Source organism: Sphingomonas sp. MM-1 (genome assembly GCF_000347675.2).
Lineage (GTDB): Bacteria > Pseudomonadota > Alphaproteobacteria > Sphingomonadales > Sphingomonadaceae > Sphingomonas_E > Sphingomonas_E fennica.
On record NC_020561.1, the window covers coordinates 286,234 to 343,904 of the forward strand.

44 protein-coding genes and 2 riboswitches (2 of these 46 only partly in view) are annotated in these 57,671 nt (G+C 68.0%); of the genes, 29 read left to right on the plus strand and 15 right to left on the minus strand.

Annotated elements, in window-relative coordinates:
* From G432_RS01380 to G432_RS01395, 4 genes are all read right to left on the minus strand, one after another.
* A protein-coding gene (locus tag G432_RS01380; protein ID WP_015457016.1) for a class I SAM-dependent methyltransferase crosses the window boundary here: on the minus strand, window positions 1-240 show its 5' portion. The gene continues 528 nt to the left of window position 1, outside the view; the window shows 240 of its 768 coding nt (coding positions 1-240); its start codon is at window positions 238-240; the stop codon falls past the left edge of the window.
* On the minus strand, window positions 237-608 hold the full coding sequence (gcvH, locus tag G432_RS01385) for a glycine cleavage system protein GcvH (RefSeq protein WP_015457017.1): 372 nt from the start codon (window positions 606-608) through the stop codon (window positions 237-239). Before gcvH ends, G432_RS01380 begins: the two co-directional genes overlap by 4 nt.
* A 3-nt stretch (window positions 609-611) precedes the next feature.
* Complete coding sequence (gcvT, locus tag G432_RS01390) at window positions 612-1,733, minus strand: glycine cleavage system aminomethyltransferase GcvT (RefSeq protein ID WP_015457018.1); 1,122 nt, start codon at window positions 1,731-1,733, stop codon at window positions 612-614.
* 59 nt (window positions 1,734-1,792) lie between these two features.
* Window positions 1,793-1,898: riboswitch (glycine riboswitch) on the minus strand.
* A 2-nt stretch (window positions 1,899-1,900) separates the two neighbouring features.
* Window positions 1,901-2,022: riboswitch (glycine riboswitch) on the minus strand.
* 96 nt (window positions 2,023-2,118) lie between these two features.
* Window positions 2,119-2,760: a hypothetical protein gene (locus G432_RS01395; RefSeq protein WP_015457019.1), complete on the minus strand. Its 642-nt coding sequence runs from the start codon at window positions 2,758-2,760 to the stop codon at window positions 2,119-2,121.
* 112 nt (window positions 2,761-2,872) lie between these two features.
* Between G432_RS01395 and ispH the strand changes: the two genes are divergently transcribed.
* The 6 genes from ispH (at window position 2,873) to G432_RS01425 (ending at window position 9,112) form a co-directional block, all read left to right on the plus strand.
* Window positions 2,873-3,832 (plus strand): 4-hydroxy-3-methylbut-2-enyl diphosphate reductase, encoded by a 960-nt coding sequence (ispH, locus tag G432_RS01400; RefSeq protein ID WP_015457020.1) that lies wholly within the window; start codon window positions 2,873-2,875, stop codon window positions 3,830-3,832.
* A 74-nt stretch (window positions 3,833-3,906) separates the two neighbouring features.
* Complete coding sequence (gene thrB / locus G432_RS01405; protein WP_041865052.1) at window positions 3,907-4,866, plus strand: homoserine kinase; 960 nt, start codon at window positions 3,907-3,909, stop codon at window positions 4,864-4,866.
* Window positions 4,863-5,324: a ribonuclease HI gene (gene rnhA, locus G432_RS01410; RefSeq protein WP_015457022.1), complete on the plus strand. Its 462-nt coding sequence runs from the start codon at window positions 4,863-4,865 to the stop codon at window positions 5,322-5,324. The genes thrB and rnhA overlap by 4 nt, the downstream gene beginning before the upstream one ends.
* Window positions 5,321-5,956: a DsbA family protein gene (locus G432_RS01415; RefSeq protein ID WP_015457023.1), complete on the plus strand. Its 636-nt coding sequence runs from the start codon at window positions 5,321-5,323 to the stop codon at window positions 5,954-5,956. Before rnhA ends, G432_RS01415 begins: the two co-directional genes overlap by 4 nt.
* A 116-nt stretch (window positions 5,957-6,072) precedes the next feature.
* Entirely contained in the window at window positions 6,073-7,461 is a 1,389-nt protein-coding gene (locus G432_RS01420; protein WP_015457024.1) for a M20/M25/M40 family metallo-hydrolase, read from the plus strand.
* A gap of 31 nt (window positions 7,462-7,492) precedes the next feature.
* Window positions 7,493-9,112, plus strand: a complete 1,620-nt coding sequence (locus tag G432_RS01425; protein WP_015457025.1) for a phytoene desaturase family protein — start codon at window positions 7,493-7,495, stop codon at window positions 9,110-9,112.
* Here the strand turns inward: G432_RS01425 and hmgA are convergent.
* Genes hmgA through G432_RS01440 form a run of 3 tightly spaced genes read right to left on the minus strand, consistent with a single transcriptional unit; the run spans window position 9,104 to window position 11,976 of the window.
* Window positions 9,104-10,387 (minus strand): homogentisate 1,2-dioxygenase, encoded by a 1,284-nt coding sequence (gene hmgA / locus G432_RS01430; protein WP_015457026.1) that lies wholly within the window; start codon window positions 10,385-10,387, stop codon window positions 9,104-9,106. The genes G432_RS01425 and hmgA overlap by 9 nt on opposite strands.
* Window positions 10,388-10,410: 23 nt before the next feature.
* The gene (gene hppD / locus G432_RS01435; RefSeq protein WP_015457027.1) at window positions 10,411-11,484 is read right to left on the minus strand and encodes a 4-hydroxyphenylpyruvate dioxygenase; all 1,074 of its coding nucleotides are present in this window, start codon (window positions 11,482-11,484) and stop codon (window positions 10,411-10,413) included.
* A 42-nt stretch (window positions 11,485-11,526) separates the two neighbouring features.
* Window positions 11,527-11,976 (minus strand): MarR family winged helix-turn-helix transcriptional regulator, encoded by a 450-nt coding sequence (locus G432_RS01440; RefSeq protein WP_015457028.1) that lies wholly within the window; start codon window positions 11,974-11,976, stop codon window positions 11,527-11,529.
* A 274-nt stretch (window positions 11,977-12,250) separates the two neighbouring features.
* Here G432_RS01440 and G432_RS01445 point away from each other — a divergent pair, with 274 nt between their 5' ends.
* From G432_RS01445 to G432_RS01495, 11 genes are all read left to right on the plus strand, one after another.
* Window positions 12,251-15,364: a CHAT domain-containing protein gene (locus G432_RS01445; protein WP_015457029.1), complete on the plus strand. Its 3,114-nt coding sequence runs from the start codon at window positions 12,251-12,253 to the stop codon at window positions 15,362-15,364.
* 5 nt (window positions 15,365-15,369) lie between these two features.
* Window positions 15,370-17,391, plus strand: a complete 2,022-nt coding sequence (locus tag G432_RS01450) for an adenylate/guanylate cyclase domain-containing protein (RefSeq protein WP_015457030.1) — start codon at window positions 15,370-15,372, stop codon at window positions 17,389-17,391.
* Entirely contained in the window at window positions 17,378-18,139 is a 762-nt protein-coding gene (locus G432_RS01455; protein WP_015457031.1) for a hypothetical protein, read from the plus strand. Before G432_RS01450 ends, G432_RS01455 begins: the two co-directional genes overlap by 14 nt.
* 199 nt (window positions 18,140-18,338) lie before the next feature.
* Window positions 18,339-20,180, plus strand: a complete 1,842-nt coding sequence (locus tag G432_RS01460) for a ShlB/FhaC/HecB family hemolysin secretion/activation protein (protein ID WP_015457032.1) — start codon at window positions 18,339-18,341, stop codon at window positions 20,178-20,180.
* Window positions 20,181-20,227: 47 nt separating this feature from the next.
* The gene (locus G432_RS24245) at window positions 20,228-27,076 is read left to right on the plus strand and encodes an outer membrane autotransporter (RefSeq protein ID WP_015457033.1); all 6,849 of its coding nucleotides are present in this window, start codon (window positions 20,228-20,230) and stop codon (window positions 27,074-27,076) included.
* Between the two features lie 87 nt (window positions 27,077-27,163).
* Entirely contained in the window at window positions 27,164-28,696 is a 1,533-nt protein-coding gene (cysS, locus tag G432_RS01470; protein WP_015457034.1) for a cysteine--tRNA ligase, read from the plus strand.
* Between the two features lie 55 nt (window positions 28,697-28,751).
* Window positions 28,752-30,188 carry an aldehyde dehydrogenase family protein gene (locus G432_RS01475; RefSeq protein ID WP_015457035.1) on the plus strand — a complete coding sequence of 479 codons (1,437 nt, stop codon included), beginning with the start codon at window positions 28,752-28,754 and terminating at the stop codon, window positions 30,186-30,188.
* A 138-nt stretch (window positions 30,189-30,326) separates the two neighbouring features.
* On the plus strand, window positions 30,327-31,733 hold the full coding sequence (locus G432_RS01480; RefSeq protein WP_084673610.1) for a multiheme c-type cytochrome: 1,407 nt from the start codon (window positions 30,327-30,329) through the stop codon (window positions 31,731-31,733).
* Window positions 31,733-33,739, plus strand: a complete 2,007-nt coding sequence (locus tag G432_RS01485) for a heme-binding protein (protein ID WP_015457037.1) — start codon at window positions 31,733-31,735, stop codon at window positions 33,737-33,739. Before G432_RS01480 ends, G432_RS01485 begins: the two co-directional genes overlap by 1 nt.
* 57 nt (window positions 33,740-33,796) lie before the next feature.
* Window positions 33,797-35,614, plus strand: coding sequence for a hypothetical protein (locus G432_RS01490; protein ID WP_051128777.1), 1,818 nt, complete (start codon window positions 33,797-33,799; stop codon window positions 35,612-35,614).
* A complete protein-coding gene (locus G432_RS01495) occupies window positions 35,614-39,756 on the plus strand; it encodes an LVIVD repeat protein precursor (protein WP_015457039.1) in 4,143 nt (1,380 codons plus the stop codon). Before G432_RS01490 ends, G432_RS01495 begins: the two co-directional genes overlap by 1 nt.
* A gap of 7 nt (window positions 39,757-39,763) precedes the next feature.
* On the opposite strand, the gene G432_RS01500 is transcribed toward G432_RS01495, so the two are convergent.
* Window positions 39,764-40,135 carry a winged helix-turn-helix transcriptional regulator gene (locus G432_RS01500; protein ID WP_015457040.1) on the minus strand — a complete coding sequence of 124 codons (372 nt, stop codon included), beginning with the start codon at window positions 40,133-40,135 and terminating at the stop codon, window positions 39,764-39,766.
* A 103-nt stretch (window positions 40,136-40,238) separates the two neighbouring features.
* Between G432_RS01500 and G432_RS01505 the strand changes: the two genes are divergently transcribed.
* A complete protein-coding gene (locus tag G432_RS01505; RefSeq protein WP_015457041.1) occupies window positions 40,239-40,847 on the plus strand; it encodes an NAD(P)-dependent oxidoreductase in 609 nt (202 codons plus the stop codon).
* Window positions 40,848-40,892: 45 nt separating this feature from the next.
* Here the strand turns inward: G432_RS01505 and G432_RS01510 are convergent, their stop codons facing one another.
* The 3 genes from G432_RS01510 to glmU all read right to left on the minus strand — a co-directional run bounded on the left by G432_RS01510 (window position 40,893) and on the right by glmU (window position 44,761).
* Window positions 40,893-41,393, minus strand: coding sequence for a HutD/Ves family protein (locus tag G432_RS01510; protein ID WP_015457042.1), 501 nt, complete (start codon window positions 41,391-41,393; stop codon window positions 40,893-40,895).
* A 76-nt stretch (window positions 41,394-41,469) separates the two neighbouring features.
* Window positions 41,470-43,293, minus strand: coding sequence for a glutamine--fructose-6-phosphate transaminase (isomerizing) (glmS, locus tag G432_RS01515; RefSeq protein WP_015457043.1), 1,824 nt, complete (start codon window positions 43,291-43,293; stop codon window positions 41,470-41,472).
* A gap of 100 nt (window positions 43,294-43,393) precedes the next feature.
* Complete coding sequence (glmU, locus tag G432_RS01520; protein WP_041865056.1) at window positions 43,394-44,761, minus strand: bifunctional UDP-N-acetylglucosamine diphosphorylase/glucosamine-1-phosphate N-acetyltransferase GlmU; 1,368 nt, start codon at window positions 44,759-44,761, stop codon at window positions 43,394-43,396.
* Window positions 44,762-44,820: 59 nt separating this feature from the next.
* Between glmU and gph the strand changes: the two genes are divergently transcribed.
* From gph to G432_RS01575, 11 genes are all read left to right on the plus strand, one after another.
* On the plus strand, window positions 44,821-45,486 hold the full coding sequence (gph, locus tag G432_RS01525; RefSeq protein WP_015457045.1) for a phosphoglycolate phosphatase: 666 nt from the start codon (window positions 44,821-44,823) through the stop codon (window positions 45,484-45,486).
* A gap of 58 nt (window positions 45,487-45,544) precedes the next feature.
* On the plus strand, window positions 45,545-46,846 hold the full coding sequence (locus G432_RS01530) for an ATP-binding protein (RefSeq protein ID WP_015457046.1): 1,302 nt from the start codon (window positions 45,545-45,547) through the stop codon (window positions 46,844-46,846).
* Window positions 46,847-46,870: 24 nt separating this feature from the next.
* On the plus strand, window positions 46,871-47,923 hold the full coding sequence (locus tag G432_RS01535; protein WP_015457047.1) for a substrate-binding domain-containing protein: 1,053 nt from the start codon (window positions 46,871-46,873) through the stop codon (window positions 47,921-47,923).
* A 61-nt stretch (window positions 47,924-47,984) separates the two neighbouring features.
* Window positions 47,985-49,370 carry a phosphate ABC transporter permease subunit PstC gene (gene pstC, locus G432_RS01540; RefSeq protein ID WP_015457048.1) on the plus strand — a complete coding sequence of 462 codons (1,386 nt, stop codon included), beginning with the start codon at window positions 47,985-47,987 and terminating at the stop codon, window positions 49,368-49,370.
* Window positions 49,363-50,637: a phosphate ABC transporter permease PstA gene (gene pstA / locus G432_RS01545; RefSeq protein ID WP_015457049.1), complete on the plus strand. Its 1,275-nt coding sequence runs from the start codon at window positions 49,363-49,365 to the stop codon at window positions 50,635-50,637. Before pstC ends, pstA begins: the two co-directional genes overlap by 8 nt.
* Before the next feature lie 14 nt (window positions 50,638-50,651).
* The gene (gene pstB / locus G432_RS01550; protein ID WP_051128778.1) at window positions 50,652-51,461 is read left to right on the plus strand and encodes a phosphate ABC transporter ATP-binding protein PstB; all 810 of its coding nucleotides are present in this window, start codon (window positions 50,652-50,654) and stop codon (window positions 51,459-51,461) included.
* 13 nt (window positions 51,462-51,474) lie between these two features.
* Window positions 51,475-52,176: a phosphate signaling complex protein PhoU gene (phoU, locus tag G432_RS01555; RefSeq protein WP_015457051.1), complete on the plus strand. Its 702-nt coding sequence runs from the start codon at window positions 51,475-51,477 to the stop codon at window positions 52,174-52,176.
* Between the two features lie 4 nt (window positions 52,177-52,180).
* Window positions 52,181-52,879 (plus strand): phosphate regulon transcriptional regulator PhoB, encoded by a 699-nt coding sequence (phoB, locus tag G432_RS01560; RefSeq protein ID WP_015457052.1) that lies wholly within the window; start codon window positions 52,181-52,183, stop codon window positions 52,877-52,879.
* A 135-nt stretch (window positions 52,880-53,014) separates the two neighbouring features.
* Window positions 53,015-53,452 (plus strand): nuclear transport factor 2 family protein, encoded by a 438-nt coding sequence (locus G432_RS01565; RefSeq protein WP_015457053.1) that lies wholly within the window; start codon window positions 53,015-53,017, stop codon window positions 53,450-53,452.
* A gap of 77 nt (window positions 53,453-53,529) precedes the next feature.
* Window positions 53,530-54,429: an SDR family NAD(P)-dependent oxidoreductase gene (locus G432_RS01570; RefSeq protein WP_015457054.1), complete on the plus strand. Its 900-nt coding sequence runs from the start codon at window positions 53,530-53,532 to the stop codon at window positions 54,427-54,429.
* An 81-nt stretch (window positions 54,430-54,510) separates the two neighbouring features.
* Complete coding sequence (locus G432_RS01575) at window positions 54,511-55,578, plus strand: hypothetical protein (protein WP_015457055.1); 1,068 nt, start codon at window positions 54,511-54,513, stop codon at window positions 55,576-55,578.
* Window positions 55,579-55,633: 55 nt separating this feature from the next.
* Here G432_RS01575 and G432_RS01580 read toward each other — a convergent pair whose 3' ends face one another.
* The 4 genes from G432_RS01580 to G432_RS01595 all read right to left on the minus strand — a co-directional run.
* Entirely contained in the window at window positions 55,634-55,981 is a 348-nt protein-coding gene (locus tag G432_RS01580) for a DUF2794 domain-containing protein (RefSeq protein ID WP_015457056.1), read from the minus strand.
* Entirely contained in the window at window positions 55,981-56,670 is a 690-nt protein-coding gene (epsC, locus tag G432_RS01585) for a serine O-acetyltransferase EpsC (protein WP_015457057.1), read from the minus strand. Before epsC ends, G432_RS01580 begins: the two co-directional genes overlap by 1 nt.
* A gap of 75 nt (window positions 56,671-56,745) precedes the next feature.
* Window positions 56,746-57,267: a carboxymuconolactone decarboxylase family protein gene (locus G432_RS01590; protein ID WP_015457058.1), complete on the minus strand. Its 522-nt coding sequence runs from the start codon at window positions 57,265-57,267 to the stop codon at window positions 56,746-56,748.
* Between the two features lie 97 nt (window positions 57,268-57,364).
* Window positions 57,365-57,671, minus strand: the 3' portion of a protein-coding gene (locus tag G432_RS01595; protein ID WP_015457059.1) for a peroxiredoxin. 239 nt of this gene lie beyond the right edge of the window; the window shows 307 of its 546 coding nt (coding positions 240-546); the start codon falls outside the window, past its right edge — the gene reads right to left on this strand; the stop codon is at window positions 57,365-57,367.

The following is a 57,671-nucleotide window of genomic DNA, read 5'->3' on the forward strand; positions in this document are numbered from 1 at the left end:
ATCGATGCCGCGTGCCCGCGCGGCCGCGACCATCGCCTCGGATGCATCCACGCCGATCACCTCGGCGCCGGCATCCGCGATCTTCTCGGTCAGCACGCCGTCGCCGCAGCCAAGGTCCAGGATATGCTCCCCGGGCTGCGGATCGAGCAGGGCCAGCACCGGCGCGCCAAGGGCGGGGACGAAGGCGGCATTGGCCGCATAGTCCCGCGCTTCCCAGCGGCTGGTGGGGTTTACGCTCACAGCGTGTCCACGAACGCCTTGTATCCGGCTTCGTCGAGCAGGCCGTCCAGCTCCGCGGCATTGGCCAGCTTCAGCTTGAAGAACCAGCCCTCGCCCTCGGGCGCGCTGTTCACCAGCGAAGGATCCGCCTCCAGCGCCGCATTGCCTTCGATCACCTCGCCCGAAACCGGGGCATAGACGTCGGACGCGGCCTTCACCGATTCGACGACGGCGGCTTCCCCGCCCTTCGTCACGGCGGTGCCGGCGGCCGGGACCTCCACGAACACCACGTCGCCGAGCTGCGACTGGGCATAATCGGTGATGCCGACGGTCGCCGTATCGCCGTCGACGGAAATCCACTCATGATCCTTGGTGAAATAGAGCGTCATGGCTCAGGCTCCCTTGCGCACATAATTATGGGGGACGAAGGGCATGGCCGTGACCTTCGCCTGGAAAAGCTTGCCGCGCTGCTGCAGCGTCACCGCATTGCCCGCGGCCGCCAGCGGCGCCGGCACATAGGCCATGGCGATCGGCTGCTGCAGGCTGGGCGAAAAGCCGCCGGAGGTGACGCGGCCGACTTCGCTGCCCTCGGCATCCAGCACCACCGCGCCCTCGCGCACCGGCTGGCGGCCCTCGACGATCAGGCCCACCCGCTTCGCCGCCGGCCCTTCGGCGCGCTCGATGGCGATGCGGTCGGCACCGGGATAGCCGCCTTCCTCGCGCCGCCGCTTGGGGATGGCGAAGCCGAGGTCCGCCGAAATCGGCGTGGTATCGGGATCGAGATCGTGGCCATAGAGCGGCAGCCCGGCCTCCAGCCGCAGCGAATCGCGCGCGCCGAGGCCCACCGGCTTCACTTCGGGCTGTTCGCAGATCAGCGTGGCGATCGTCTCGGCGGCGGATGCCGGCAGCGAGATTTCGAAACCATCCTCGCCGGTATAGCCCGAACGGCTGATCCAGCAGGAGACGCCGCCCAGGCGGAAGGCCCCGGCGGTCATGAACACCAGCTTCTCGACGCCCGGCGCCAGCCGCGACAGCGCGTCCACCGCCTTCGGCCCCTGCAGCGCCAGCAGCGCCTGCTCGTCCATGTGGTTCAGCGTCACATGCTCGGGCAGATGCTCGTGCATATGGGCGATGTCGTCATATTTGGTGGCGCCGTTGACGACGATATAGAGATCGCCGCGCGTGCGGGTGACCATCAGATCGTCCAGGATGCCCCCGCTGTCGTTCAGCAGCAGCGAATAACGCATCCGGCCTTCGGTCAGGCCCTTGATGTCGCCGGGCAGCAGCGCTTCCAGCGCATCGTCCACGCCGTCGCCGGAAACCAGCAACTGGCCCATATGGCTGACGTCGAACAGTCCGGCGGACGATCGCGTCCACAGATGCTCGGCCATGATGCCTTCATACTGCACGGGCATCCAATAGCCGGCGAAGGGCACCATCCGCCCGTCCCGCGCGCGATGCCAGGCATCCAGCGGCAGGGTCTGCGGGGTTTCGTCGATGGATTCGTCGCTCATCGGGCTCTCCGTGCTCGTGGTCGGCGGAGATCGGCCGGACATGATCGTCGCGCCGTTCCGCCGCCCCCTCTGTCACGGAACCTGAGAGCTTTCGCAGGAACGCCAGCCGGCGCCCATGCTTACCCCTTCGGTGGGGCGGTGTCCCGCCCGCTTTCCAGAGTGCCGGTCGATCGGCCGCGGTCCTTTGGCCTGAGAGATTCCGGGGCGGTTGCTCCTTCGGCGGCGCCTGCCCGGCAAATCACCCGATGGCGATTCGCGATGGGCCGGCGCGCTCTCCCGCGCGATCGTCCGGGAATCTCTCCCCGGCGGCAAAGCCAGCCTTGGCGCGGGCGGCGGCCCGAGTCAACGCCGCCCGCTCCACCCGGCCCGTCTTTTCCGCCGCGGCTCAGCGCGTGGCGTTGTAGGAAAGCTGTTCCTGCGTGAGCTGGAAGCCGATCAGCAGCTCGAAGCTCGCCTTGCGCACCGCCGCGCGCACCGCCGGATCGGTGAAGGGATCGACGGCCGCATCCGCGTCCCCCGGCTTGCGCCGGCGCGTCACCTGCGCCTCGATCTCGGGCGGCAGCGTCGCGGCCGAGGCGGCGATGTCGGCGCGGCCGCCGCCGGTCGCCGTCGCGGTGGCCTGCCCGTCGGCGAAACGCAGCGCCACGCGGCTCACCTGCTTCGATACGACCTGGGTGCCGCCGCGCGTCACCGTCGCGAAATAAGGCAGAACCACCTCGCGATCGCCCTTGGTGTCGCTGCGCCGGGCCTGCACCTCGAACGTCGCATCGGTGACGATGCGTTCGCCCTGCTGCACGCAATTGTTGCGGAGCTTGGTGATGGTGGCGACCACGTCGATCGCGCGCGCATCGCGGCTGGCGGGCGGGTTGAACAGGGTCACGTCGCCGGTGTCGACCGGAATCGCCACCGCCGGGCAGGACGAGCGGACGGACTTGATGCCCCCCGTCTGGTCGAATTCGGTGCCGCTGGCGCAGCCGGCCAGGCCCAGCGCGACAAGGCTGATGGCGATCGTCTTGGGGTGGAACAAAGGGGCAATCCTCTAAAATCTGTGGGCCGGCGGCGGATGGCCGCGAGCGGGCCGGCGCGGATCATAGGAAGCGCCTTCCGCACAGGCAAGCAATCGCGTAGAGCCCCCAGCCATGCCAGACGTTTCCGTTGCCAGACCTTCGCTCCACCTGCTGATCGCGGCGCCCCGCGGCTTCTGTGCCGGCGTCGACCGCGCGATCCGCATCGTGGAGCTGGCGATCCAGCGCTACGGCGCGCCCGTCTACGTGCGGCACGAGATCGTCCACAACCGCTATGTGGTGGATGGGTTGAAGGCGCGCGGCGCGATCTTCGTGGAGGATCTGGACGAGGTGCCCGATGGCGTGCCCGTCGTCTTTTCCGCCCATGGCGTGCCCAAGGCGGTGCCGCACAAGGCGGAGGAACGCGGCCTCGAATATGTCGATGCCACCTGCCCGCTCGTCTCCAAGGTCCATCGCCAGGCCGAACGGCTGGTGGCGGATGGCCGGCATATCCTGTTCATCGGCCATCGCGGCCACCCGGAGGTGATCGGCACCTTCGGCCAGGTGCCGGAAGGGCGGATGACGCTGGTCGAAACGGTGGCCGATGCCGAGGCGGTCGAGCCCGCCGATGCCGCGAACCTCGCCTTCCTCACCCAGACGACGCTTTCGGTGGACGATACCGCCGCCACCATCGCCGTGCTCAAGCGCCGCTTCCCGGCGATCCTGGCGCCGCGCGGCGAAGATATCTGCTATGCCACCTCCAACCGGCAGGCGGCGGTGAAGGCCATCGCGGAGCAGTGCGATGCGATGCTGGTGATCGGCGCGCCCAATTCCTCCAACTCGCTACGCCTCGTCGAGGTCGCGGAGCGGGGCGGCATCCGCGCCCGGCTGATCCAGCGCGCGGCGGATATCGATTTCGGCTGGCTGGAAGGCGTATCGGTGCTCGGCCTCACCGCCGGGGCCTCCGCGCCGGAGATATTGGTGCGCGAGGTGGTCGATCATCTCGCCGCCCGTTTCGCGATCACCGAAGAGGAGGTCGCCACCGCCAGCGAAAGCATGGTCTTCAAGCTGCCCCGCGCGCTCGAAGCGGCCTGATACCGCCTGCCATCCGTTGCCCGGGCCGGGCCGGCGCGGGATAACATCGCCAATCATGATCCGGGGGAATGGATTTGGCCGTCTATACGCATGTGCCCGCCGAGGAGATGGAAGCCCTTCTCGCGCGTTACGATGCCGGCACGCTGGTTTCGGCGAAGGGCATCGCCGAAGGCGTGGAAAACAGCAATTATCTGGTCGATACCAGCAGCCACCGCTTCATCCTGACCCTGTATGAAAAGCGGGTGGACGTGGCCGATCTGCCCTTCTTCCTGTCGCTGCTCGATCATCTCGCCGACAAGGGCCTGCCCGTGCCCCGCGCGCTGCGCGATCGGCAGGGCGTGCAGTTGCAGACCGTATCCGGCCGGCCCGCCTGCCTGATCGAATTCCTGAACGGCGTCTCCGTCACCCATCCCACGCCCGCGCAGGCGCATGCCACCGGCGTGGCGCTCGGCCGGATGCACGCCGCGCTCGCCGATTTCGGCGGACAGCGCGCCAATGCGCTGGGGCCGGACGGCTGGGTTGCGCTCGCGGCGCGCTGCGGCGACGATCTCGATGCCATCGCCCCCGGCCTGAAGGCACGGGTGTCCGAAGAGCTTGCCTACCTCGCCGATAACTGGCCGGGGGAACTGCCGCACAGCGTGGTCCATGCCGATCTCTTCCCCGATAACGTGCTGATGCTGGGGGATGAGGTTTCGGGCGTCATCGATTTCTACTTCGCCGCGCGGGAAGTCCGCGCCTGGGACGTTGCCGTCACCCATGCCGCCTGGTGCTTCGAAAATGACGGCACCGGCTTCGATCAGAATCGCGCCGCCGCCCTCATCGCCGGCTATGATGCGGCGTTCGGCCTCTCCTCGGCGGAGCGGGCCGCCTTTCCCGCGCTCGCGCGCGGCGCTTCGCTGCGCTTCCTCCTCACCCGCGCCTGGGATTGGCTCAACACGCCCGCCGATGCGCTGGTGACGCGGAAGGACCCCCTCGCCTTCCTCCGCCGCCTCGATTTCTATCGCGATGCCGTGCCGGGGGCGCTGGGCCTGTGAACGATCTGCCGCATGTGGAAATCGCCACCGACGGCGCCTGCAAGGGCAATCCCGGCCCCGGCGGCTGGGGCGCCGTGCTGCGCTTCGGCGATCGGGAACGCGATCTTTCCGGCGGGGAGCCGCTCACCACCAACAACCGCATGGAATTGATGGCGGCAATCCAGGCCCTGGAAACCCTGAAGCGCCCCTGCCGCGTCACCCTCAGCACCGACAGCCGCTATGTGATGGACGGCCTCACCAAGTGGATCAAGGGCTGGCTTCGGAACGGCTGGAAGACATCCGACCGCAAGGACGTGAAGAATGCCGATCTCTGGCAGCGCCTGCTGGCGGCCGCGGAACCGCATCGGGTGGAATGGGTTTGGGTGAAAGGGCATGCCGGCCACCCGGACAATGAACGGGCCGACAAGCTCGCCAGCGATGCCGCCATCGCGGCGGGGAGGATGAGCGGGGGCAAATGAGGTTTCGCAAGCGCGACGTTCTCCAGTTCGGCGCATCCCTGCTCATCGGTTCCGGCGCTGCATTCGCCTTCCAATATTTCCGGCCGATCGGCGAGCGGGTGGGCGGATCGCCCACGATCGAAGGCATATTGGCCGATCCGGATGCCCCCCGCATCGGCCCGGCCGCCCCCGCGCTCACCATCGTCGTCTTTAGCGATTATGACTGCCCCGTCTGCCGCCAGTCCTACGATGCGATGCGCGAGGCGCTGGCCGGGCGGCGCGACGTCAGGATCATGTTCAAGGAATGGCCGGTGCTCGGCCCCAATTCCGAACGCGCGGCCCGCGTCGCGCTCGCCGCCGATCGCCAGGGCATCTATGCCGCCTTCCACGAACGGCTGATGCGCCGCCAGGGCCGGATCGACGACAACCTGCTCCGCATGGCGGTGGAAGGCGCGGGCGGGGACTGGGCCAGGATCGAATCCGATCTCGCGGCAAACGCGCCCGCCATCGATCGCGCGCTTGCCCGCAACGCCACCGAAGCCTTCGCGCTCGGCCTGTCAGGCACCCCCGCCTACCTCATCGGCCCGCTGCTCGTGCGCGGCGGCCTGAACGAGGCCGGCTTCCGCCAGGCGTTCCGCGACGCGAAGCGCTGAACATGTTGGCGGCGCTGGCGGAATTTCCGCCCGCAGCCCCTTGTGAGGCGGCCGGAAATCGGGCCATTGTCCGCCGCCACAAGGCCCGCCCACGGGTCGATGAAAAGGGATGATCGATGCGCTTCGGATTTTTCGCCACCGCCCTCCTGCTCGCCTCCGTGGCGCTGCCCGCTCATGCGGCCGCGCCGGCAAAGGGTGATCCGGCGCAGGAAAAGGCCGCGCTCGATCTGCTGGTGAAGTCGATCGGCTTCCGCACCGTCCAGGGCCAGGGGCAGGTTCCGGCCTATGCCGAATATCTGGCCGGCGTGCTGAAGGCCGCCGGCTTCCCGGCCGAGGACGTCGTCGTCACGCCGCGTGGCGAAACCGCCACCCTCGTCGCCCGCTATCGCGGCACCGGCAAGGGCAAACCGATCCTCCTTTCCGGCCATATGGACGTGGTGGAGGCCAAGCGCGAGGATTGGGAACGCGATCCCTTCGTCGCCGTCGTCGAGAACGGCTATGTCTATGGCCGTGGATCGGCGGACAACAAGGCCGGCGTCACCGTCATGGTGGAAACGCTGGCCCGGCTGAAGCGCGAAGGCTTCCGCCCCGGCCGCGATCTCATCCTCGCGCTTTCGGGTGACGAGGAAACCGATATGGCCACCACCGCCGCCCTCGCCCAGGAACTGAAGGGCGCGGAGCTGCTGCTCAACAGCGATGCCGGCGGTGCGCTGCTGGATGAGGAGACCGGCAGGCCCACCGTCTATGGCCTCCAGGCCGGCGAGAAGAGCTATGCCGATTTCCGCATCGCCTTCACCAATCCCGGCGGCCATTCCAGCCGTCCGTCCAGCGACAATGCGATCTACGATGTCGCCCGCGCGATCGATGCCGTTGCCGGCTATCAGTTCCCCGCGCAGATCAACGAACTGACCCGCGCCACCCTGAAGGCGGCCGCCGTCGATGCCCCCGCCCGCACGGCCGATGCGATGAAGCGTTTCCTCGCCAACCAGGCCGATGCCGATGCCGTCGCCACCCTGTCCGCCGATCCCGAATGGATCGGCACCATCCGCACCACCTGCGTGCCGACCATGCTGGAAGGCGGCCATGCCCTGAACGCGCTGCCGCAATCGGCGGCGGTGATGGTCAATTGCCGGATCTTCCCCGGCGTCTCGATCGATACGGTCAAGGCGAAGCTTGCCGAGCTTGCCGGCCCGAAGGCGAAGATCACCGTGCTTGGCGACCCTGTCGCCAGCGATGCCTCGCCGCTGCGGCCGGATGTGATGGCCGCCGTCCGCAAGGCGATCGACGCCCGCTCGCCCGGCCTGCCGATAGTGCCGCAAATGTCGTCGGGCGCCACCGACAGCGTATATTTCCGCGCGCTCGGTATCCCGAGCTATGGTGTCGGCGTCACCTACATGAAGGCCAGCGATGATTTCGCCCATGGCCTCAACGAACGGGTCACGGTGGAATCGATCAACGGCGGCCTCAAGCAATGGTATGTCCTGCTCAAGGAACTGGCGAAATAAGCCGCATTCTCCCTGACAGGGCCATCGCGCGATGAGCCGCCGCCACGACGCGCTCGTCATCGGCGGCGGCCATAACGGGCTGGTCTGCGCCTTCTACCTCGCCCGCGCGGGGTTGAAGGTGCGGGTGCTGGAACGGCGCGGCATCGTCGGCGGGGCCGCCGTCACCGAGGAATTTCATCCCGGCTTCCGCAATTCCACCGCCAGCTACACGGTCAGCCTGCTCCAGCCGAAGGTGATCGCGGACATGCGGCTCGCGGATCACGGCTATCGCGTGATCGAACGGCCGATCAGCAATTTCCTGCCGCATGACGGCGGCTATCTGAAGCTGGGTGGCGGCACCGATCGCACCCGCGCGGAATTCGCCCGTTTCTCCGCCCATGATGCGGATGCGCTTCCGGCCTATGAAGCCGCGCTGGAGGACGTCGCCGCGCTGCTGCGCAAGCTCGCCCTCCGCGCCCCGCCCAATGCCGGCGGGGGCTTGCGCGCGCTGCTTGCCGCGGCGGCACAGGGCCGCCTCGCCGCCGCCCTGCCGCTCGACCGCCAGCGCGACATGCTCGACCTGTTCGTGAAGAGCGCGCGCGACTTCCTCGATGGCTGGTTCGAGAACCCCTATGTGCAGGCCGCCTTCGGCTTCGATGCCGTGGTCGGCAACTATGCCAGCCCAGATACGCCGGGCTCCGCTTATGTCCTGCTCCACCACGTCTTCGGCGAGGTGAACGGCAGGAAGGGCGCCTGGGGTCATCCGGTCGGGGGCATGGGCGCGATCACGCAGGCGATGGCCGCCGCCTGCGCCCGGCACGGCGTGGAGATCAGCCTCGACGCCCCCGTCGCCCGCCTGCTCGTCGATGGCGGGCGCGTCGCCGGCGTCCGGCTGGAAAGCGGGGAGGAAATCACGGCCCCGATCGTCGCCGCCAATGTCGGCCCGGCCCTTCTCTACCGCCGCCTCGTCGACCGGTCCGACCTGCCGGCCGATTTCGCCCGCCGGATCGATCGCTACAAGACGGGATCGGGCACCTTCCGCATGAACGTGGCGCTGTCGGAACTGCCCGATTTCACCGTTCTGCCGGGCCGGGAGGCCGCCGATCACCACCGGTCCGGGATCATCATCGCGCCCACGCTCGATTATATGGACCGCGCCTATGCCGACGCGCGGGCGCACGGCTGGTCCCGCCAGCCGATCGTCGAGATCACCATCCCCTCTACCGTGGACGACAGCCTCGCCCCGCCCGGCTGCCATGTCGCCAGCCTGTTCTGCCAGCAATTCGCCCCCACCCTGCCCGATGGGCGCGATTGGGACGGCGAGCGGGAGGCGGCGGCCGATCACATCATCGCCACCGTCGATGCGCATGCCCCCAATTTCAAGGCTTCAGTGATCGCCCGGCAGATCCATTCCCCGCTCGATCTCGAACGGAAGTTCGGGCTGGTCGGCGGCGATATCATGCACGGCCACATGTCGCTGGACCAGCTATGGGCCGCGCGGCCGATGCTGGGCCATGGCGACTATCGGGGGCCGATACGGGGGCTCTACATGTGCGGCGCGGGCACGCATCCGGGCGGCGGCGTCACCGGCGCGCCCGGCCACAATGCCGCCCACGCCATCCTCGCGGATCGATCGTTCCCCGCCCGCCTGCTGGGGCGGCGGTCAGGGTAGCCGCGCCTTGGGGAAGCCCTGCCAGCAATCGTCATAATCGGGCTGCAGCTCGGCCAGCTCCAGCGCCTGCGTCGTCGGCACGAACGGCCAGCGGCTCTCGAACATGAAGGCCATCGTGCCTTCGATATGATGGGGCTGGAGCACCGCCTCGCTCGCCTTCACCCATGTCGCAAGGTCCGGCCCGTGGCTCGCCATCAGATTGTGGATGCTGAGCGCGCCGGGCGCGAAGCCGTCCGCCTTGGCGTCATAGGCGCCGTGGATCAGCCCCATGCACTCGCTCATCACATTGCGATGGAACCAGGGCGGCCGGAACGTATCCTCCGCCACCATCCAGCGCGGCGGGAAGATCACGAAATCGCAATTGGCGGTGCCCGGCGTGTCCGAAGGCGCGGTCACGACCGTGAAGATGGAAGGATCGGGATGGTCGAAGCTCACCGTGCCGATCGTGTTGAACCGTGCCAGATCATATTTCCACGGCGCGAGATTGCCGTGCCAGGCCACCACGTCGATCGGGCTGTGGTCCAGCGCGACCGTCCACAATCCGCCCCGGAACTTCTGGATCAGCTCGAACGGCTCGTCCCGATCCTCGAACCGGGCGACGGGCGTCAGGAAATCGCGTGGATTGGCAAGGCCGTTGGACCCGATCGGCCCCAGTTCCGGCAGGCGGAAGGCATGGCCATGATTTTCGCCGACATAGCCCCGGCCCGCGCCATCGGGCAGTTCGGCGCGGAAGCGCACGCCGCGCGGCACCAGCCCGATCTCGCCGGGCGCAAGCTCCAGCACGCCCAGTTCGGTCAGCAACCGCAATCGCCCCTGCTGGGGCACGAACAGCATTTCGGCATCGGCATTGAAGAAGGCGCGCGCCTTCATGTCGCGATCGGCGCGATAGATGTGCACCGTCACCCCGTCCATGCCGGCGGGGTCGCGGTTCGACGCCATGGTCGTCATGCCGTCGATCAGGTCCACGCCTTCCTTGACGGAATTAAGCGGAGACCAGCGCATCCGATTGGGCGGCAGCGGCCGATCCCACCCGGTCGGTGCGAAGGCCGGCGCACCGGCATAGGGCCGGTAGGCGCCGTGCATCCCGCTCGGCCGCAGCCGATAGAGCCAGCTCCGCCGGTTCTCCCCGCGCGGCGCGGTGAAGGCGGTGCCGGAAAGCTGCTCGGTATAAAGGCCGAAGGCCGGCCGCTGCGGGGAATTCCGCCCCTCGGGCAGCGCGCCCGGCACCGCCTCCGTCGCGAAATGGTTGCCGAAGCCGCTCAGATAATCGGGCATCGCCGCCTCCCCAGCCTGAACGCTCAGGCCTCCGCCTTCACCGGGATCACGCCGCGGCGGATCTGGTCCAGCTCCAGGCTTTCGAACAGCGCCTTGAAATTGCCCTCGCCGAAGCCTTCGTTGCCCTTGCGCTGGATGATCTCGAAGAAGATCGGCCCCACCATATTCTCGGTGAAGATCTGGAGGAGGATGCCCCCGCCCGTTTCCGGCGCGCCATCGATCAGGATGCGCCGCTTGCGCATCTCCTCCACGTCATGGCCATGGCCGGGCAGCCGCTTGTCGATCATGTCGAAATAGGTGTCCGGGCTGTCCTGGAAGCGCACGCCGTTGGCGCGCAGCCTGTCCACCGTGGCGAAGATGTCGTCGGTGGCCAGCGCCAGGTGCTGGATGCCCTCGCCCTTATATTCCTTCAGGAATTCCTCGATCTGGCTGTGCTCGTCCTGGCTTTCGTTCAGCGGGATGCGGATCTTGTCGTCCGGTGCCGTCATCGCCTTGGAAAACAGGCCGGTCGCCTTGCCCTCGATGTCGAAATAGCGGATCTCGCGGAAGTTGAAGATCCGTTCGTAGAATTCCGCCCAATGGGCCATCCGCCCGCGATTGACGTTGTGGGTCAGGTGGTCGAGCGTGTGCAGCCCCACCGATCGCGCATCGCGCACGGCACCCGGCACCGGCTTGAAATCCACGTCGTAGATTTCCTGCGCGCCGTAGCGATCGACCAGATAGAGGTTCGATCCGCCGATCCCCTCGATCGCCGGGATGTTCAGTTCCATCGGCCCCACCGGCCCTTCCACCGGCTTGGCGCCCCGCTTCACCGCTTCCTCGAACGCCCTGGCGGCATCCTTGACGCGGAAGGCCATGGCGTTGGCGGAGGGGCCGTGCGCCGCGCGGAAATCGGCGACCTGGCCCGAGGGCTCCATGTTGAGCAGGAAATTGATGTCGCCCTGGGCGTAGCGGCGGACATTCTTGGATCGGTGGTCGGCCAGATGGGTGAAGCCCATCGCCTCGAACAGCCCGGCCAGCGCCTGCGGGTCCGGCCCGGTGAATTCCACGAACTCGAACCCGTCGAGCCCGAGCGGATTGTCATGCGCCTCGGTCATCACTCTCACTCCTGAAACAGACCGATATCGTATCAATGGAAACTATATGTCGCAAGCCTCGGCGGCGGCCTGCACCCGCCGCAACAAGCTGTCCAACGCACCGCGTTCCCATTCGGCCAGATCGGCCAGCAAGCGGGCCTCCATCGCCAGCGCCTCGGGCGCCACGGTCTCGTAGAGCGCGCGGCCCTCCGCCGTCAGCGCCAGCCGGTGCGATCGCTGGTCGGCCGCATCGGCCGCCCGCGCCACGAAACCGCGTGTTTCCAGCGCCTTTGCCGCCCGGCTCACCGTAACCTTATCCAGCTTCGTCCGCTCGACGATGCCGCGCGGGGCCAGCGGCTCGCTTTCCCCCAGGATGGCGATCACCCGCCATTCGGCGATGCTGATGGCGAAGCGCCGCTGGTAGAGCGTGGCGATCACCGCGCTTACCGCATTGGTGGCGACGGAGAGTCGATAGGGGATGAAACTATCGAGATGGAGCGCGCGATCGGTCATGGCCCTTATCATGCCCGATCCGAAATCATGTTTCAAACGAAACGATATTGCTGGCAATCGGCGCACCACGCCATATCACGGCCTTCGACAGCCACCGGCCGTTTCGGTATCGTATCGCGATTCGCCGGAACGAAAGCCGGCCGGGTGACGGGGTCGCAACCGCATCGAAAGGATTTGCCCCCATATCCGGGCCGGCGAATCCGCATCAACAAGGGGCGTCGGGGACGGGGCATGGCCAGCGCCATAGCCCGCCACGACGGGGTGGGAGACGAAGTTGCGCGATTTTTACCGGGTCCGCTCGGCCTTTGCCGTGGGTGTGGCGCTCGCCTCGCTGATATCGCCGGCCCTCCTGTCGCCCGCCATGGCCGCGCCGGCCGATCGGCCCAGCCTTCAGGACAGCTTCCGGCTCGGCAGCGGACAAGGCGTGCTCTGCCAGGTCCAGTCCGCCACGCTCGACCCGGCGGTCAAGGGGATGTTCGACCGCGCCTACGCCATCGTCTGCCGCGATGCCGCAACGCCGGTCGGCCGCCTCTACGCGCTGCGCACCCAGGGCGATGATCCCGCCGCCCGCCTGCGGGCCATCCGCCAGGATCGCGTCGCCTGCCCCGCCCCGGCCACCGTGCGCAGGGCCGACCTTGCCGATGTCGGCGCGGTCGACGTCACCGATTGCAGCCTTGCCGGCAGCGATGTCGGCTACCGCATCTATGCGGCGCCGCGCGGCCGCACGCTCTATGTCGCCGAAGGGCTGGCGGGCTATGACAGCGCGCTCGCGCTCGGCCTGCGCACCATCGTCGCCGATCGCATGATCGAGGGAACGGTCGACGTCGCCACCACGGCCGTGTCCGATCCCGCCGCCTTCGCCCGCGTCCAGGCCGGCGCGCTCGATCTCGATAGCGCGCTGGCGGAAGGGTATCGCCGCAACAACAGCGGCTCCTATGCCGAGGCGGCCGAATTCTTCGATGCCCTGTTCCAGCGCGCCGAAGGCAGCCGCATCAGCCAGGCCGCGCTGGGCGAATATGTCGTCAACCGCGCGCTCCAGAAATCGAACCTGGGCGAATTCGCGGAGGCCGACGCCCTCTTCGTCCAGGCCGGGATGATCCCCACGTCCGATCCGGTCCAGCTTCGCCTGCGCCGCAATTTCCAGGCGATGCACCTCATCAACCAGCGCAAGCTGGCCGAGGCGTCGTCCGTGCTCGATCGCCCGCTCGCCCCGGTCGGCGCGACCAACGCCGCCGCCACCGTCGCCGGCCAGATCGACGCCGAGGCCGCAGCCGAACTGAACGGCGGCGCGCCGCTCGTGCGCCAGATCGGCGGCGGCCAGGCGGCGGCGCTCACGCCCGTGGAAAAGGCCGCGATCCTCGATGCGCAGGCCCTCCAGCTTCACGGCACGATCCTCCGGCTCGATGGCAAGCCCGATCCCGCGCGCGGCGCCTTCACCGAAACCCTGGCGCGGCTGACGGCCATTCGCGGTGGCCGCGTCAGCTCGATCACCCGCCTGCGCACGCAGACGATGGCGGAGCTTTCCGCCGTCGCCGAGGCCGAGGGCAATCAGGGGGAGGCGGAAGCCCTGCTGCGCGACGGCCTCGGCCTGCTCCGCGCCGAATATCCGGGCTCGATCGCCGTATCGGCGGCGGAAGCGCGGCTTGCCGCTTATTATGTCCGGCGCGGGCGCGACGACGCCGCGCTCGATCTCTATCGCGGCGTGGTCCGCTCGGTCACGTCGAGCGGGGCGAGCGCCACCGGCTTCGAAAATCTCCTCGCCCCCTATTTCGGCCTGCTGGCCCGGCTGATCCCGGAACGGCCGGCGCTGGTGGAGGATTTCTTCCTAGCCAGCGAAACCCTCGTCCGGCCCGGCGTCGCCGACACCCAGGCCGTGCTCGCCCGCGAACTCAGCGGCGGCAGCGACGAAGCCGCCCGCCTTTTCCGCCAGGCTGTCACGCTCACCCGCGATATCGAGCGCGCGCGCATCGAATATGCCCGCCTGGCCGCGATCCCCGAGCCGACGGAGGATGATCGCGCCCGCATGGCCGCCTTGACCGCCCAGTTGCGCGGGCTGGAGGCCGATCAGGTGGCCACCCAGGCCAGGCTGGGCGAATATCCCCGCTATCGCGCGGTCTCGACCCAGGCGATGCCTCTGGCCGATCTGCAGAAAGCCCTCCGTCCCGGCGAGGCCTATCTGAAGCTGGCGGTCGTCGGCAACGCTATCTACGGCATCTGGGCCACGCCGGATGGCGCCACCGCCTACCGCGCCGGCATCACCGCCGCCGATCTCGATCGCAAGGTCGATGCGCTGCGCGATACCATCTCGATCGAGGAGAATGGCGAGCGGCTGACCTACCCGTTCGATCTCAGGCTCGCCCGCCAGCTCTATCTCGATCTCCTCGGCCCGGTCGATGCCCGGCTGGCCGGTGCGCAGCACCTGATCTTCGAGCCCGCCGGCGCCATGCTCCGCCTGCCGCCCGCCCTGCTCGTCACCGATCAGGCCGGCGTCGATGCCTATTATGCGCGGATCAAGGCGCCCAGGGCGGACGATTTCGATTTCCGCGGTGTCGCATGGCTGGCGCGCAAGGTGGATATCAGCACCGCCGTTTCCGCCCGCGCCTTCCGCGACGTGCGGGGCGCCGCGCCATCGGCCGCGAAGCATGAATTTCTCGGCCTCGGCCAGAATGCGCCGATCACGCCTTTCCTGAAGCTCACCACCGTGCGGGGCGTCTCCACCGACGGCGCTGTGGATTGCGATTGGCCGCTGGCCGCGTGGGACAGCCCGATCCAGGCGACCGAGCTTCGCACCGCCCAGACGATCATCGGCGACAGCGGATCGGCGGTCATCACCGGCGAGGCGTTCACCGATACCGCCGTCATGGGCCGGCAGGATCTGAACCAGTATCGCATCCTCCATTTCGCCACCCACGGCCTCGTCACCGCGCCCCGGCCCGAATGTCCGGCTCGCCCCGCGCTCCTCACCTCCTTCGGCGGGGCGAAATCGGATGGCCTGCTGACCTTCAAGGAGATTTACGATCTCCGCCTCGATGCCGATCTCGTCATCCTTTCCGCCTGCGACACGGCGGGCAAGGCGACGGTGGCGGCCACGCGCGAGGCCGGCGTCACCAGCGGCGGCGGCAATGCGCTGGACGGGCTGGTCCGCGCCTTCATCGGCGCCGGCGGCCGCTCGGTCCTCGCCAGCCACTGGCCGGCGCCCGATGATTATCGCGCCACCGAACGGCTGATCGCGGGCCTCTACCAGGCTCCGCCCGGCACCTCGGTCGCCTCGGCGCTCCGGTCCGGCCAGCTCGATCTGATGGCGGATGCCACCACCTCGCACCCTTATTATTGGGCCGATTTCGTCATCATCGGCGACGGCGCCCAGCCGGTCCTGAAATCGCGCTGATCGCCATGGCGGCGCCCGATCAGCCCGCCCCCGCGGCGACGGGCGGGATCGCCCGCAGGCTGCGGCGCGTTTTCCGCCGCATCGGCCCGTGGCGGATGGCGATCACGCTCGCCTTCCTCGCGCTCGCCATCTTCATCGCCCGCTATAGCTGGGAAAAGGTGCCGATCGCCGCCGATATCGAGCGCATGCTCTACGATATCCGCGCGACCTCCACGGCCCCGCTTGCCGAGCAGGACGATCGCATCGTCATGGTCGTGTTCAACGATCAGACCCTGATCGAGACCGGTCGCCGCTCGCCGCTGGATCGCGTCACGCTGGCCAAGGCGCTGGCGAAGCTGGACCGGATGGGCGCCAGGGCGATCGGCATCGATATCCTGATCGATCAGGCGACGCCGGAGGATGCCGGCCTCGTCGCCGCGTTCAAGGCGATGCGCACGCCCACCCGGCTCGCCTTCGTCTCGGCCGCCACCAATCCCGATTATGTCGAATATGGGCAGGAGGAATTCCTCCGCGCCTTCCAGAAATCCATCGCCGGCGGCGCGGTGGAGCCGGCGAGCGTCCTCCTCGAATCCGATCTTACCGACAATGTGATCCGCAGCTGGCCCAACCAGCCGGCCAGCCTGCCGCCGCTCCTCGCCAACGCGCTCACGCCCGTCCATCCCGAGTTTCGCAACTATACCGGCGCCGTCCGCTTCCGCGCGCCGCTCGATCCCGAACGGCCGGTCTTCGCCAAGCTGCCGATCCAGCTCTTCACCGGTGATTTCCCGGAAGACGTGCTGCGCCAGCAGATCGCCGGCCGCTACGTGCTGATCGGCGGCGACATCTTCGACGTCGATCAGTTCGAAACGCCGGCCACCCGCATCCGGGGCGGCACCACCATCGGGCTGGAAATCCACGCGAACATGCTCGCCCAGTTACTGGACGGCGCGCTCTATCGCGGCGTGCCGGGCTGGATATTGTGGGCGGCGGCGATCCTGGTCGTGGTGATGGGCGGGCTCACCAGCATGCTCGACGTGCGGCCCTGGCTGCTCGGCCTGATCCTCCTCGCCCAGATCGCGTTGATCCTGCTCATCCCCTATTGGGCGCAGGCGAGCGGCATCGATACCCAGCACCTGCCGGTCTTCGGCTGGATCGCCGGCTGGTTCCTCGCCTTCGCCGCCGTCGGCACCGCGGCGCGCGCGGTGGGATCGGAGCAGCGCCGCTTCGCCCAGTCGGCGCTCGGCCGCTATCTGCCGCGCGATGTCGCCAGCCTCATCCTGCGCGATCCCGACCAGCTCGCGCTCCACGGCGAGAAGCGGGAGATCTACGCCCTCTTCACCGATCTCGAAGGCTTCACCAAGCTCAGCCACGCCATCGCGCCGGAAATGGTGGCCACCCTCCTCAACCGTTATCTCGACATGCTGAGCGATATCGTGCTGCGCCACGGCGGCACGATCGACAAGTTCGTCGGCGATGCGGTGGTGGCCTTCTGGGGCGCGCCGATCGCCCGCCCCGACGATGCCGATCGCGCCGTCATGGCGGCAATCGCGATGTATGAGGCGGGGGAGGAATTCCGCCGATCGGTGCCGGAAGGCGTGCCGCCGATCGGGCGCACCCGCGTCGGCCTGCATTTCGGCGAGGCGATCGTGGGCAATTTCGGCGGCGAGGGCCGCATCCAATATACCGCGCTCGGCGACAGCATGAACGCCGCCGCGCGGCTGGAAAGCGCGAACAAGCAGCTCGGCACCGCCGCGCTGGTGAGCGAGGCCGTCGTCCGCCGCACGTCGGCCGTTCCCTTGCGCCCGATGGGCCGGGTCACGGTGCGCGGCCGATCGACGCCGTTCGCGATCTTCGAGCCCGTGCCGCATCTCGACGGCGCGGTTGTGACATCCCTCACAGCGTCGGTCGCGCGCTTCGACCAGGGAGAGACGGCGGCGCTCGCCGAACTGGAGCGCTATGCTGCGGACCATCCCGAGGATGTGGCCGTCGCCAATCTGATATATCGTCTGCGCAAGGTGGGACCGGGAGGAAATTTTGTTCTGGATTGATACAGTTAAGCCGCCCACGGCGATGGCCGTGCTGATCGCGGCCATGCTCGCCGTCCCGGCTTCGGCCGCCACGCTCGTCGTCCGGTCCAGCGGCCCATCGGCCAAGGCCTATCCGGCCGGCCGCCAGCTCGCGGACAACAGCCGGATCTCGCTCCAGGCGGGCGACCAGGTCGTCATCCTCGACAGCCGCGGCACCCGCACGCTGAAAGGCCCCGGCACCTTCAGCCCCAACGTCGCCACCAACCGGCCCAGCGACTCCCGCGAGACCTTTGCCGAGGTTTCCAGCCGCCGCGCCCGGCCGGGGGCGACCCGCGCCGTGCCCAAGCCCACGGAGGCGGCGGCGGAGCCCGATCGCAGCCCCAACATCTGGTTCGTCGATGTCGAACGGTCGGGCACGGTGTGCATCGCCGATACCGATGCCGTCACGCTCTGGCGCCCGGCCGGCACCGCCGCTGCCGCCACGCTCACCAACGTCGCCGATGGCAGCAGCGAGAAGATCGAGTGGGCCGCCGGCCAGTCGCGCAAGGCATGGCCCGCCTCGCTCCCGGTCAGGGATGGCGCCAGCTACAGGATCGCCTGGGACGGGATGAACCTGCAGGGCGAGCTGCGCTTCGCGCTGCTCGATCCGGTTCCCGCCGGGCTGGAGGACATGGCCTCCCGCCTCATCACCAAGGGCTGCGAGGCCCAGCTCGATCTGCTGATCGAAACGGTGGCGATGCCGGAGGCTGCGGCCAGGCCGAAGGGATGATGGTTATCGCCCGCTTGTCGCTTGAAAAGCGGGGGGTGGGCTGATAGCCGCAGCGCCGTCGATCCGGGCCAACCGGTTCCGAAGGGGGCGATCTTCGTCATCGCAGGCATTTCCGGGCGGCCTCGTCGCCGTCGCCCGGCACGCGGCCGGACACGCCGGAAAGGCGGGCGCCGCACGACAAAGCGCAAGGGGAGCGCGCATGAAGTCCTTGGGTAGGTCCAACGCATCCTGTTTCGTCCTCGCGGGCCTGCTGGTTTCCGGGGCGCCGGCGGCCGCCCAGGTCGCGCCGCCGCTTCCGCCGGGCGCCATCCCCGGCGCGCCGACGCGGGAGGAGATCGAACGCGCGCCCACGGCCCCCGTGGCCCGCCCCCCCGCCCGCCTCACCGTGGAAGGCGGGATCGAGCGCGCACCCTGCCCGCTGGCCGGCGATCGCTTCAAGGATATCAGCGTCACCCTGTCGGCGGTCCAGTTCGATAATCTCCGCGTCGTGCCGGCGGAAATGCTGCGGCCCGCCTACGAAGCCTATATCGGCCGCACCGTGCCGATCGCCGCCGTGTGCGAGATACGCGATGCCGCCGCCACCATCCTGCGCCGCGCCGGCTATCTCGCCGCCGTGCAGGTGCCGCCGCAGCGGATCGAGAACGGCGTCGTCCATTTCGACGTGCTGATGGCGAAGCTGGTGGGCGTCCAGGTGCGCGGCGATGCCGGGCGGTCGGAAAAGCTGGTCGCTTCCTATCTCGAACGGATCAAGGGGCAGGAAGCGTTCAACGAGAAGGAGGCCGAACGCTATCTCCTCCTCGCCCGCGATCTTCCCGGCTTCGATGTCCGCCTCACGCTGCGCCCGGCCGGCACGGTTCCGGGCGAGGTAATCGGCGAGGTCAGCGTCCAGAAGACGCCCTTCGTGATCGATGCTAGCGTCCAGAATTTCGGCTCGCACGAGGTCGGCCGCTGGGGCGGCCAGCTTCGCGGCGAATTCTATGATCTGCTGGGCCTCGGCGATCGCGCGATCATCGGCTTCTACGCCGCGCCCGAGTGGGACGAGCAGCGCGTCCTCCAGCTCGGCTACGACATGCGGATCGGCAGCGAAGGGCTCACGCTGGGCGGGCGCTTCACCTATGCCTGGTCGGAACCCGATCTCGGCGCCTCGGTGAACGGGCGGATCAAATCCGAAACGCTCGTCGCCGGCCTGGAAATGGCCTATCCCGTGCTGCGCCGGCAGAATGTGAACCTGCGGGCGGCGGGCGGCTTCGAATATATCGATCAGGATGTGCGCTTCGGCGGCGGCAGCGGCGGGCTGCTCCCCCTCACCCGCGATCGGCTTCGCGTGGCTTATGGCCGCGTCGATTTCGACATGATCGATCGCACCAGCCTCGCCAGCGTCGCCGGCTATAGCGTCGCGGAGCCGCGCTGGCGCTTCGGCGGATCGCTGGAATATCGCATCGGCCTCGACATCTTCGGCGCCAGCGACGGCTGCGGGGCGAAGCCCTATCTCGCCTGCTATCTGAACGGCGCCGTGCCGCCGAGCCGGGTGGAGGCCGATCCCACCGCCTCGCTCGTCCGCTTCAGCGGCTTCGGGGAATTCCGCCCCATGCCCGCCCTCGCCTTCACGCTTTCGCCGCGCCTGCAATATTCGGGCAGCGCGCTCCTGAGCTACGAGGAATATTCGGCCGGCAACTATACGATCGGGCGCGGCTACGATCCGGGCGCCCTGATCGGGGACAGCGGCGCCGGCTTCCAGGCGGAGGTGCGGATCGGCCACATGGCCCCTCGCTCGCGGGACGATCTCGCCTTCCAGCCCTTCGCCTTCTTCGACAAGGCGTGGATCTGGAACCGGCACCCGCCGGTGGCCCCGCTCCATGCCGATCCCCAGCAATTGTCCTCGGCCGGCGGTGGCGTGCGCTTCGTCTATGGCGATCGCGCGCGGCTGGATGTCACGCTCGCCAAGGCTTTGGAGAAGATACCCAGCGGGCTTTCCGAACGGCGGCCCGACGCCCGCCTGCTGATATCGCTGACGACGCGCCTCTTTCCCTGGTCGCGATGATGGGAGCCTTGGGGATGAAGCGCCATTCAGAAGGAAAGAGGTTGAACATGTCCGCCATGGTCCTTCAGCCGAAAGCATTGCGGCCGCGCCGCCCGCTCCTCTCCTCCAGCGCGATCGCGGCGATCGCGGCGGCGGTGGCGCACGGGCCGGCGGCGGCGCAATCCTTCCAGGGCGGCGTGATCTCCTCTACCCCGGGCGTGACCGTCAACAACGGCATACCCGGCCAGACGACGGTTACGGTCAACGCCCCCAGCGCGATCATCAACTGGCGGCCGGACGACAATGCGGCCGGCGGCGCGCCCATCGAATTCCAGCCGGCCGGCACCTCGGCCACCTTCCAGGGCGCGAGCGACTTCACCGTCCTCAACCGCATCCTTCCCGATGGTGCCGCCGCCGGCCGTTCCGTGCTGCTCAACGGCAATATCGGCAGCAGCGTGGATGGCGCGCGGGGTGGCGCGGTCTGGTTCTACAGCCCCAACGGCCTCATCATCGGCTCCCAGGCCACGATCGACGTCGGCAGCCTGCTCCTCACCACGCGCGATCTCGCCGATGCCGATTTCCTGGACGGGAACGGCATCTACAATTTCGGCGCGGCCGATAACAGCCGCTCCACCGTCACCATCCAGCCGGGCGCGCAGATCGACGCGCGCTACGATTCCGGCCTCGGCGGCGCCTATGTCGCCGTCGTCGCGCCGCGCATCGCCCAGGGCGGCAGCGTGCGGGTCGACGGATCGGCCGCCTATGTCGCCGGCGAACAGGCGCGCATCACCATCAATAACGGCCTCTTCAATATCGAGGTGCAGAGCGGCAGCGCGGTCAACGCCGGCACGGCGGGCGACGATGTGACGCTCTCCCACACGGGCTCCACCACCGGACCGGCCTCCAGCGGGGCCGGCGATCCCCAGTCGATCTACATGATGGCCATTCCCAAGAATGTCGCCGTCACCATGCTGGTGGGCGGCACCGTCGGCTATGATGCGGCCTTTGCCGACGTCCAGAACGGCACCGTCGTGCTTTCCGCCGGATCGAACCTCGATAGCAGCGGCAATCCCTCCACCGGCCCCGCCAGCGGCGTCGGCGCCGGCATCCGCGTCGAAGGCGGAACCTTCACGTCGCAAACCGCGCTATATGCCCGCACCGATGCGCTGGTCTCCACCGCCGGCGGCCCGCTTGCCTTCGATCAGGGCCTGTCCGTCACCGCCGGCCGCAATGCCGTGCTGCAGGCGGGCGCCGGCGATTCCCTTACCGTCGGCGGCAACCTCTTCGTCTCCTCGCTCAATCGCGACGATGCCGGCGGCGCCCTGCGCGGCACGGCCGCCGTCGATGTCGGGGCAGGCGCCTCGCTTTCGATCACCGGCGTCACCACCATCGATGCCTCCATTTTCGATTTCGGCAACGTCCAGGGCGGCACCGCGCGCCTGACGGGGGCAAACGGCGCATCGATCGATACCCAGTCGCTGTTCATCCGCGCCGGCGCCGACAGCTTCGATGGCAGCGCGCGCGGCGGCGATGCCCTCCTCTCGCTCACCGGCGCCACGCTCGATGCCGGCGATATCTTCATATCGGCCGGTGCCAGCGGCGGCACCGAAGATATCGCCGCGGATGCGTTCGGCGGCAACGCGACCGTCACGCTCGCCAACGCCTCGCTTTCCGTTTCCGGTCAACTCTATGTCGATGCCAGCGGCTTCGGTGGCAATGCGCAGCAGAGCGGCGGCACGGGCGGTTCCGGCACGGGCGGCAATGTCCGCCTCTCCGTCACCGGCGCGGCCAGTGATATCCAGGTCGACGGCCAGATCAGCCTCGCCGCGCGCGGCGAAGGCGGCGGCAATGGCAGCGATAGCTTCGGCAACGGGATTACCGGCGGCAACGGCACCGGCGGCACCGCGATCTTCGATCAGTCGGCGGGCGCGCTCAGCGCCGGCGGCCTCCTGCTCGATGTCGCCGGCCTGGGCGGCAACGGCACGGATTCCGCCGAAACGGGCTTTACCGGCGGCTCCGGCGGCAACGGCACCGGCGGTTCGGCGGCCGCCACCCAGACCGGCGGCTCGCTGTTCCTCGGCGGGCTCGATGTCCTCGCCAACGGCATCGGCGGCTTTGGCGGCCGGGGTTTCGATTTCGGCTATGGCGACGTCATCGACGGCGGCGATGGCGGCAGCGGCGCGGGCGGCAACGCCACGGTGGCGATCGGTGCGCTTTTCGCCGCCGGGTCGATAATCCTCGATGTCAGCGCCACCGGCGGCGAAGGCGGCCAATCCGATGCCGGCATGGCCGGCAATGGCGGCAGCGCCTTAGGTGGCGGGTGGAACGGCACGGGCGGCGGCTCGCTCAGCTTCGCTGATGCCACGCTTTCGTCGCTCGGCTCGGTCGCGGTCCTCGCCGATGCGGCGGGCGGCGCCGGCGCGATGCGCGGCGGCGATGCGTCCGCCGGCCGGGCCGCCCTCTCCTTCCGGGATAGCGGCCTGGTCAACCTCCCCTCGGCAACGATCGACGTCAGCGCGCGCGGCGGCGATGCATCGGCCACCGGCGGCACGGCGGGATCGGCCACGGCCGGCAGCGGCGCCTTCACCGCCAGCGGCAGCTCCATCTCGTCGCAAGCATTCTCGTTCGCGATCATTGCGCGCGGCGGCGACGCCTTCGACGTCGGCCACGGTGGCGACGCCACGGGCGGCTCCATGGAATTCCGCCTCGCGGATGGCGATCTCTCGCTCGGCGGCGGGCTCGATATCCAGGCCGATGCCGGCGGCGGCTCCGGCCGGTTCGGCGGCAGCGGCCATGGTGGGCGGGTTGCGGTCGATATCGATACCGCCACGCTCACCCTCGGCAGCAATGGCGGCATCCTGCTCACCGCCGACGGCACGGGCCGGGGCATCGGCAGTTCCACGGACTTCACGTCCGACGACATTGGCGGCAGCGCCACGGGCGGCACCGTCAGCCTCCGCTTATCGAACACCACCCAGTCCGTCGCCCGCGGCGTGACGCTCAGCGCCTCTGCCGAAGGCGGCTCCAGCGGCGGCGCCGGCGGCAGCGGCTCGGGCGGCGACATCAGCCTCGCGCTGGAAAATGGCGCGTTCCTCGATATCGGCAACGGTCTCACCTTCGACGCATCCGCCCGTGGCGGAGACGGCACCGTCGGCGGCGCGGCGGAGGGCGGCGATATCAGCCTCGCGCTGTCCGGCGGCGCCCGCCTGTCGGCCGCGATGGCCATCGATCTGGATGCCACCGCTTATGGCGGCATCGGCGGCTATGCCGGCAATGGCGGCGACGCGCGGGGCGGATCGATCCTGCTCGATATCGCCGCCGCATCGGCGGAAAGCCTGATCGATATCGGCTACGGCATCGTGGCTTATGCCGATGCCTATGGCGGCGGTTCGACGGGCCAGACCTTCTCCAGCGAAGGTTTCGGCGGCACCGGCGGCAGCGGCACGGGCGGCGACATCCGCGTCAACCTCGCCAGCGGCGGCATCGGCTCCGCCTTCTCCAGCACCTTTTCCGCCATCGGCAGGGGCGGCAATACCGCCAGCAACAACGGCAATGCCGGCACGGGCATGGGCGGCAATATCGAGGTGAGCCTTGCCGGCGGCACCTTCGCCTTCGCCGGTCTCAGCCTCGATACGGCGGGCATCGGCGGCAATGCCGGCGAGTCCGGCTATGGCGACGGCGGCGATGGCGGCGCCGGCACCGGCGGCATCGCCGCGCTGCAGATCGGGCCGGGCGGCGTGCTGCAGACCGATTATCTCGACATCATCGCCAGTGGCACCGGCGGCGATGGATCGGTGGGCGATCTCGCGGCCGCCGGCACGGGTGGCGCGGGCCGGGGCGGCACGGCGTCGCTCCTGATCGAAGGCGGCGCCTTCAGCGGCATGGGCATAACCGTCTCCGCCGATGCCGATGGCGGTTCCGGCGGCGGCGCGTTGGGCGATGCCCCGGCCGGCATCGGCGGTGCCGGCACCGGCGGCTCCGCCACCTTCCGCCTCGCCGGCGGCACCGTGGAAGTCTCGGGTGCCACCGTCAGCGCATCGGGCAATGGCGGCTTTGGCGGCTATGCCAGCGGAACGGGCACAGGCGGTGCGAACGGCGGCACCGGCACCGGCGGCACGGCCAGCCTGCGGGTCGAATCCGGCAATCTCGCCGCCGGCTACCTCTCGGCGATCGCCGATGCCCGGGGCGGCTATGCCGGCTACGGGATGTTCGATGGCCCGCTGGCGACGGGCGGCGCAGCTCAGGGCGGCCTTGCCGAGCTGACGCTCCAGCCCGCAGGCGCCGTCACCGCCGACATGTTGGAAATCTCGGCCGGGGCCACCGGCTATGGCTCGCCATATTCGCTGGTCGGCGATGCCCGGGGCGGCACCGCGCGGATCGCCGCCTCGGGCGGCTCGCTTGCCATCGGGTCGGGCCTGTCGCTCAGCGCCGGCGCCTCGATCCGGGGCGAAGGCGGGGCCGATCTCGACGTGATCGGCGGCACCGTCAGCTTCAGCGCATCCAACGGCACCGCGATCGATTACGGCCCCGGCTCCCTCACGCTCGATGCCTCGGCCGCGATCCTCCCCGGCGAAGGCAGCGGAGAAGGCGAAGGCGGCGAAAGCTTCGCCTTCGCGGCCGCTGCCGGCAATGTCGTGGGCGGCAGCAGTTCCCTCACCCTCGACGGCGTCACGCTGAACCTCACCGGCGATCTCGTCCTCGACGGCGGCAGCGGCGCGGCCACCGAAGGAGCCGCCGCCCAGGGCGGATCGGTCACGCTCGCCGTGCGCAACGGCGGCCTGCTCACCGTGGGCGGCGGCGCGACGCTCAGCGCGATCGGCGGGGACGCCGCATCGGGCGGCACCGTCACCTTCAATGTCGACAACGGCACGATCCGCGTTGCGGACAGCACCGCGATCACCTCGGGCGGCGATGTCGTCTTCGCCGCCAGCGGCACCGGGCTGTTCGACGTCGGCGGCGATCTTGCTGTCGTCGCCGGGAACGACATCAGGTCCAGCCACGCCCAGCCCGCCGATCCGGTGGACACGATCCGCGCGGCACGCGCCAGCTTCCAGGCCGGCGGCGACGTCGATCTCGGCAATGGCACCATCGTCAATGCCGGGGCGATCGACATTACGGCCAACGGCGCGGCTTCCGCCTCCACCCTGCGCGCGCAGGGCGATATCGCCATCGCCGCGGCCACGATCGCCATCGACACGCTGTCGGCCGGCGGCGGCATCAGTCTCGCGGCGGAAAACGGCGATATCCGCATCACCAGCGATATCGCGGCGGGCGGCCCCATCGACCTTTCCGGCGCCGGCATCTACCTCCGTTCGCAACGCGACCTCAGCCTCGCGGGCCTGCGCGCCACCTCCGGCGATATCGATATCGGCAGCACCGGCACGCTGGATCTCGCCAATATCGAAGCCAGCGGATCGATCCGCCTCGACGGCACGGACATCAGCCTCGTCGATGCCCGTGCGGGCGACAGGATCGTCCTCACCACAAGCGGCTTCGCCACGGCCACGGGGATAGCCGCCACCGGCGATATCGACATATCCGCCCTCGGCGCGATCGACCTTGCCGGGGCCGATGCCGGCGGATCGATCCGCCTCGACAGCCGCGATGTCCGCCTTGTCGATGCCCACGCCGGCAGCGCGATCGACGTCACAGCGCGCGGTCTCGCCACGCTGGATGGCACGATCGATGCCCGCACGATCAGCGTCGGTTCCTACGATATAGCGATCGGAACGGGACAGGGCGGCACCGCCCTGATCGGCCTCGATACGGATAGCATCACCCTCACCAATATCGGCGAGGGGATCAGTCATGTCGGCGGCGGGAACGCGGAAGGCTGGTCGCTTTCCAATGACGAGTTCGGCCGCCTGGCCGCGCACGACATCAATATCGTGGCCAATGGCGACATGGATGTCGGCCGCCTCGACGTGATCGGATCGGCCGGTGAGGATGGCGAGGCCGGCCGCCGCCGCAACCTGCTGGGCAGCGAATTGCGGCTGGGCGCCGGCGGCACGCTCCGCGTCGTCGATGCGATCTCACTCACCGGCGCTGCCGACAGCGATCGGCTGGTCCTCGCGGCGAACGATCGCATCCTCGTCGATACCGCCACCGGATCGATCCGTATCGCCAACGCCTCCGGCGGGCTCGGCGGCACACTGGCGCTCGATGCCCCGACCATCTTCGTCGGCACCGCCCAGGCGTGGACGGATATCTCCGGCATGGCGGATATCAACGCCCGCAACGATCGCCTGGCCAACGGCGACGGCATCGACAATGCCGAAGGCTTCCTGCTGGCGCGCGGCATGGAATTCCGCGCCGGCCGGGGCCTCTATATCCAGAACAGCACCGCCGATGCCACGGCGGGCGGCGTGCGCGGCGGCTTCACCGTCGGCGAAGGCGGGCTTGCCCTCATCGCCGCCGGCCAGACCACGGAAGTCGTCATCAACGGTCGCCAGGCGCTGGCGGACGGCACTTTCCTCACCGGCGAGGCGCTGGTCCGCACCGTGACTCTCCGGGGCGAGGGTTCGGGCTCGATGGCGGGCTTCCATCCCCGCTCGACGATCAACGGCTGCCTGCTGATCGGGCTTGCCTGCAGCATCGGAAGCTCGACCCCGATCGGCATTCCCCAGCAGGATGTGATCGCCGCGCTGGACCCGGACGAAGATGACGGCGAAGGCGAAACCACCGGCCTTGTCCGTTCGCTCAACACGCCCGTCATCCAGTTCGCCGATGCCGCCGGCATCACGGCCGATCCGGTGATCGAACAGCCGGTTACCGGCGCCGGCAACGAGGATCTGTGGCTCGACACGCCCGATGGCGGCCTGGATACGGTCGGCCAGCAGGTCACCGGCACCCGCAAGGATGACGAGGATCAGGAAAAGCCCGGATCGGGCAAGGATCGCGGCCAGCACCAGCCCTGATCCCGGACTGCCCCTGATCGCGGGATTGGCGTATCCCGCGGCCATGGGTTAGGAGCCCGTTTTCCCTTCGACCGGATGAAGTGATCGATGCCGCATTCCGCCCCCGCCGGCCAGCCGCTGGTCCTGTTCAACAGCGTGACGCGCGCCACCCAGCCCTTCGCGCCGATCGATCCGGAAATGGCGAAGATCTATTCGTGCGGGCCGACGGTGTATAATTTCGCCCATCTCGGCAACCTGCGCGCCTATGTCTTCACCGATACGCTGCGCCGGACGATCAACTGGAAGGGCTGGAACGCCACCCACGTCATCAACATCACCGATGTCGGCCACCTCACCTCCGACGCGGACGAAGGCGACGACAAGATGGAGGTCGCGGCCCGCACGGCATCGCGCACCATCTGGGAAATCGCCGCTTTCTATACCGATGCGTTCAAGAACGACATCGCCCGGCTCGGCATCCTTCCGCCCACGATCTGGAGCGTCGCGACCGATCATATCCAGGATATGATCGCCTTCGGCCGCCGGATCGAACAGCATGGCTCGGTCTATGAACTGGACTCGGGCCTCTATTTCGATGTCACGACCGTACCCGATTATGGCCGCCTTGCCGGCACCCGGCCCGATGAGGTCGTCGGCCGGATCGAGGCGGTGGAGGGCAAGCGCCATCCGGCCGATTTCGCCATCTGGCGCAAGTCGCCCGAAGGCAGCACCCGCCAGATGGAATGGGCCTCGCCCTGGGGCGTCGGCGCGCCGGGCTGGCATCTCGAATGCTCGGTGATGAGCATGAAGTATCTGGGCGAGCAGTTCGATATCCACACCGGCGGCATCGACCATCGCGAAATCCATCACTGCAACGAAATCGCGCAGAACCAGGCCTTCACCGGCACCGCCGCCACCGGCGCCAACATCTGGATGCACAACAATTTCCTGGTCGATCGCGGCGGCAAGATGTCCAAATCGAAAGGCGGCTTCGCCACGCTGCAATCGCTGGTCGATCGCGGCGTCCACCCGCTCGCCTATCGCCTGCTCTGCCTGTCGGCGCACTACCGGTCGGAACTGGAATTCTCGCCCGAAAATCTGGGCGCGGCGCTCACCCGGCTGAAGCGGCTGCTGATCTCGGTCGTCCAGTTGCGCGATAAGGCCGGCGACCTGCCCTGGCTGCGCCTCGTTGCGGAAGCCGCGGCCACCAAGGGCGCCTCCTTCGCCTATCAGCGCAGCGTGCTGGAAAGCGATCTTCCGGCCGACGCGGCGGCGCTCGTCGCCCGCTTCGACGAAGCCGTTTCCGCCGATCTGATGATCCCGCAGGCCCTCCCCATCCTGGAGGAAGCGGTGGCGAAGAAGGCATGGTCGCCCGATCTGCGCCTCCGCCTCGTCGCCAGCTTCGATCTGGTGCTGGGCCTCGGCCTTCTCACGCTCGATCGGGCCGATCTGCGGATTCGCCCGGCCGGAGCCACGCTGGAGGAGGCGGATATCGAGGTCCAGCTCGCCGATCGCCAGGCCGCGCGCGCGGAGAAGGATTTCGCCCGATCGGATGCGATCCGCGACGCGCTCGCCGCGCAGGGGATCGAGCTGATGGACGGTGATCCGCTGCGTTGGGAATGGCGGCTCGCCCTCGATTGAGGCGATCCGCCGTCGGCGGCGTTTGAAGTTTCAATCCAAGGGGAGCCGGAAGCTCATGGCGTTGAAACCCACCTACCCACTCTACGTCGCCAATGCGGCGCGCCAGCCCAATGCCGATCTTGCCGTGACGGACAAGTTCACCGGCGAGGTCGCGACCCGCGTGGCGCTCGCCGATCAGGCGGTGATCGAGGAAGGCATCGCCGCTGCCGTGGAGGCGGCCGGGCCGATGGCGCGGCTCGCCGCCTATGAGCGGCAGGCCGTCCTCCAGCATTGCGTGGCCCGCTTCACCGAACGGGCGGAGGAACTGGCCTTCGCGCTGTGCGTCGAGGCCGGCAAGCCGATCCGCGACAGCCGGGGCGAGGTCGGCCGCCTGATCGATACGTTCCGCATCGCGGCGGAAGAAAGCGTGCGCCTGACGGGCGAGGTGCAGCCGCTCGATATCTCGCCCCGCGCGCGCGGCTATCAGGGCATGTGGAAACGGGTGCCGATCGGCCCCTGCTCCTTCATCTCGCCCTTCAACTTCCCGCTCAACCTTGCCGCTCACAAGGTGGCGCCCGCCATCGCCGTGGGCTGCCCCTTCGTCATGAAGCCCGCCAGCCGCACGCCCCTTGGCGCGCTTATCATCGGCGAGGTGCTGGCGGAGACCGACCTGCCGAAGGGCGCCTTCTCCATCCTGCCCGCCCATCGCGACGGCGCGGACCTGTTCACCACCGACGATCGGCTGAAGCTCCTTTCCTTCACCGGATCGCCCGCCGTCGGCTGGGACCTGAAGGCGCGGGCCGGCAAGAAGAAGGTGGTGCTGGAACTGGGCGGCAACGCGGCCGTCGTGATCGATGCCGATGCCGATCTGGACGATGCCGTCGATCGCACCATCTTCGGCGCCTTCTACCAGTCCGGCCAGTCCTGCATCGGCGTCCAGCGCATCATCGTGCACGAGAAGGTCTATGATGCCTTCCGCGACAGGCTGGTCGCCAAAGCGAAGGCGCTCGTCGCCGGCAATCCGCATGATGAAGCCACCTTCATCGGCCCGATGATCGACGAGAAGGAGGCCGCGCGCCTCGAAGGCTGGATCGCCGAAGCGCTGGACCGCGGCGCCACCCTGCTCTGCGGCGGCACGCGCGACGGCGCGATGCTGGAAGCGACGCTGCTGGAAGGCGTGGCGGCCGATACCCGCCTGAGCCGGGAGGAAGCCTTTGGCCCCGTCGCCTTCCTCATCCCGTTTGCCGAATGGGACGAGGCCGTCCGCATCGTCAACGACAGCCGCTTCGGCCTCCAGGCCGGCATCTTCACCCGCGATATCTTCAAGGTGCTGGATGCGTGGGACCGGATCGATGTGGGCGGCGTCATCGTCAACGACGTGCCGAGCTACCGGGTCGACAACATGCCTTATGGCGGCGTCAAGGATTCCGGGCTCGGCCGCGAGGGCGTCCGCTTCGCGATGGAGGACATGACGGAGATACGCAATCTCGTCATCCGCCGCCGTTCGCTCTGAAAAACGGCGGATTTCCGGCCATTATCCACTTTCCTGTCTTGCCTAGGCGGAAGGGAGCGAACATAGATGCCCGCCGATAAGCAGATCGGGTCACAGGGATAGGCAGCGATCCGGCCGTGGAGGCCGGCGGGGGGCGCAATGTCAGGGGGATTGTCGGCCGGCGCGTCCGCCCGGCTGATCGGCATGCTTGGTCTCGCAACGGCCGTGGCGGGGTTTCTCGCCCTGCTGCTGCTTGCCCCGCTTTCGCCCGGCCGCAGCGCGCCCTCGCGCGATACCGCCGCCATCCATCTCGGCGTCGCCTCCTGCTCCGGCTCCACCTGCCACGGCCGCAGCGAGGCGGACGGCCGCATCGTCCGGCAGGACGAGCTGATGCGCTGGCAGGAGCCATCCTCCCCGTCCGGCGCGCACAGCCGCGCCTTCCGCGTGCTCAGCGAACCGCGCGGCCGCGCCATCGCCCAGCGGCTCGGGCTGAAATCCGCCGCCAGCGCGCCGATGTGCCTTGGCTGTCATGCCGATCCGGCCGCGCCCTCGCTGCGCGGCCCGCGCTTCCAGATCGGTGACGGCGTCGGCTGCGAATCCTGCCATGGCGGCGCCGAAAACTGGATATCCAGCCATTATGCGGTCGGGGCCACGCACCAGGGCAATATCGCCGCCGGCCTCTATCCGCTCAGCAACCCGCGCGCCCGGGCGGAAAAATGCCTCGATTGCCATTTCGGCAGCGATCGCCCCGGCCAGTTCGTCAGCCACCGCATCATGGCCGCCGGCCATCCGCGCGTCTCGTTCGAGCTCGATCTCTTCTCGACCCTCCAGCAGCATCATGACGAGGATGCCGATTATGTCCGCCGCAAGGGGCGGATCGGCAATGTCCGCATGTGGGCGGTGGGCCAGGCGGCGGCGCTCGAACGCGCGCTCTCGCTCTATGCCGATGCCCGCTTGGGACAGGATGGCCTGTTCCCCGAATTCTATTTCTTCGATTGCCATAGCTGCCATCGCCGCATCTCGGACGAGGCGGATTATCGCGCGACGGCGCTCGCCAATCCGGGACGCCCGATCCCATCCGGGATGCCACCGTTCAACGACGAGAACATAATCATGCTGTCGGCCGCCGCGCGCGCCGCCGCGCCCGCGCTGGCCGACAGGCTGGAGGCGGACAGCCGCGCCTTCCACGCGGCCCTCGCCACCGATCGCCCCACCGCGATCCGCGCCGCCCAGCGCCTGCGCACCACGGCGAACGCGCTGGCGGACAGCTTCGCCGCCAATGAATTCGGTCGCGCGCAGACCTTCGCGATCATCGATGCGGTCGCGTCCACCGCGATCGCCCAGCGCTACACCGATTATGAAGGCGCTGTGCAGGCGGTGATGGCGACGGACACGCTGCTGAACGGTCTCGTCAATGCCGGGCAGGTCGCGCCCGCCTCGGCCGCCGTGATTCGTGGGGACATCAACCGCGCTTATGCGGCGGTGCGCGATCCCAACGCCTTCCGCCCGCTGGAATTCCGGGCCGCATTGTCCAGCGCATCCTCGGCAATCGGCAGGCTGCGCTGATGCGGGGCATGCGGATCACGGCCTTCCTCTGCGGCGCATCGCTGCTCGTCTCCGCCTGTGGCGGAGGCGGAGGCGGAGGCAGCGGCTCGGGCAATGGCGGCGGCACGACTACACCGCCCTCCAACGATCCCTATACGGCGCCTGCGCAGGAAGCGCTCAGCGCCGCCGATGTGGAAGGCGTGCTCGCCCGCGCGGTGGAGGAAGCCACCGCCCGCAACAGGCCGGCGGTGATCGCCGTCACCGATCGGGTTGGCAACGTGCTTGCCGTCTATGCGATGGCCGGCGCGCCCTTCACCCTCTCCATCCGGTCGCCCGCCGATCGCGGCCCGGTGACACCCGGCGATGCCGAGGGCCTGGACGTGCCCGTCGACGGCGCGATCGCCGCCGGTGCCATCGCCAAGGCGATCACCGGCGCCTATCTGTCGTCCAGCGGCAACGCCTTCACCACGCGCACCGCCAGCCAGATCGTGCAGCAGCATTTCCCGCCCGCGCCGAGCACGGTGGGGCTGGAAAGCGGGCCGCTGTTCGGCGTGCAGTTCAGCCAGCTTCCCTGTTCCGATCTCGCCGCCCGCTTCAACGGCACCGCATCGGCGGACAGTTTTATCGGCCCCAAGCGCTCGCCGCTCGGCCTCGCCGCCGATCCGGGCGGCATGCCGCTCTACAAGAATGGCGTGGTGGTGGGCGGCATCGGCGTGATGTCCGATCCGCTCTACAGCTATGACGCCAACACGCTGGACGTGGACGCCGATGCGGACGAGTTCATCGCACTGGCCGGCCAGTCCGGCTTCGCGCCGGCCGATGCGATCCGCGCCGATCGCATCGCCGTGGACGGCAGCTCGCTGCGCTATGCCGATGCCACCGCCGCCGGCCTGCTCAGGCAGCCGTCCGCCGCCCGCCCGCTCGCCCAGCTGAACGCCGCCGGCCTTGGAGGGCTGATCGCGATCAACGGCTATTTCGACGGCATGATCCGCGCCGGCCAGGCTTATGGCACGGAAGCCTCGGGCATCCGCGCGGCGACGGCAGCGGAACGTTCCTCCGGCAGCACCATCGACGACAAGGCCGCCTTCATCCTTACCGATGGATCGGGCGCCAACCGCTTCCCGATCCGCGCCGGCACCGATGGCGTTTCCCAGCCGCTCACCGCCGCCGAGGTCCGGGCGCTGCTGACCCAGGCCTTCACGGTGATGACGCGCGCCCGCGCCCAGATCCGCCGCCCGCTGGAAAGCCGCGCGCAGGTGACGATCAGCGTGGTCGATACCGATGGCGCACCGCTCGGCATCGTCCGATCGCCCGACGCGCCCGTGTTCGGCACCGATGTGGCGCTCCAGAAGGCGCGCACCGCCGCCTTCTTCTCCGGTCCGCATGCGGCCGATGACCTGCTCGGCAACCCATCGGCGGACGTGCAGGGCAATGTCGCCCGCGCGCGCGCCTTCTTCGGCGATCCGACGGCGCTTACCGGCAAGCTCGCCATGGGCGACCGCACCGTCGGCAATCTTTCGCGCCCCTATTTCCCGGACGGGGAAGTCGGCACTTCGCCCGGCCCATTCTCGCGCCCGATCACGGGCTGGAGCCCGTTCAACACCGGCCTCCAGTCCGCGCTCATCATCAGCAACATCCTGGAACATGTGAATTTCGTGCTGGGTGCGAGCGCGACCGATACGCCACGCCGCTGCACCCTCACCCCCGACGCCACGCCGGGGCGTAACCGGCTGCAGAACGGCATCCAGATCTTCCCCGGCAGCGTGCCGATCTTTCGCGGCGGCGTGCTGGTGGGCGCCATCGGCGTATCGGGCGACGGCATCGACCAGGACGACATGATCGCCTTCCTCGGCGCGCATCAGGCCGGGCTCCAGCTCGGCGGCTTCGGCAATGCCGATCCCGCCCGCCGATCGGATCAGGTGCAGATCAGCCTCGCCAGCGGCCGATCGGTCCGGCTGCGCTACATCGCCTGCCCGTTCGCGCCCTTCCTCGACACTTCCGACCAGAACGTCTGTTCGGGGAAATAGGCCGTGGCGCTCGCTTCCGCTTATGCCCTTCAGCTCGCGCTTGCGACCGCGGCCGCGATGCCGCCCGTCGCGGATGGCGCGGTTGCGGAGCAGATCGCGGACGCCCCGCCATCGGTGAGTGCGGATGCGGCGCTGATCGACGGCCGCCGCCGCCCCGGCACCCATCGCGACCTGCCCGAACCCGTGGTGCAGGCCAATGAAGGCGCGGTCCGCCCGCCCCCGCCGGAAGCCTTCCCGGTCGATCAGTTCCCGATTCCCGATCGCTGGCGGCTGATCCAGGCGCTCTGCCCCGATCGCAACTATCCGGCGGCCGCCCTCACCTGCCGGTCCCCCTTCGATCCCTATCACCAGAATTTCCTGAAGGGCGATCGCCCGATCGACCTGAAGTCCAAGCCTTCATGGCTGCCGATCAAGGGCGACGACTGGTTCCTGGTGCTGAACGGCGTTTCGGATACGGTGGTGGAGCCGCGCTCCTTCCCCCAGCCCGTCGGCGTCCAGACGACGGAGAATCCGGACAGCCTCGACGTGTTCGGGCGGGATGAAAGCATCGTCGCCTCCCAGACCTTCATCTTCGGCGGCTCGCTCATCAAGGGATCGACGGCCTATAAACCGCCGAACATCGAATATCGGGTGATCCTGGCCTATAACGTCAATTATGTGGACGTCGGCCAGCGCCGTATCCTCCATGTCGAACCGTCGAAGAAAAGCCATCGCACGGATGATTTCCTGGGCGTGCAGGAACTGTTCGTCGACTATCACTTCCGCAACGTATCCGATCGTTTCGATTTCGATTCGATCCGCGTCGGCATCCAGCCGTTCAACATGGATTTCCGGGGCTTCCTGTTCCAGGACAACCAACTCGGCATCCGTTTCTTCGGCAATCGCGACAATAACCGCGTTCAGTATAATTTCGGCGCGATCTGGCGGCTGGAAAAGGACACCAATTCCGGCCTGAACAGCGTCGTCCAGCGCCCGCGCGACGATTTCATCCTGTTCGCCAACCTGTTCCGCCAGGATTTCCCCGTGCCCGGCCTTACCAGCCAGGCCAGCATCACCGTGAACCTCAACCGGGAAGACGGGATCGAGGTGGACGATAACGGCTTTCCCGTGCGCCCCGCCCTGCTCGGCTCGCTCCGTCCGCGCAATTACGACGTCACCTATCTGGGCTATGCGGTGGACGGCCATGTCGGCCGGCTCAACATCACCGGATCGCTCTACGGCGCGCTGGGCGAGGATCGGAACAGCTTCTTCACCGACAAGCCGGCCAAGGTCCGCGCCTTCCTCGCCGCGACGGAACTCAGCTACGATCACAACTGGATGCGCTTCCGCCTATCCGGCCTCTATGCGTCCGGCGACGGCGATCCCTATGACGATCGGGAGACCGGCTTCGACGCCATCTTCGAAAACCCGCTCTTCGCCGGCGCGGACACCAGCTACTGGATCCGCCAGTCCGTGCCGTTCGCCGGCGGCGGCCGCGCGATCGGCATCAACGGGCGCAACGGCATCCTGAATTCGCTGCGCTCCTCCAAGGAACAGGGCCAGTCCAACTTCAACAATCCCGGCACGATGCTGCTCGGCATCGGCGGCGATTTCGATCTGACGCCCACCGTCCGGCTTTCCACCAACGTCAACCATCTCTGGTTCGAAAATACGGCGACGCTGAAGGCGCTGCGCATGGAAGGCAGCATTCCGAAGGCGATCGGCTGGGATTATTCGCTGGCGGCGATCTGGCGGCCCAAGGCGGTGCAGAACGCGGTGTTCCGCCTGTCCGCCGCCACGCTCGATCCCGGCAAGGGCTTTTCCGATCTCTTCACCAACAATCAGGGCGACGATCGCTATTATTCCGTCCTGTTCAACGCGATACTCACATTCTGATGGGCATGGGGGCGACTTTCCTGAAACGGGCGATGCTGGTCGCCGCGCTGCTGGCCGGCATGGCGGGCGGATCGTCGGGGCTTGCGTCCGAAGGGGAAAAGCCGCGCGCCATCACCTATGCCTTCACCGCCCCGGCGCCCGCCGGCCAGTCCTGGGCGGAGGCGGATGAAAAGAGCGCGGGTTGCGTCTCCTGCCACACCGCCAGCGATCAGAAGACGATGCACGCCTCCCCCGCCGTGGTGCTGGGCTGCGTCGATTGCCATGGCGGGGATGCCACCGTCCGGGGCGATGCGCGCCTGCCGCACGATGCCCCGGCCTATGTCGCCGCGCGGGACAAGGCGCACGTCCTGCCCCGATATCCCGAAAGCTGGCACTGGCCGTCCTCGGCCAACCCCAAGCGCAGCTACACGCTGCTGAACCGCGAGGCGCCGGAATATATCCGCTTCGTCAATCCATCCGATTACCGCGTCGCGCGCGCCGCCTGCGGCGCCTGCCATATCGAGATCATCGAGGCCGCCGAACGATCGCTGATGTCCACCGGCGCGATGCTCTGGGGGGGCGCCGCCTATAATAACGGCATCCTGCCCTACAAGAATTACATGTTCGGCGAAGCCTATACGCAGAAGGGCGAGCCCGCGCAGGTGAAGTCCCCCGGCTCCCCGCCCGGCACCGTCACCGATGCCCAGGCGAACCGCGGCGCGCTCGCCACCCTCTACCCGTTGCCGACCTGGCATGTCGTGCCGCCGGGCGACGTGTTCCGCGTGTTCGAGCGCGGCGGCCGCAATATCGGCACCCAGTTCCCGGAAATCGGCCTGCCCAATATCGGTGGCACCATCCAGCGGCTGGAGGAGCCCGGCCGTCCCGATCTGCGCCAATCCAATCGCGGCCCCGGCACGGGCCTGCGCGTCGCCATCCCCGTGCTCAACGTCCACAAGACCCGGCTCAACGATCCGTTCATGTGGTTCATGGGCACCAACGACCAGCCCGGCGACTATCGCAATTCCGGCTGCGCCGGCTGCCACGTCATCTATGCGAACGATCGCGAGCCGCGCCACAGCCTGATCTACGCCCGATATGGCCGCGACGGGCAGACCGCCACGGCCGATCCCACCATCGCCGCCAAGATGGAGCCGGCCGATGACGGCCATGGCCACGGCAAGGCGAAAGGCCCCGTCCCCGCCGATCATCCGGTGGCGCCCGGCATCAAGGAAAAGGGCCACCCGATCCGCCACGCCTTCACCCGCGCGATCCCGACGGCGCAGTGCATGAACTGCCACATGCACCAGCCCAACATCTTCCTGAATTCCTACCTCGGCTACACGATGTGGGATTATGAATCGGATGCGCCGCTGATGTGGCCCAATCCGGAAAATCCGCTCGCCCCGCCCGCGGGCAAGGCGGCGGACGCCTACAAGAAGCAGAAATACCCCACCGCGGCCGAAGTCCATGCCGTGCTGGATCGCAACCCGGAAGGCGCATCGCCGCGCGGCCTGTGGGCGGACGTTGATTTCCTCCGCAACGTCTATGACGATGTGAACGCACGGGCGAAGGATACCCAGTTCGCCGATTATCACGGCCATGGCTGGAATTTCCGCGCCATCTTCAAGCGCGATCGCGAGGGCAATCTGCTCGACGCCGCCGGCAACATCGTGAAGCCGGACGATCCCGAGAAGTTCCGCCTCTACCGCCGCAACGCCGCCGGCCAGTTCGTCGACGAACATGGCACCGTGCTCGATCCCGCCGATCCCGATCTCGACAGGAAAGCCAAGCCGATGTTCGCCGATGTCGGCCAGCAGCCGGGCAAGGCCGTCCACATGATGGACATCCATGCCGAGAAAGGCCTGCAATGCGCCGATTGCCATTTCGCGCAGGACAGCCACGGCAACGGCCTGATCTATGGCGAGGTCGCCAATGCGGTGGAGATAGGCTGCAAGGATTGTCACGGCACCGCCGATGCCTATCCCACGCTCCGCACCTCCGGTCCGGCGGCGCGGCCCGGCGGCACCGATCTGTCGCTGCTCCGAAACGCCGATGGCCGCCGCCGCTTCGAATGGGTGGAGAAAGCCGGCCAGCGCGTGCTCGTCCAGCGATCGATCGTCGATCCGAAGCTCGAATGGGAGGTCAGCCTCGTCAAGGATGCCGTGACGGAGGGCAATCCCCATTTCAACCTGAAGGCCGCCCGCGCCAAGCTGATGTCGCGCGAGGGCGCGGAAACCGGCCGCTACGTCTTCGGCCCCGGCGTCGCGATGGAGGATCGCGCGCACAAGGACCCGGACATGGCCTGCTTCACCTGCCACCTGTCCTGGACGACCTCGTGCGGCGGCTGCCACCTGCCGATCGAGGCGAACTGGAAGACCAGCAACCATAAATATGACGGCATCGAAACCCGCAATTTCGCGACCTACAATCCCCAGGTCGCGCGGGACGAGATGTTCCAGCTCGGCCGCCACCAGACGACGAAGGGCAACCAGATCGCGCCGGTGCGCTCCACCTCGGCGCTGGTGCTTTCCTCCACCAACATCAACCGCGAGCGCATCTACATCCAGCAGCCGCCCATTTCGGCGATCGGCTTTTCCAGCCAGGCCTTCGCGCCCCATTTTCCGCACACCGTCCGCAAGACGGAGACGAAGACCTGCTCGGACTGCCACCTTTCCGCCGCGAACGACAATAATGCGATCATGGCGCAGACGCTGCTGCTGGGCACCAACTTCGTGAACTTCGTCGGCATGAACGCCTGGACGGGTGAGCAGGACGGCTTCCAGGCGATCCGCGTCACCGAATGGGAGGAGCCGCAGGCGGTGATCGGCTCCTACCTCCACAAATATGCCTATCCCGATTACTGGAAGGCGCATCAGGACCATGGGCGGGAACTGCTGGAATGGCGGCGCGGCCGCGCCTTCGACAGGAAGCTCTCGGGCGAAACCCGCGCGGTGGAGGAATTCGCCAATCCCCGCCAGGGCGCGCCCGATGCCGTCCGCTGCCTCCAGCTGCGCGGCGAATATATGTTCGTCGCCCAGGGCAAGGGCGGCTTCCAGGCCTATGACGTCGCCTCGATCGCCAACAAGGGCTTCTCCGAACGCATCCTGACGGCACCGGTCTCCCCGCTCGGCCAGGATATGCGGGTCAAGTCCGCCAATGCCACCTGCATGGCGCTGCCGACGATGCAGGCGATCGCCCCCACGCGGAACACGGCGGATCTGCGCGCCCTGAACCAGGAACAGCCCTTCCATCCCATCTATCACTACGCCTTCGTCACCGATGCGGAGGAAGGGCTGATCGTCGTCAATGTCGATACGCTGGCCGATGGCGAGCCGCGCAACAACTTCCTGCGCCGGGACGCGACGTGGAATGCCGATAATGTGCTGAAGGGCGCGCGCCACATCACGCTGGGCGGCCATTATGCCTATATCGCCGCCGATGCCGGGCTGGTGGTGGTCGATGTGGACGATCCGCTCCACCCCCGCCTTTCGGCCGTTCTGCCGGTGCGCGACGCCCGCGCTTCCGCCCTCCAGTTCCGTTACCTCTGGGTTACGAGCGCGGAGGGCGTGCAGCTGTTCGACGTCACCGATCTCGCCCGTCCTCGCCCGGTCCCGGAAGCGACCATCCCGCTGGCCGATGCGCGCCGCCTCTATGTCGCGCGGACCTACGCCTATGTCGCAGCCAAGCAGGACGGGCTCGTCATCCTCGACGTCAAGAATCCGGAGCGTCCGTCGATCTACCGCAAGGTCCGCCTTGAAGGCGCCGCGCATCCCATCGACGATGCCGAGGACGTGATCGTCGGCACCACCAACGCCTCGCTCTTCGCTTATGTGGCGGATGGGCGGAACGGGCTGAAGGTGCTGCAGCTCACCTCCCCGGCGAGCCAGCCGAATTTCTACGGCTTCTCGCCCGCGCCCGTGCCGGAACTGATCGCCTGGGCCAGGACGCCCGCGCCCGCGCTCGCCCTTTCCAAGGGCCTCGATCGCGATCGCGCGGTGGATGAAAGTGGCGGCCAGATCGCCGTCTTCGGCCGCCTCGGCTCGCGGCCCTTCACCCGGCCGGAGATGGAGCGCCTGTTCCTCAGCCGACGCGGCATCCCCTACAAGGTGGTGGACACGCCTTCCTTCGCGGACTGGCTGCCGGCGCGGGCCGCCCGCCGCTGAAGCGGCATCACGCCGCCTCGGCGATCATCCGCGCGTCGTGCCGGGCGCGGGCCGCCTCGATCTCGCTTACATTATGCTCGGCCCAGCGGGTGATGCTGCCCATGATCTCGATCAGCCCTCCGGCCAGCGCCGCCAGCCGATATTCCACCGTCACCGGCACGGTCGGATAGGCGGTGCGGATCACCAGCCCGTCGCGCTCGAGCCCCTTCAGCACCTGCGACAGCATCTTCTGCGAAATGCCGTTCACCGCGCGCCGCAGCGCGTTGAAGCGCATCGGGCCGTCGGCCAGCGTCAGCAGGATCAGCATCGCCCATTTGTCGCCGATGCGGTCGAGGATCTGGCGGGTGGGGCAATCGGGGTCGAAGGCATTGCCGGTCATGGCGGTTTCGTCCGTGTAACCAGGTGAGGCGGAAGTGCGTTCTTCCCATCGGCTAGCGGAATGCATAGCTGGTTTCCATTCGAAACCACATTGGAGATCATCGATGAAGATCGCCGTCATCGGCGCCACCGGGCGCGCGGGCCGGGAAATCGTGGCGGAGCTGGTCCGGCGTGGCCATCAGGTGACCGCCATAGCCCGCCATCCGGAAACGGCACAGGCCGAACCACTCGTCACCGCCGTCGCCGGCGATGCCAATGATGCCGCCGGGCTGGCGACGCTTATCGCCGGCCATGACGCCGTGGTGAGCGCGGTCATGTTCCTGAACAGCGATCCGGCGATCCTGGTGGATGCCGTGCGCCGGGCGGGCGTGACGCGCTATCTCGTGGTCGGCGGGGCCGGCAGCCTCGAGGTCGCGCCCGGCCTGCGCCTTATCGACACGCCCGATTTCCCCGACGCCTACAAGGCCGAGGCATCGAAGGGCGCCGCCTTCCTCGATTATCTGCGCGGCGTCAGCGACATCGACTGGACGTTCCTGTCGCCGTCGGCCCTGTTCTTTGAAGGCCCGCGCACCGGCAAGTTCAGGCTGGGCGACGACGCGCTGCTGGCCGATGGCGGCAACAGCAGCATCTCCTTTGCCGATTACGCCATCGCCATGGCGGACGAGATCGAGCGCCCGGCCCATAGCCGCCGCCGCTTCACCGTGGGCTATTGACCTGATCCTGCCGGCCCCTCGCACCGAGCGCGGGGAACCGTGCCGTCAGAGGGGCCGGAAGCGGACGAGCAGCGCGCCGGCCCCCGCATTTTCGATCCGCACCTCGGCCTCGCCATCCAGATCGAGGCCGTCGTGGCGATCCAGCCTGAAGGCGCGGTCTCCTGCCGTCGCCTCGATCGGCCCCAGCGCGATCAGGATGGCGAAGGGAGCCGCCACGGCATGCAGGCCGGCACCCAGCCGCGTCATCTCCGCACGATAACGATCGCGGCGCACCATCGCGTTGAGGTCGATCACCGCCCCGCCGATCGGCGTGCCGTCCATGGCGACATCGCCGGCAAAGGCGAAGGGCGGGCTTTCCGGCGTGATCGTCCGTTCGCCTGTCGCTTCGCCCGCCAGCCGCAGCTCGCCCGCCAGCACCGCCAATATCCGGTCGACGCCGGGAAAGATCGAGAATGGCCCGGCAGCCGCGACGTCCGCCATGCTGAGCCGCCACTGGAAATCGCCCATGCCGGCCCCGGGCGGGTGGGCACGGATTTCGCGGGTCACGCCGCCGCCATTCTTTCACGGCACCGCCACTCGATCGCGGGCGCGAAGGAGGCGATCGGCGGTCATGCGCCCGCCGTCACTCCACCGTCACCGACTTGGCGAGATTGCGCGGCTGGTCCACGTCCGTGCCCTTGGCGACGGCGACATGATAGGCCAGCAGCTGCACCGGAATGGCATAGACGAGCGGCGCGATCAGGGGGTGGACCTCGGGCATCTCGATCGTCGCGATCGTGCCCTCGCCCGCCGCCATGATGCCGGCGGTGTCGGAAATCAGCACCACCTTGCCGCCGCGCGCCTGCACTTCCTGCATGTTGGAAACCGTCTTGTCGAACAGCGGGCCCGACGGCGCGATCACGATCACGGGCACGTCCTCGTCGATCAGCGCGATCGGCCCGTGCTTCATTTCGCCCGCCGCATAACCTTCGGCGTGGATGTAGCTGATTTCCTTCAGCTTCAGCGCACCTTCCAGCGCCATCGGATAATCCGGCCCGCGACCGAGATAGAGCACGTCGCGCGCCCTGGCGACGAGCGGGGCCAGCGCCTCGATCTCCTCGTCATGGGCCAGCGCCGCGTTCATCGCTGCCGGCGCCTCGGCCAGATGGCGCACGATCGCCTGTTCCTCATCCGGCGTCAGGCGCCCCTTCACCCGCGCGAAATTGGCCGCCAGCGCCGCCAGCACGGCAAGCTGGCAGGTGAAGGCCTTGGTGGATGCCACGCCGATCTCCGGCCCCGCATGGGTGGGCAGCAGAAGATCCGCCTCGCGCGCCATCGAGCTGGTCGGCACGTTCACCACCACTGCGATCTTCTGGCCGGCGGCGCGGGCATGGCGCAGCGCCGCCAGCGTATCGGCCGTCTCGCCCGACTGGCTGATGAACAGGGCCAGCCCGCCTTCCTCCAGCACCGGCTCGCGATAGCGGAACTCGGATGCGACATCGATGTCCACCGGCACGCGGGCGAAGCGTTCGAACCAATATTTGGCGACCATCCCGGCATAGAAGCTGGTGCCACAGGCGACGATCGTCACCCGGCGGATATCGGCGAAGTCGAATTCGGGGATCGGCAGCGCCACCTCGCCGGCCAGCGGCCGCAGGTAGGAACCCAGCGTCTGCGCCACCACCACCGGCTGCTCGAAGATTTCCTTCTGCATGAAGTGACGGTGATTGCCCTTGTCGATCAGCGCGCCGGTGAGGCCGGAAAGGGTGGCGGGCCGGTCCACCACGCGGTTCGCCGCATCATGGATGGTCACGCCGTCGCGGGTCAGCACCGCCCAATCGCCTTCTTCCAGATAGGCGATCTTCTGGGTCAACGGCGCCAGCGCCAGCGCGTCCGATCCCAGATAGGTCTCGCCCTCGCCATAACCCACCACCAAGGGCGCGCCCAGCCGCGCGCCGATCAGCAGATCGGGATGCGTGCGGAACAGGAAAGCGAGCGCGAAGGCGCCGTGCAGCCGGGGAAGCACGGTGCGGACCGCTTCCTCCGGGCTCGCGCCGCGCTCCAGCTCGCGGGCGACGAGATGGCCTACCACCTCCGTATCGGTCTGGCTGGCGAAATGACGGCCCTCGGCCAGCAACTCATCCCGCAGCGCCTTGAAATTTTCGATGATGCCGTTGTGCACCAGCGTCACGTCGCCCACGATATGGGGGTGGGCATTGTCCTCGGTCGGCGCGCCGTGCGTGGCCCAGCGGGTATGGGCGATGCCGACATGGCCGGCCAGCGGATCGGCCGCCAGCTTGCGGGCAAGGTTGTCCAGCTTGCCTTCGGCCCGGCGGCGATCGAAGGCGCCATCCTGCACGGTTGCGATGCCGGCGGAATCATAGCCGCGATATTCCAGCCGCCGTAGCCCGGCCAGCAGCCGATCCGCCACATCCTCGCGCCCGATGATACCGATGATGCCGCACATATGGGTCGATCCGTCCTCTTGGGGCCAGGGCGAAATTCCGCCCGGCCGATACATCAATCACAAATTTTCCAGCGGATTATGCTGCAATCTTCAGAAGCGTTCAGCCCGCTTTCTTCTTCGCCAGCATCGCCTTGCGGAACCGCGCGGCCCAGCCGGGCTTCACCTCCTGCGTGCCCCGCGCCACGCCCAGCGCATCGGCGGGCACGTCGCGCGTCACCACCGATCCCGCCGCAACGATCGCGCCGTCGCCGATCGAGACCGGCGCCACCAGCGCGCTGTTCGATCCGATGAAGGCGCCCGCGCCGATGGCGGTGCGGTTCTTGAAATAGCCGTCATAATTGCAGGTGATCGTGCCCGCGCCGATATTGGCGCCCTCGCCCACCTCGGCATCGCCCAGATAGGTGAGGTGGTTGGCCTTGGCGCCCCTGCCCAGCCGCGCCTTCTTCATCTCCACGAAATTGCCGACGCGCGCGCCCTCGCCCACCTCGGCGCCGGGCCGCAGCCGGGCATAGGGGCCGATATCCGCGCCCGATGCGATCGCGGCGCCTTCGATATGGGAGAAAGCGTGGATCGCCACGCCATCGCCCACACTCACGCCAGGACCGAAGAAAACATTCGGTTCTACAATGACATCGCGGCCGATCTTCGTGTCATGGCTGAACCATACCGTCTCGGGCGCGATCAGGGTCGCGCCCGCCGCCATCGCTTCGGCGCGGCGGCGCTGCTGCCATTCGGCTTCGACGGCAGCCAGCTCCGCCCGGCTGTTCACGCCCGCCACTTCCCACGCCTCCGCCTCGATCACCGCCGATCGGCGGCCCTCGGCGGCGGCCAGCATCACGATATCGGGCAGATAATATTCGCCCGCCGCATTGGCGTTGCCCACGCGCGCGATCAGCGGCCACAGGTCGCTGGCCCGCACCGCCATCAGGCCGGAATTGCAGAGGGTTACGGCGCGTTCTTCGGGCGTCGCATCCTTATATTCCACCATCTTCGCGATCAGGCCGTCCTGCGCGAGGATGCGGCCGTAGGCAGCCGGGTCCGCGGGACGGAAGCCCAGCACCACGGCGGCCGGCGCGTCGGGCTGGTCCAGCCGGTCCAGCATCCGCGCCATCGTCTCCGGCCGCACCAGCGGCACGTCGCCATAAAGGATCAGCACGTCGCCGTCGAAATCCGCCAGCGCCGGTTCCGCCTGCGCCACGGCATGGGCGGTGCCGAGCTGCGGTTCCTGCGTCGCAAGCTTGATGCCGGCGTCAACCGCCCGCTCCACCTGCTCGCGCCCGGCACCGACCACAACCACCTTGGCCGCCGGCGCCAGCGCGTCCACCGCCGCCAGCACATGGCCCAGCATCGGCCGCCCGGCGATGGGGTGCAGCACCTTGTGGAGATCGGATTTCATCCGTGTTCCCTTGCCGGCGGCAAGGATCACGGCAGCGAAGGGGCGGGACGGCTGGAAACGAGGGTCGGCCATGCGCGCTCCCTGCCACAGCGCGCTTGCCAACGCCATAACCGGCGGGTGAAAGGAATGTCATGATTGACTTCCCCTTCGCTGTCGTCGCCTTCGATCTCGATGGCACCCTCGCCGATACCGCTCCCGATCTCACCGCCGCGCTGAACCACGCGCTGGGGCGGATGGGCCGGCCGCCGATCCCGGCGGAGGATGTGCGGCACATGGTGGGCCACGGCGCCCGCGCGCTGCTGCAAAAGGGCCTTTCCGCCACGGGCGAGGTGAACGAGGCGCTGATCGAGGAGGGTTTCCCCATCCTGCTCGATTATTATTACGCCCACATCGCCGATCACACCCGCCCCTTCGACGGGCTGGAGGCCGCGCTCGATACATTGGCCGCGCGCGGCGTGAAGCTCGCCATCTGCACCAACAAGCTGGAGGGGCTGAGCCGCGAGCTGGTGGATGCGCTCGGCTGGCAGGATCGCTTCGTGGCGCTGGTCGGCGGGGATACTCTGCCCGTGCGCAAGCCCGATCCCGCCCCGCTGCTGGAGGCGATCGCGCGGGCCGGCGGCGGGCGGGCGGCCTTCGTGGGCGATTCGATCACCGACACCGATACGGCGCGCGCCGCCGGCATCCCGTGCGTGGCCGTGACCTTCGGCTTTTCGGACCGCCCGGTCGATCAACTTGGTGCCGACAGGCTCATCGATCATTTCGATGAACTTGTCCCGGCGCTGCTTGCCTTGGGTTAAGCGAAATACTTTCCACGGTGCATGGCAGATGTAACAATCCGGCCATAGAATGGCGGGCATGACTGCGCCGCCATCGTCCCGCATCCTCCTTTCCATCATCGCCGCCTGCCTGGGATTTCTCTTATCGTGGCTGCTCGGCGCGGGCGGGGAGCCGGCGGCGCTCACGGCGGCCATCGCCGCGGCGGGCGCCTGGTTCGCCTCGCGGCCGCCCTCCATCAGCCCGGCCCAGGCGGCATCGTCCGACGATACGCCCCAGCCGAGCCTTGAGGAGGTGATGGAGGCGATCGACGATCCGATGCTGCTTGTCAGCGGCCAGCTCGTCACCATCGCCAACAGCGCGGCCCGCGCGACGCTGGGCGATCATATCGTCGGCGAGGATATCCGCCTCGCCATCCGCCACCCCGCCGCCACCGATCGGCTGACCCTGCAGGCCGAAAGCGGCGATGCGGTGCCGGGCGGGCCGATCGAGTTGATCGGCATCGGCCAGCGCGATCGGCGGTGGGAGCTGAACGTCCATCCGATACAGGGGCGCGGCCTGCTCGTCCGCCTTGCCGATCGCACCGGCACCCATGCGGCGGAACAGATGCGCGTCGATTTCGTGGCCAATGCCAGCCATGAACTGCGCACGCCGCTCGCAACCCTGATCGGCTTCGTCGAGACGCTGGAGGACGGCAAGGCCGCCGAGGACCCGGCAACGCGCGGCCGCTTCCTCAAGATCATGTTCGGCGAAGCCAAGCGGATGCAGCGCCTAGTCGACGACCTGATGTCGCTTTCGCGCATCGAGGCGGAGAAATACAGCCTGCCGCAGACCCCGATCCCCCTGGCCCCGCTGATCGAGGAAGTGCGCGGCGCGCTTCACAGCGGCATCGTGGCGGACAAGGACCGGGTGATCGTGGAGATCGCCCCCGATGTGCCGCCCGTCGCCGGGGATCGTGCCCAGCTTTCCCAGCTTCTCCACAACATCATCGGCAATGCGCTGAAATATGGCCGCCCCGGATCGCCGGTGCAGGTTTCGGTGAAGCTGGCGCGCGACAATATGGTGAAGCTCGCCGTGCGTGACGAGGGCGAGGGCATACCGGCCGAGCATATCCCGCGACTCACCGAGCGCTTCTACCGCGTCGATCCGGGCCGCAGCCGCTCGCTGGGGGGAACCGGCCTCGGCCTCGCCATCGTCAAACATATTGTCGAGCGGCATCGCGGCAGGCTGGAAATCCGCAGCGAAGTGGGACGCGGCACCCTTGTCTGCGTCCTCCTCCCCGCCGCCACGGCACCCCTGCCGCCGGCCCTGTCATCAAAGAGTCACACGAATGTCACAGAGGGCACGCCGAACCGCTCTAGCGCGCATATCGACCCGGCGTGACGCCGGCACCGAAGGGAGGACGATTTGGCGAAGTTGCATTATCTGATCGGGATGGCCGCATTGGCGCTGGCCGGCTGCCAGGGCCAGGACGGCGGCGACGCCGGCGGGGCGGCCCGCGATCAGATCCGCGCGGTCGGATCGTCCACCGTCTATCCCTTCACCACCGCGGTGGCCGAGCAGTTTCCGCGCAAGTTCCCGTCCTTCAAGGCGCCGATCGTCGAATCGACCGGCACGGGCGCGGGCCTGAAGCAGTTCTGCGCCGGCGTCGGCGCGCAATTCCCGGATATCGCCAACGCCTCGCGCCGGATCAAGAAGTCCGAGCTGGACGATTGCGTCAAGAACGGCGTGAGCGAGCTGGTCGAAATCCAGATCGGCATCGACGGCATCGCGCTTGGCGAAAGCAAGGCCGGGGCGGAAATGGCGCTGACCGAAGAGGATATCTACAAGGCACTCGCGGCCAATCCTTATGGCAAGCCCAACACGGCCAAGACCTGGAAGGATGTGAACCCCGCCTTGCCCGCCATCGCGATCAAGGTGTTCGGCCCGCCGCCCACCAGCGGCACGCGCGACGCCTTCGCCGAGCTGATCCTGGAAAAGGGCTGCGACGCCAATGCCGAGATGAAGGCGCTGAAGACCAGCGACAAGGACCGGCATCAGGCCGTCTGCACCAAGATCCGCGAGGACGGCGCCTATGTGGAATCGGGCGAGAACGACAATCTGATCGTGCAGAAGCTGGTCGCCAATCCCGATGCGCTCGGCGTGTTCGGCTACAGCTTCCTCGAGGAGAATCTCGATAAGGTGCGCGGCGTGAAGCTGCAGGGCGTCGCCCCCACCTACGATACGATCGCCAGCTACGAATATCCCGGCGCCCGCCCGCTCTTCATCTACGTCAAGAGCGCGCATCTGAAGGCCATTCCGGGCCTCAAGGAATTCGTCGCCGAATATGCGGGCGCGTGGGATCCCGACAGCGGCTACCTGAAGCGGCGCGGGCTGATCGCGGCGCCGGCCGATGTGCGGGCGAAGAACCTGGATATCGCCACCAAGCTCACGCCGATGGATCCGGCCACGGTCAACTGAACCGATAGCGGCCCTGCCCCCGGGGCGGGGCCGCATCCTCAACGTCAGGGAAGGCCTAGCCTTGTCCATCCTTGCCATCCTTTTCCTGGTCCTGGGCCTCGGCTTCGTCGCGTGGTTCGCCGCGCGGGCGAAGGCCGCCGGCTTCCAGCCGGAAAACGGCATCCGCCCGCACAGCCGCCCCGGCCATCATGGCTGGTATGTCGCCCTGTGGGCGATCGTGCCGGCACTGATCTTCCTCGCCGTCTGGGCCAATATCGCCCCCGGCCTCACCATGGCGGCCGCGATCGAAAGCCCGGCCGGCGCCGGCCTGCCGTCCCCCGGCATGGAGCGTTCCGCCATCCTTTCGGAAGTGCGGGGCCTTGCCGACGGCCGCATCCAGGGTGGCTTCTATCCCAAGGCGCAGGAGATGCTGCCCGCCTACAAGGCGGCGCGGATGCGCTACGGCATCGCCGGCGCGGGCCTTGCCCTCATCCTGGCGCTGGCGGGCGGAACCTATGCCTTCACCCGCCTGCGCCCCGATTTCCGCGCCCGCACCCGCGTGGAACGGGTGGTGATGATCGGCCTGCTGGTCGCATCGCTGATCGCGATCCTGACGACGCTCGGCATCGTCGCCTCGCTGCTCGTCGAAACCATGCGTTTCTTCTCGAAGGTCTCGCCGGTCGAATTCCTGTTCGGGACGAGTTGGAGCCCGCAGACGGCGATGCGCGCCGATCAGGTCGGCTCGTCCGGTGCCTTCGGGGCGATCCCGCTCTTCTGGGGCACGATCTTCATCGGCGCGATCATCGCGATGGTGGTGGCGATCCCGCTCGGCCTGATGAGCGCGATCTACCTCACCCAATATGCCGCGCCCGCCGTCCGCAAGTGGCTGAAGCCGATCCTGGAGGTGCTGGCCGGCGTCCCCACCGTCGTCTACGGCTATTTCGCGGCGCTGACGGTGGCGCCCGCCGTCCGCAGCTTCGCGGTGATGGCCGGCATCCCCGGCGCCTCGTCGGAATCCGCGCTCGCCGCCGGCCTCGTCATGGGCATCATGATAATCCCCTTCGTCTCGTCGATGGCGGATGATTCCATCGCCGCCGTGCCGCAGGCGATGCGCGATGGCAGCCTCGCCATGGGGGCGACCACATCCGAGACGATCCGCAAGGTGCTGGTGCCGGCGGCGCTGCCCGGCGTGGTCGGCGGCGTGCTGCTGGCCGTCAGCCGCGCGATCGGCGAAACCATGATCGTGGTGATGGCCGCCGGCCTTGCCGCAAACCTCACCGCCAACCCCTTCGCCAGCGTGACGACGGTGACCACCCAGATCGTGCAGCTGCTGACCGGCGACCAGGAATTCGACAGCCCGAAGACGCTCGCCGCCTTCGCGCTGGGCCTCGTCCTGTTCATCGTCACCCTGCTGCTCAACATCGTCGCGCTGCGCGTGGTGAAGATATATCGGGAAGCTTATGAATAGCGCCACCGCCACGGCGGAACTCCGCCGCCCGACCGACTGGAAAGGCAGCGCGATGCAGAACCGCATCCGCCGGCGCTATGCGGCGGAACGGCGGTTCAAGCTGCTGGGCCTGCTTTCCATCCTGGTCTCGGCCGCCTTTCTCGCTTTCCTGCTGGTCACGATGATCGGCAACGGCGCGCGCGGCTTCACCCAGACGGAAATCCGCCTGCCCGTGGATTTCCCGCGATCCTCGCTGATGCTCGATCCGGCGGCGCTCGCCGGCTTCGGCGCGGACGCCGCGCTGGCCGGCGCCGATATCGAAGGCACGACGGCCGCCGCCGCCGATGCCGCCTTCGGCGCAGGCGGCGCACGCCTGCTTTCGGACGGCGCGTGGCTCAGCGTGCGCGATGCCATCAAGCGCGATCCGGCGATCCTGCGCGGCAAGGCCGAAATCTGGGTGCCCGCCGCCACCGCCATCGATCTCGCCGCCAAGGGCAATGCCGCGCCGGCCGCCGAGGCCGCATATGGCAAGCTGCAAAAGGCGGATGTGGTGCGGACCGGTTTCAACTGGACCTTCCTGACCCGCGCGGACTCCACCGATCCCACGCTGGTCGGCATATGGGGCGCGCTCAAGGGATCGCTGGTGACGATGTTCGTCACGCTGGTGCTCGCTTTCCCGGTGGGCGTGTTCGCCGCGCTCTATCTGGAGGAATATGCGCCGCGCAACCGCTGGACGGACCTGATCGAGGTTTCGATCAACAACCTCGCGGCGGTGCCGTCGATCATCTTCGGCCTGCTCGGGCTGGCGGTGTTCCTGAACTTCATGCACCTGCCGCGCTCGGCCCCGCTGGTCGGCGGCCTGACGCTGGCGCTGATGACGATGCCGGTGATTGTGATCGCCGGGCGCAACGCCATCAAGGCGGTTCCGCCGTCGATCCGCGATGCCGCGCTGGGCATCGGCGCCAGCCGGGTGCAGGTGGTGTTCCACCATGTCCTGCCGCTGGCCCTGCCCGGCATCCTCACCGGCACGATCATCGGCATGGCCCGCGCGCTGGGCGAAACGGCGCCGCTGCTGATGATCGGCATGCGCGCCTTCCTCGCCTCGCCCCCCGGCGGCATCATGGACCCGGCCACCGTGCTCCCCGTCCAGATCTTCCTCTGGTCGGACGAGGTGAGCCGCGGCTTCGTCGAAAAGACCTCCGCCGCGATCATCGTGCTGCTGGTCTTCCTGCTGGCGATGAACGGCGTCGCCATCTATCTCCGCAATCGCTTCGAAAGACGCTGGTAATGAACGATCAGACCATGAGCGCCCCGCTGCTGCACCCGTCCGCGCCATCGCCAGCCAGCGACGGCGGCACGCTCAAGATGACGGCGCGCAACGTCAACGTCTTCTACGGGGCGAAGCAGGCGATACGCGACGTCTCGATCGACGTGACGCAAGAAAATGTCACCGCCTTCATCGGCCCGTCGGGCTGCGGCAAGTCCACCTTCCTGCGCACGCTGAACCGGATGAACGACACCGTATCCTCCGCGCGCGTCGAAGGCCGGATCACGCTGGACGGCGAGGATATCTACGCGCCGGACATGGACGTGGTGCAGCTCCGCGCCCGCGTGGGCATGGTGTTCCAGAAGCCCAACCCCTTCCCCAAGTCGATCTACGAGAATGTGGCCTATGGCCCGCGCATCCACGGCCTCGCCTCCGCGCGGGCGGACATGGACCAGATCGTCGAGAAATCGCTGCGCCGCGCCGGCCTGTGGGATGAGGTGAAGGATCGCCTGAACGACAGCGGCACCGCGCTTTCGGGCGGCCAGCAGCAGCGGCTGTGTATCGCCCGCGCCATCGCCGTCGACCCGGAAGTGATCCTGATGGACGAGCCGTGCTCGGCGCTCGATCCCATCGCCACCGCCAAGATCGAGGAATTGATCCACGAGCTGCGCGGCCGTTACGCCATCGTCATCGTCACCCACAACATGCAGCAGGCCGCCCGCGTATCGCAGCGCACGGCCTTCTTCCACCTCGGCACGCTGGTCGAATATGGCGATACGTCCGAAATCTTCACCAATCCCCGCGAAACGCGGACCAAGGATTACATCACCGGCCGTTACGGCTGAGGAGAACAGGCACATGGCCACCGGGCACACCGTTAAGGCATTTGACGACGATCTCGGCCAGCTCCGCGCATTGGTCGCCGAAATGGGCGGCCGTGCCGAACAGGCGCTGGCCGATGCCGTCCAGGCGCTCGTCCGCCGCGATCTCGATGCCGCCGTCCGCATCGTCGAGGACGACAAGAGGATCGACGAGCTGGAGGTCGAGGTCGAACGCCACGCCATCCGCCTCATCGCGCTGCGCGCGCCGATGGCGGACGATCTGCGCGACGTGCTGGCGGCGATGAAGATCGCCGGCGTGATCGAACGCATGGGCGATTATGCCAAGAACATCGCCAAGCGCATTCCCGTGCTCAGCGATATCAAGGGGATAGAGCCGATCTCCATCCTGCCGGCGATGGCGCGATCGGTGTCGGACATGGTGCATGCCGTGCTGGATGCCTATGCCCGCCGCGATGCGGCCGGCGCGGTGCGCGTCGCCGAAAGCGATCGCACCGTGGACGATTTCTACAACAGCATCTTCCGCGCGCTGCTGACCCACATGATGGAAAATCCCCACACCATCACTGCATCGACGCATCTGCTGTTCATCGCCAAGAATCTGGAACGGATCGGCGATCACGCCACCAACGTCGCGGAGATGGTCTATTACGCCGCCACCGGCCACCAGATGGCCGAACGCGCGAGAGGCGGCGATCCCCTTGCCGCCGAGGAGGAATGAGCCGATGGCCCGTGCCCGCCTGCTGCTTGTCGAGGATGATGCCGCGCTCGCCGAACTGCTGATCTGGCATTTCGAGCGCGAGGAATTCGAGGTCGAACATACGCCGGACGGCGAGGAGGCGCTGCTCCTTGCCCAGGAAAGCCCGCCCGATCTCGTCCTGCTGGACTGGATGATCGAGGGTCTTTCCGGCATCGAGGTCTGTCGCCGCCTGCGCCGGCTCAACGATACGGCCAACGTGCCGATCATCATGCTCACCGCGCGCGGCGAGGAGGAGGATCGCGTGCGCGGGCTGGAAACCGGCGCCGACGATTATGTCACCAAGCCCTTCTCCCCGCGCGAGCTGGTCGCCCGGGTCGGCGCGGTGCTGCGCCGCGTGCGCCCGGCGCTGGCCGGGGAACGGCTGTCCTATTCGGATATCGAGATGGATACGGTGAGCCACAAGGTCCGCCGCGACGGGGCGACGGTGCCGCTCGGCCCCACCGAATTCCGCCTGCTCAAGCATTTCCTCGAGCATCCGGGCCGCGTCTTCTCGCGCGAGCGGCTGCTGGATTCGGTCTGGGGCCGCGACAGCGATATCGAGCCGCGCACGGTGGACGTGCATATCCGCCGGCTACGCAAGGCGATCAACGATGGCGGCCGGCCCGATATCATCCGCACCGTCCGCTCAGCCGGCTATGCCCTGGACGTCGAGGGCGCGCTATAGGCTGCGCGTCACGAACATGGCTGCCCCGGCCGCGATCGCTTCGCGTAGCGATATGGCGCGCCGGCCACGCATCTTGATCGACAGCCCCCTGCCCCGCATGCTAGCCCGACGCCAAAGCATCAGGGGAGAATGGCAATGAAGGCAACACCGGAACAGGTTCGCGCGGGCCTCGAAAACTATATCCGGGCCTGGCAGACGCGGGACAAGGATCTGCTGCTGTCCGTGTTCGCGGAAGATGGCGTGCTGGAGGACCCGGTGGGAACTCCGCCCTTCGCCGGCCACGAGAATATCGGCCGCTTCTGGGATTTCGCCTGGTCGGACAGCCGCCGCCAGGTGACGCCGGTGCTGGAGGAAATCCGTGCCTGCGGCGACCAGGGCATATTGCGCTTCACCATGCAGGTCCGCCTGCCGAGCGAGAATGCCGGGCTCGACCTTTCGATCATCGAGCATGCCCAGTTCAATGCGGACGGCAAGCTCTGCCATCTCCGCGCCTTCTGGGATGAGAATTCGGTGAAGAAGCCCGACGGCATGGACCTGTTCGCTCCCAATATCGACGAAGCCTATCAAAGCTGAACCGCATTCATCTTGCCGTCTTCCCTTCGCCGGTCCGTTGGTTTACCTGACGCGAACGTAAAGCGCGGGAGAAAGGAATGACCATCGGTTTCGAAGGGCGGGTTGCGATCGTCACGGGCGCGGGCGGCGGGCTTGGCCGCGGCTACGCGCTCGAACTGGCGCGGCGCGGCGCCAGGGTTGTCGTCAACGATCTCGGCGGCGCGCGGGACGGCACCGGCGCTTCCGACGCGGCGCAAAAGGTGGTCGAGGAGATTCTGGCCGCCGGCGGCACCGCCATGGCCAATGGCGGCAACGTCACCGACGCCGAACAGATGCAGGAAATGGTCGCCCGCGCGAAGGAAGCCTGGGGCGGCGTCCATATCCTCATCAACAATGCCGGCATCCTGCGCGACAAGAGCTTCGCCAAGATGACGATGGAGGAATTCCGCCTCGTCGTCGAAGTCCATCTCAACGGATCGGCCAACGTCACCAAGGCCGTGTGGGAATTGATGCGGGAGCAGAATTACGGCCGCATCCTGATGACCGCATCGTCCACCGGGCTCTACGGCAATTTCGGCCAGGCCAATTATGGCGCGGCGAAGCTGGGCCTCGCCGGGCTTACCAAGACGCTCTATCTGGAGGGCGCGAAATATAACATCCGCGTCAACACCATCGCCCCCGTCGCCGCCACGCGGATGACGGAGGATGTCCTGCCGCCGGAGATGCTGAACGTCTTCGCGCCGGAAAAGGTGGCGCCCGCCGCGCTCTATCTGGTGTCGGAGGACGCGCCGACCAATGTGATCCTGAGCGCGGGCGGCGGCGTGGTCCAGGCCGCCTACATCACCCTTACCCAGGGCGCGGTGCTGCCGGCGGACCAGCAGACGCCCGAAGGCGTCGCCGCCGCGTGGGACAGGATCGTCGACCGCAGCGGGGAGATCGTCCCCCAGAACGGCCTCGAACAATCCATGCTGATCGCCTCCCTGCTCCAGCAGGGCTGATCCGGGGCTTATACAGGCCCACCGCATCACTGTATTGCAACACCAATACAGTGATGCTATCTCCGGGGCAGGAGATGGGCCATGTATAGCAGCAGCGATATAGACGACGCCGTCGGCGCCGGCATCCTTACCCCCACTAGCGCCGCGGCCTTCCGCGCCTTCGTCGCCGGGCGGCAGCGCACCTCGCTGGTTGATGAGGAGCATTTCCGCCTCATCACCGGCTTCAACGATATCTTCGTGACGATCGCGGCGGTGCTACTGCTGGTCGCGGTGGCGTGGATCGGCAACGCCGTTCCCTTCTTCCGCCTGCCCGGCGGCCCCAATGCGCTGAGCGGCCTGCTCGTCGCCGCCACCGCCTGGGGCCTCGCCGAATTCTTCACCCGCAAGCGTCGCATGGCCCTGCCCAGCATCATCCTGCTGCTGGCCTTTGCCGGCGGCATATTCATGGCGATGCTGGCCTTCCTCGCCAGCGGCCAGCCCAACCCGTCCGATCGCGGCATGGCACTGACGACCGTCGCCGTCACCGCCGTCACCGCGCTGGCGACATGGCTCCACTGGCGGCGCTTCCACGTGCCGATCACCGTGGCCGCCGGCACACTGGCGATCGCGGGCCTTGCCGTCGGCCTGCTGCTGGCGGCCGTGCCGGTGATGGGCGGCTGGCTCTATGCCGTGCTGCTGGCGATCGGCGTCGCGGTCTTCGCCTTCGCCATGCGCTGGGACATGAGCGATCCCGCCCGCCTCACCCGCCGGGCGGACGTCGCCTTCTGGCTGCACCTGCTGGCCGCCCCGCTCATCGTCCACCCCATCTTCGCGCTGCTCGGCCTGCTGGACGGCGGCGCGAGCGTCGGCGAGGCCGCGGTCGTCCTGCTGGTCTATTGCGCCATGGGGCTGATCGCCATCGCCGTCGACCGGCGCGCCCTGCTGGTTTCCGCCCTCGCTTACGTGCTCTACGCCTTGAGCACCCTTTTCCGCGAGTTCGGCGCCGTCAGCCTCAATCTGGCGCTCACCTCGCTGGTGCTCGGCTCGGCGCTGCTGCTGCTCTCCGCCTTCTGGCACGCAGTGCGCATCCATGTCGTCGCGATGCTGCCGGCCGCGTGGCGCGCGCGGCTGCCCGACACGCAGGCAGCAAGCGCGCCGGCCAGCGCCTGACGCCGAATTTCACCGATAGCAAAGCTTACTGGGTGGGCGCGGCGCCCGCCTCCTTTTATTCGCCGACCAGCTTCAGCAGCCGCCGTTCAATCGGTGCCAGCAATGGCACCAGCTCATGTCCGCGCTTCAGCACCGATCCGCTCTCGCCGATCAGCGCCCACATGCCCTGTCGCTGGCGCAATGCGGGGCGTTTCTCGATACGATATTCGGGCCGCTCGGCCGCCCGCCGGAAGGCGGAGAAGGAAGCGGCTTCGCGTCCCAGATCGATCGCATAGTCCCGCCAATGCCCGGCGGCCACCATGCGGCCGTAGAGATCGAGGATGCGGGCCAGTTCCTGCCGATCGAAGCCGACCTGCAACGGCCGGAAATGCGGCGTCGGGAACGGCGTGACGATGGCGCTCATCAGGCGCAGTCACGCTCCTTGTCGGCGCCGTCGCGCTTTTCGATCAGCTCGGCCAGCTTGGCACGCAGCGACTCCACCTCGCACTTCAGCATTTCGAGCTGCTGGGTCGCGGGGTCGAACCGTTCGGAACAGGGCGTGCCATAGGGCACGAAGCTCTTCTGGTAATCGGTGGCTTCCACCAAGGTCGGCCGCGCCGGGATGCCGACCATCGAGGCGCCTTCCGGCACATCCTTGGTCACCACCGCATTGGCGCCGATGCGCGCCCGGCGGCCAACGATGATCGGCCCCAGCACCTGCGCGCCCGATCCGATGATCGCGTCATCCTCGATCGTGGGGTGCCGCTTGCCGGGAACGCCGTTGGCCGGGTTCGTCCCGCCCAGCGTGACGCACTGATACATGGTGACGTTGTCGCCGATCACCGCCGTCTCGCCGATCACGCTGAAGCCGTGATCGATGAAGAAATTGCGGCCGATCTTGGCGCCGGGATGGATGTCGATCGCGGTGAGCAGGCGGGAGAAATGGTTGACCGCGCGGGCGAGGAAATAAAGCTCGCCCTTGAACAGCCAATGAGCGATGCGGTGGAAGCCGACCGCCCAGACGCCCGGATAAAGCAGGATTTCCCAGCGCGAACGCGGCGCCGGATCACGCGCCTTGATCGAGTCGAGATAATCGACAAACGCGTCGAGCATGGAACATCCCCAGGTCGGTCTTCTATATATTGGCCGAATGTAGGCCGCCGGCCCGGGGATTTCCAGCCTTGCCGTTCAGACGGCGGTGGCGTGAACCGTGGCCACCGCCTTCAGGATCGCGCCGACGCGGGCGGCCGTCTGGATCACGTCCGTCGCCACGCCATGGCCGCGCAGGACCTTTTCATGGCTGTCGATGCACATGCCGCAACCGTTCATCGCGCTGACGGCGAGGCTGAACAGCTCGAAATCGTCCTTCTCGATGCCCGGCGATCCGATCACGTTCATGCGCAGCTTGGCCGGCAACGTGCCATATTCCTTGTTCGAGGCGAGGTGGACGAAGCGATAATAGACGTTGTTCATCGCCATCACCGCCGCCGACGCGCGGGCCGCATTGGCGGCTTCCGGCGAAAGCTTGCCCTCCGCCTCGGCCTCGACCGCCTCGACGAGCGGGCGGTAGCCGGAGCCGTGGGCGCAGGCGAGCAGCAGGCCATATTTGCGCTGGTCGCCCAGCGTCTGATCGTTGAGCAGCGAACCGACGTTCAGCCGGATATCCTTGGCATAATCGGGCAGCGTATCGGCGAAAGCCTTGAGCGACATGGAAAGCTCCTGATGATCAAAGAAAAGGGCGCGGGAGGCATCCCCCCGCGCCCCGTCGCCGAGCGCTGACGCGCCACGGCTGTGCGGCCCCGAAGGGTTAGGCCGCCGGCTTCAGAACCTCTTCGCCCTGGTGCCAGTTGCACGGGCAAAGCTCGTCGGTCTGCAGCGCGTCGAGGACGCGGATCGCCTCGGCCGGGTTGCGGCCCTGGTTGAGGCCGTTGACCGTGACGTGCTGGATCACGTTGTGCGGATCGACGATGAAGGTGGCGCGCAGCGCGACGCCCGCATCCTTGTCGACGATGCCCAGCGCGTTCGCCAGTTCCTTCTTATTGTCCGCGATCCACGGGAAATCGCAGTTGGCAAGGCGTTCATCCGACTTGCGCCAGGCGAAGTGGACGAAATCG

Bases quoted from the DNA above. Each gene is read 5' to 3' on its own strand.
- G432_RS01475 (WP_015457035.1), top strand. From the start codon at position 28,752: ATGGCGTTGAAACCCACCTACCCACTCTACGTCGCCAATGCGGCGCGC.
- glmS (WP_015457043.1), bottom strand. From the start codon at position 43,293: ATGTGCGGCATCATCGGTATCATCGGGCGCGAGGATGTGGCGGATCGG.
- G432_RS01415 (WP_015457023.1), top strand. From the start codon at position 5,321: ATGAGGTTTCGCAAGCGCGACGTTCTCCAGTTCGGCGCATCCCTGCTC.
- G432_RS01565 (WP_015457053.1), top strand. From the start codon at position 53,015: ATGAAGGCAACACCGGAACAGGTTCGCGCGGGCCTCGAAAACTATATC.
- G432_RS01460 (WP_015457032.1), top strand. From the start codon at position 18,339: ATGAAGTCCTTGGGTAGGTCCAACGCATCCTGTTTCGTCCTCGCGGGC.
- G432_RS01440 (WP_015457028.1), bottom strand. From the start codon at position 11,976: ATGACCGATCGCGCGCTCCATCTCGATAGTTTCATCCCCTATCGACTC.
- G432_RS01490 (WP_051128777.1), top strand. From the start codon at position 33,797: ATGCCGCCCGTCGCGGATGGCGCGGTTGCGGAGCAGATCGCGGACGCC.
- G432_RS01530 (WP_015457046.1), top strand. From the start codon at position 45,545: ATGACTGCGCCGCCATCGTCCCGCATCCTCCTTTCCATCATCGCCGCC.
- glmU (WP_041865056.1), bottom strand. From the start codon at position 44,761: ATGGCCGACCCTCGTTTCCAGCCGTCCCGCCCCTTCGCTGCCGTGATC.
- G432_RS01505 (WP_015457041.1), top strand. From the start codon at position 40,239: ATGAAGATCGCCGTCATCGGCGCCACCGGGCGCGCGGGCCGGGAAATC.
- epsC (WP_015457057.1), bottom strand. From the start codon at position 56,670: ATGCTCGACGCGTTTGTCGATTATCTCGACTCGATCAAGGCGCGTGAT.
- G432_RS01575 (WP_015457055.1), top strand. From the start codon at position 54,511: ATGTATAGCAGCAGCGATATAGACGACGCCGTCGGCGCCGGCATCCTT.
- ispH (WP_015457020.1), top strand. From the start codon at position 2,873: ATGCCAGACGTTTCCGTTGCCAGACCTTCGCTCCACCTGCTGATCGCG.
- G432_RS01485 (WP_015457037.1), top strand. From the start codon at position 31,733: ATGCGGGGCATGCGGATCACGGCCTTCCTCTGCGGCGCATCGCTGCTC.
- hmgA (WP_015457026.1), bottom strand. From the start codon at position 10,387: ATGCCCGATTATCTGAGCGGCTTCGGCAACCATTTCGCGACGGAGGCG.
- G432_RS01570 (WP_015457054.1), top strand. From the start codon at position 53,530: ATGACCATCGGTTTCGAAGGGCGGGTTGCGATCGTCACGGGCGCGGGC.
- G432_RS01590 (WP_015457058.1), bottom strand. From the start codon at position 57,267: ATGTCGCTCAAGGCTTTCGCCGATACGCTGCCCGATTATGCCAAGGAT.
- pstB (WP_051128778.1), top strand. From the start codon at position 50,652: ATGAGCGCCCCGCTGCTGCACCCGTCCGCGCCATCGCCAGCCAGCGAC.
- G432_RS01425 (WP_015457025.1), top strand. From the start codon at position 7,493: ATGAGCCGCCGCCACGACGCGCTCGTCATCGGCGGCGGCCATAACGGG.
- gph (WP_015457045.1), top strand. From the start codon at position 44,821: ATGATTGACTTCCCCTTCGCTGTCGTCGCCTTCGATCTCGATGGCACC.
- G432_RS01580 (WP_015457056.1), bottom strand. From the start codon at position 55,981: ATGAGCGCCATCGTCACGCCGTTCCCGACGCCGCATTTCCGGCCGTTG.
- hppD (WP_015457027.1), bottom strand. From the start codon at position 11,484: ATGACCGAGGCGCATGACAATCCGCTCGGGCTCGACGGGTTCGAGTTC.
- G432_RS24245 (WP_015457033.1), top strand. From the start codon at position 20,228: ATGTCCGCCATGGTCCTTCAGCCGAAAGCATTGCGGCCGCGCCGCCCG.
- G432_RS01420 (WP_015457024.1), top strand. From the start codon at position 6,073: ATGCGCTTCGGATTTTTCGCCACCGCCCTCCTGCTCGCCTCCGTGGCG.
- G432_RS01450 (WP_015457030.1), top strand. From the start codon at position 15,370: ATGGCGGCGCCCGATCAGCCCGCCCCCGCGGCGACGGGCGGGATCGCC.
- cysS (WP_015457034.1), top strand. From the start codon at position 27,164: ATGCCGCATTCCGCCCCCGCCGGCCAGCCGCTGGTCCTGTTCAACAGC.
- phoB (WP_015457052.1), top strand. From the start codon at position 52,181: ATGGCCCGTGCCCGCCTGCTGCTTGTCGAGGATGATGCCGCGCTCGCC.
- G432_RS01480 (WP_084673610.1), top strand. From the start codon at position 30,327: ATGTCAGGGGGATTGTCGGCCGGCGCGTCCGCCCGGCTGATCGGCATG.
- phoU (WP_015457051.1), top strand. From the start codon at position 51,475: ATGGCCACCGGGCACACCGTTAAGGCATTTGACGACGATCTCGGCCAG.
- gcvT (WP_015457018.1), bottom strand. From the start codon at position 1,733: ATGAGCGACGAATCCATCGACGAAACCCCGCAGACCCTGCCGCTGGAT.
- pstA (WP_015457049.1), top strand. From the start codon at position 49,363: ATGAATAGCGCCACCGCCACGGCGGAACTCCGCCGCCCGACCGACTGG.
- G432_RS01500 (WP_015457040.1), bottom strand. From the start codon at position 40,135: ATGACCGGCAATGCCTTCGACCCCGATTGCCCCACCCGCCAGATCCTC.
- gcvH (WP_015457017.1), bottom strand. From the start codon at position 608: ATGACGCTCTATTTCACCAAGGATCATGAGTGGATTTCCGTCGACGGC.
- G432_RS01495 (WP_015457039.1), top strand. From the start codon at position 35,614: ATGGGCATGGGGGCGACTTTCCTGAAACGGGCGATGCTGGTCGCCGCG.